Below are 57671 nucleotides of genomic sequence, written 5' to 3'. Positions count from 1 at the left end.
AAGTGGTTTTTCCCACGGAGAACCAAGGTCCCAGTTGGCAAACCAAAGTTCTTCTGTAGTAAGATACCAGGATTTCATATCGAATAATCCATCGTGTGCGATGAATGTTTTGAATCTGTTTTCGTGGATTCCGGCCAGCATAAATACGCTGTAACCTCCGTAGCTTGCTCCTACTGCCGCTACTCTTTCACCATCTACATATGGTAATGTTTTCGCGTAATCTGTTGCTGCCAGATAATCTCTCATCGGCTGTCCGCCCCAGTCTTTAGAAATTTCTTCATTCCATTTTGTTCCCCAGCCCGGCATTCCTCTTCTGTTTGGTGCTACTACGATGTATCCGTTGGCAGCCATGAGTGCGAAGTTCCATCTTGTACTGAAGAATTGCGTCAGTGCAGACTGCGGACCTCCCTGGCAATAAACCAGTGTAGGGTATTTTTTATTCGGATCAAAATTCGGTGGGTAGTGGAACCATACACCCATTTCTTTTCCATCTGTTGTTTTTACCATCTTCAGTTCAGATTTCCCCTGTGCCAGTTTAGCATACGCTTCTTTATTGGCTTCGGTCACCTGTTTCATTTCACCGTTTTTCACGTTCACAGAGAATAATTCCGTGGCATGATTAACGTCTGTTCTTCCTACTAAGAGTGAGGTTTTATTATCAGTAAAGATTTCGTTAACGTCAAAATCACCTTTAGTGATCTGCTGTACTTTTGCGGCTTTAGGATCCAGAGAGAACAACTGTTTTGTTCCTTTGAATGCTGCTGTAAAATAGATTATTTTGGAATCACCGCTCCAGAATACATCTCCGGAAACGCTTTCATCCCAACCCGCAGTAAGATTGCTCCTTTTTCCAGACTTCCAGTCCATGATTTTCACATCATTTTTGTCTGCTTCATATCCGTCTCTCGCCATACTCTGCCAGATCAGAGATTTTCCGTCCGGGCTGAATTTTGGATTTACATCATATCCTTTATTGGATTCTGTAATATTTTTCGTAGTTCCTGAAGCAAGGTCGTAAGCAAAAATGTCTGTATTGGTACTTGTAGAATATTCTTTACCGCTTTTAGGTTTTGTAACGTATAAAAGCTGTGAAGAATCCGGGCTCCAGATAAAATCTTCAGCTCCCCCGAAAGGTCTCTGAGGAGAATCCCATGTTTTCCCTTCTAAAAGATCTTTTGCAGATTCTGCTTTATCTGTGGTATTGACAACAAATACATGGTTGTATTTCCCTTCATTGAAATAATCCCAGTGTCTGTGGTTTAAGTCTGTGTATACCTGAGCTGTCGTTTTAGGGGTGTCGCTGTATTTGTCTTTACCCATCAGCTTTTCTACCAGAACCTGTTTGCTGAATGCAATTTTTTTACCGTCCGGAGAAATCACAATATTATCGACTTCACCAATGGTATAAAATTCCGACCAGGTTTTTCCATTATCTTTTGACAGATAAATCTTGTCTCCTTCCTGTGCATAAATTCCGTTTTTATCCCACTGGATAAGGTTTTTTTTACCGAAATCTATTTTGGAAGACTGGCTATTGAGAACATTGAGAAAGTAGTTTTCATTTTTTGTTTTTTCTGTTTTCAGATCTACCTGTCCTATTTTATAAATCAGGGAAGCCTGATCCGGCGAAACGGCCTGCACTCCTACTTTTTTCAAAGTCCAAAGAATTTCAGGCGTCATGAGTTGTTGTGCATTCATTAAAAGCGGAGCTGCCAGAGCCAGCAGACTGTACTTAAGTTTCATATGTTGGTATTGATTTTTTAACGGATATGTGAAACCGGCATGATTTCACACATTCCTTTTATTTAATTCAAAGAAGGCCAAAGTTAATATTTAAAATAAAAATGAGCGAAAGAATTAACATTTAAGTTTTGATTTATTCTGCATTCACCATAAATATTTTTGAAAATGACACTCATCATTATAAAACATTTTTACCTAACACCTATTTTCAGCTTAGATCTATTCTTTAATATAGCCTAAGCAACAAAAAAGTCTGCCGTAAGAACAGCAGACTTTAGGATATGGATTTATCTCGGATGAATTAATCTCCATCTGAAAACATGGAATTGGCCAGCGAAGTCACAAAGGACAGCAACACACTAAAGATAAGTGCCCACCAGAAGCCGTCTACGACCATACTGTCTATAAAATAATCTGCAATCAGAATGATCAGAGCATTGATCACCAGGGCAAATAATCCCAATGTAATAATCGTTAATGGTAATCCAAAAAGTCCCAGAATAGGTTTTACAAAAATATTTAATACCCCCAGTACGATGGCAAATATAATTGCCGAAGAAAATCCTTCGAAATTTACCCCCGGTAGTACCTTGGTCAAAAGATACGCAACGATGGCTGTAATGAACAGCCTGATAATTAAGTTCATATTATATTTTTTAATGTTTATGGTCTTTATTGAGCAAAACCTGTTCCATTCGCATTGAAAAAACACAGTGAGACTCTTTGTTTACGTAAATATTTTAATTTTGGGTTTCCTTTACTTTATCCTCATCATGGTCACCAGTGAAGTGGCCACATGACTTTCGGATCCGGTATTTTCATCAAGAACATAAATTTCAGTTCTTACGACAATGATCTTTGCTCCGCCTTTGATAACGTAAGACCGCGATATCAGGGCATCTCCCAATGCGGGACGAAGATAATTGACCTTCAGTTCAACGGTGACCACATAACAATCGTCTTTGTAGTGACTTACCGAGGCATATCCTGAGGAAACATCCACCAGGGAAGCGATCATCGCCCCATTGAACATTCCGGCTTTCCGGGTCATCATTTCCATTTTAGGAATTTTAATGGAGACGAAATCGGTGTCTACTTCCAGTAATTCTGCATTGTAGAATTTCAATGTTTCTGAGCGGTCAAAGCTGTCCGTGATGAGTTTCTTTTTTTCTGGAGTCATGAATATCTATTTAATCTGAATGTAAACACAAAGTTCACCAATGTTTTTCAGAAAACCCAGAAAATTGAAAACAAGTTTACTTCTTAATGCTGAAATTCTAAATAGTTCAACAAGCTTTTACCACAAAAGATGCAAAAGCTTTTTAACACTTAAGCTAAATAGATAACGCACAAGAAGTACACTTAAGTTTTCCCAAAAATCTAAGATTTTTATTTATCATGATAAAAAAATCGGTGTCATCTGAGAAATCTTCGGGAGATTAAAAAATATACATTAGGTACAAAAGTTTTTTAAGCACTTAAGTTTTTTTGAAAATCATAATTTTAATGATGATTACTGTTGAATAATGAGTATTCCCCTCATCCGGAGGGATGGTGAAAATTCAAAGAATTTTTGACGGGGCGGTTTATAGAACGGTTACAAAAAGTATTAGCTTTGCTACAAACAGTCATCCGTATGAACACCACAAAGATATTCACCGTTTTAAGCCTCCTGATCTGCTGTCTTTTTCAGGCTCAGACCTTACACTTGTATGGCGGCTCCAATCAGGATCAATATCTGGGATGTTTAAACTGCGATACTTTTGATAAAAATTCAGTTTGGAATACGTATGGGGATTATGGAAATGTTTACAGTTCAAAATCCATCTGGAACAGTTACGGAAACTATGGAAGTTCATACAGTACGTACTCTCCGTGGAACAGTTATGCTTCGTATCCTCCGGCTATTGTTGATCAGGACGGTAATTTTTTTGGTTATCTGACTTTAAACACTTATAAATCTGAAAGATCGGAACTTGAATTGGCTCAGGTCTTATGTAAATATTATGATGATATAAAAAAAGATATCGGAGGGTGGTATGGTAAGTTGTTTAGGTGAGGGAGCTCGGCTTTGTGAGTAGGTGGCTTATGTTGTGAAATATTGGAACCACCCCGTCAAATCTTTGATTTGCCACCCCTCCGGAGGAGGGGAATTCTTTGCCCTTTCATTGTTATTTTTGTTGGGATTTTGATTTTCAGGAATTTTGACAATCTTGTGTTTGAGGCTGAGTGAGATTAAAATTTTTATGGGTATAAATTTTTAATTAGGGCTGATTCCGCTGGTTTTTAGAATTTAAAATTCTCAGGCAAGCTGGACCTGAAAATCTTCTCCAATGGTCAGAACGCCTTCTGTCAAGCTTTCAGAATGGGTGCTGAATCCTTTCAGTTTTGATGTTTTTCCTTTTAAAACGAGATCTAAAAGCTGCTTATCCGAAAGTTTTTTTCCGAAAATATCAAAGGTGATTTTAAAACCACAGTTTTTGAAATCGGAACATCCCACCGCTGCTTTTCCTTTGATCAGATGGTGTTCCTTACATTTTGGACATTGTGTTTCTTCCCAGGATTGAAGTTCTTTTTTGACGGCAGGTTCGCGTTTTTTCTTTTCTTTGACTTCTTCTTTTTCTTCGTATAATGTGATTACTTTTCCTTTTCCATACACTACTTTTTCGGTCAGTTCCGTTACCATCTGAATGAGTTCTTCTTTAAACTGGTTGGCTTCATATTCACCGCTTTCAATTTTACGAAGTTTAGATTCCCATTCTCCGGTTAATTCGGGGCTTTTCAGCAGTTCGTCTTCAATGGTATCGATCAGCTGCATTCCGGTTGGAGTAGCAATGAGGTTTTTTCTTTTCTTTTCTATATATTTTCTTTTGAAAAGGGTTTCAATGATGTTGGCACGGGTAGACGGTCTTCCAATTCCGTTATTTTTCAAAAGTTCACGCAGTTCTTCATCATCCACCTGTTTTCCGGCTGTTTCCATTGCTCTCAGCAACGTTGCTTCGGTGTAGGGTTTCGGTGGTGTGGTTTTTCCCTGATGGATCATCGGATCGTGGGGTCCGGTTTCTCCAACGGTAAATTCCGGAATGGTCTGTTCTTCTTCCTTCTCTTTTTCTTTATCTGCAGATTCTTCTTTGGGCTCTTTGGCATAAACAGCTCTCCATCCCGGTTCCAGAACCTGTCTTCCACTTGTTTTGAAGGGAATCGTTCCTACTTTTCCTTCTACCAAAGTATTTGAAATCTTACATTCGGGATAAAACACTGAAATAAAACGTTTGGCAATAAGGTCATAAATCAACTTCTCTTCTCTGCTAAGATTTTGAGATGGCGGAACTTCAGTTGGGATAATCGCATGGTGATCGGTCACTTTCGTATCATCAAAAACTGCTTTTGACTTGGGAATAGGTGCCTCCAGCAATGGGGAAATCAGATCCTGATAAAAATGCATTTTCCGAAGGATGCCTTCTATTTTCGGATATAGGCTTTCGGATAGATAAGTGGTATCCACACGTGGATAGGTCACGTGCTTTTTTTCGTACAGACTTTGGATATAATTTAACGTGTTTTCTGCGGAGTAGCCATATTTTTTATTGGCTTCTACCTGAAGTCCTGTCAAATCAAAAAGTCTGAGATTTTTCTCTTTTCCTTCTTTAATTTCAAAAGAGACAATTTCAAAAGGATTTAATTTAAGGTATTCAAGTCCTTTTTCAGCACGGTCTAAAGTTTTCAGACGATCAATGGCTGCATTGAAAATAACGTCGCGGTATTTGGTTTTAAGTTCCCAATATTCTTCGGTATTGAAGGCATCAATTTCTTTCTGACGCTGAACCAACATGGCCAACGTAGGCGTCTGCACTCTTCCAATAGAAAGGACGGCTTTGTTTCCGCCAAACTTTTTGGTAAATAATCTTGTAGCATTGATTCCCAACAGCCAGTCGCCAATCGCTCTTGCATTTCCCGCCAGATACAGATTTTTGTAATCTTCCGCAGGTTTTAAATTCGCAAATCCTTCTTTGATCGCTTCTTCGGTAAGGGACGAGATCCATAACCGCTGAACAGGTTTGGTACATTTTGCTTTCTGCAAAACCCAACGCTGAATGAGTTCTCCCTCCTGCCCGGCATCACCACAGTTGATGACCTCATCACATTCTTCCACCAATCTTTCAATTACTTTAAACTGGTTTTCAACACCTTTATTGGGAATTAATTTGATCCCAAAACTGCCTGGAATAATGGGCAATAAAAACAAATTCCAGGATTTGTACTGAGGACCGTAGTCGTGAGGTTCCTTTAAAGTACAAAGATGTCCGAAGGTCCATGTCACGCAGTATCCGTTGCCCTCCATATAGCCCTGTTTAGGCATGGTAGCACCTAATACTTTGGCGATATCTCTGGCAACACTTGGCTTTTCGGCAATACAAAGTTTCATGAATTTCGGAATTATTGAAGGGGGACAAAAGTCGGGATTTTTTTTGGATTTTGCTAATTTAGTTCGGAGTGGATTCTTTTAAATACTATGGTGCTGTGTTCAGATTACATCGTCATGGGAACATCCATTAATAGAATCTCCGTGTTTTCTGCGGTTGCTTTAATATTTAGCTCTGAAATATCCCAAACTCCGAAACCGTCTCTTTCTTCCAATGATTGACCTTCGATCTCTGCTGTTCCTTTTAATAGGAAAACATAGACCCCATTTCCTTTTTTTCTGATCTGATAATTGCTTTCCATCCCTTGATCAAAACGTCCTAAGTGAAACCAGGCATCCTGATGAATCCATACACCGTCATCATCTGCATTGGGAGAGAGAATCTGCTGAAATGTATTGTGGCTTTTTGTTTTGTCTAAAGTAATCTGATCATATCTCGGACTTACATTTCTCTTATTAGGATATACCCAGATCTGAAGGAATTTGACCGGCTGATCGGTGTTCTTGTTAAATTCGCTGTGCATAATGCCCGTTCCAGCACTCATTACCTGGATATCTCCACTTTTGATCACCGTGGTATTCCCCATATTGTCTTTGTGCTCAAGATCTCCTTCCAGTGGAATACTGATGATCTCCATATTGTCATGAGGATGGGTTCCAAAGCCTCTTCCCGCCTCTACTTTGTCATCATTTAAAACCCTGAGCACTCCAAAATGCATTCTTTCAGGATTATGATAATTGGCAAAACTGAAGGTATGGTTACTTACCAACCATCCATGATCTGCTTTTCCTCTGGAATCTGCTTTATGAATGATGGAGTTATCTTTAATTTTTGACTCCGGATTTGGTAAATGATTGTATCCGATAGGCTCCAGAGGCTCAATCTCGTCGATTTCATTTTTCATCGTATTTCCCAGAGAAGCAGAGGCTACAAACATCCCTGTTCCCAATAAACCTTTCTTTAAAAAATCTTTTCTGTCCATATCTTTAGTTATTTTTTTGATTTTGATTATAAAAATTTACAGTGATGTAAAATCCTGTGTATTTAACTGGTTTGTTTTCAGTGAGACTTATACATTGACTGATACTATTTTCAAACATTGACTCAGTTTATGGCTGCAAATCAGGGAAAAGGCTGTAAACTTCGTTCTTTAAAAGTCCGCTTCCGCCACCGTAATGATCGATCACTTTAACCTCTTGATCTAATTCTTCACAAAAGACTTTTATATCTTTTTCAAACTGATCTTCCAACCCTGAACTTAAGAGTACAATATCCACCTGATTGTCTTTAATGTAATCATAGCATACCGATTCATTGCTTTGGATCTGAGCTTTCCAGCCTTCATTGTTTTCGATGATTCTTTTTAAAGTTTCAAGAATTTTCTGATTTTTTCCAATAACTAAAAATTGTAGTGTTTTCATTTTTATCTTGTTTTTAAAAGGGAAGAATGTGAAATTTTTAAATTATAAATGCTTATTTCCTGTAATTTTTAATTCATTTAAATCCAGTTGCGATTCTGCTTTTCGGATCTCATCGTCGCTGAAAAGCTTTTCTCTTTTCAATCTGAACAGTTCTTTTCGTTGTAAAGCAAATATATCCAGCATAACCTGATGGTATTCCTGAAGATCATTCTGCCTGTTGGAGCATGTTTCAAGAGAACTCAAATGACTCTGATGCAGTTGGATGTCATTTTGAAGACTATCCTTTAAATTTTCAACCAAACTATTGCCTGTTAAATTTTTTTCATATTTTTCATTCAATCGGTCAACTGCCAGTTGATCCAGACGTATCTGAATTCCTGCCTGCTGCTCGTGAGAGGGTAAAATAGGATCAATTTCTCCAATTTTGGTTAATTTAATAATCAAAGGAAGCGTCAGTCCCTGGAAAACAAGGGTCACAAAAATGACGACAAACGTAATGAAGATGATTAAATTTCTTAGTGGAAATTCTGCCTGATCGTTCATCATCACCGGAATTGACAGTGCTGTGGCCAGCGAAACTACCCCACGCATTCCTGCCCAACCAATGATCAAGGGATTTTTCCAGCCCGGACTGGGATCCTGACGTACTTTTTTGCTCAGCCATCTCGGAATATGAGCTACGGGATAAATCCATAGGAGACGAACGAGAATGACAATCAAACTGATGATCAATCCATATTTTATGCCTTCCATCAAGGATGTTTCACCTAAACCATTGATGATATCGGGAAGCTCCAATCCGATCAATACAAAGACTAGTGCATTCATCACAAAAATGAGGGTATTCCAGACGCCTGTCATATTGATTCTGGTGGTTCCCGTTTTAAAAATCTCATGCGAACGGAAAGACATAAATAACCCGCCACTTACGACGGCCATCACTCCTGAAAAATGAAAGTGTTCCGCCCCCAGAAATAAAATATAGGGAGTCATGACGGTAAGTGCGGCATCTATCGCCGGAGTTGTGGGTAAAAACCGGTGGATCGCGTAGAAAATATGAGCCCCAACAATTCCTACTACGATTCCCATTCCAGCGACAAGAAAAAACTGCCCTGTTGCTTCCTGCATGGAAAATACACCCGTCATCACTGCTGCCAAAGCAAACCTGAAAACAATCAGCGACGAGGCATCATTGATCAGACTTTCGCCTTCAAGCATCGCAATGGTTCTTTTCGGAACCTTTAATCCTTTTAAAACAGTGGTGGCCGCGACAGCATCCGGTGGTGAAACAATTCCTCCCAGTAAAAATCCTAAAGCCAGCGTAAACCCCGGAATTAAAGACTGAGCAGCAAAAGCAACCACTATAGACGTTAAAAACACCAAACCAAAAGCCATCAGCGAAATCGTTCTTTTCCATTTCCAGAAATCATTCCAGGAAGTGTACCATGCCGCTTCATATAAAAGCGGGGGTAAAAAAATCAGGAAAATAATTTCGGGATCTAATTTTAAAACAGGAACTCCGGGAATAAAGCTGATTCCCAATCCCGCCAATACTAAAAATATCGGATAGGCGATTTTAATGCGCTGTGCCAGCATCACCAGCAGCATGACGACGAGCAAGAGTGCGAGGATTAGAAGGAGATGTTCGTGCATTTTTTGTTTAGAAATTAGAGGTTAGTGACGGTTGGCGTCTGAGATTTTTATTTTTTGGAGAGAGGCTTCTTATCATAGGATTTATTTACTGGCAAACCATGATGGAGTACAAATAAAATCAACCATTTTAAAATTGATTAATTTTCTTTCAGCCAAACATCGTTGTATTCATCGGGATGACGTTTGAACTGTAAGTGAACGTACGGACATAGCGGTACAATTTTAAGATCATTTTCCCTTGCATAGGAAACCAGTCTTTCCAGTAATATTTTTGCAAAACCTTTTCCTTCATGTTCAGGATCAACTTCTGTATGATAAACCGTTAATTTTTTCCCGATTACTGAAATGTCCATTTTCCCAGCTTTATGGTCTTCTGAGAAAAGTTGAATTTCTCCTTTCACATTTCCTAAAACGATTTCTGTTCTTTCCATTTTTTTTTAGCTTTTAATTAATAATTCAAAATTATGATCTTTATTAAAGCTGAGTAATGATGTATGATAACTTCGGTATCAGCACTACGCTTTTATGATAGATTATTTTAATTGGTTGAGGAGTCTTTCGAATAAACTCATCTGCTATAACAATACTATTCAAACTGCAGAATTTACTTTTTTCGATGCATCTTATCGCGAAATCCATACAACTCAACTTATTTCGACCTTGATTAAAAAAAATAATTATCTGATAACCATATAATTAAATGCTTCAAGAATGAAAAATCCCAAAAAGTCTATTATTTTAGTGGACTAATAAAAATATATGTTCTATATTTGCAACCGTATTCAGGAAAAGAAAACAAAATGAAACAAGGATTTAAACATCAATCACTTAAGAAACAAAACATCAAAACTATGATGATGTGCAACTGTATGCCTATGCATCAGAAATCCCGTGGCTGACCTTACTTTTATATCACATATTTCTAAAGGCCTTACCACGTCAGGTTGTGAAAAAACCCCGAATTACCTCTCAGAATGCTGTAAATTGTACTCGTCTGAATAGCCAATAAGCGCTTTTAATGAACCCCATTTTTCATGCTGCTAATTTCTGCCAATAATTTTGCTTGCTCATTATCGCCTTAAAATATGCTAATTTTAACAAAAACAAGACTTTCCTTTTGTAAGGTGACTTCCAGCTCTTTAATTTCGCAATTAACTCCGGAACTCCCAGAATATTCATCGCTCGCTTGATGTTGTAAACCAGCATAATTAAACTGTGTTCACCATTGACCTTATCCAGTCCCGTTAAATTCGTATGATTGTAACCCCACTGACGCTTGATAGTGCCGAAGATATGCTCGTTGATTTCTTGTCGCTTTCGGTACAACTGCCCATTTTCCCGATAACGCTGATTGTTTTCTTCAACAGCCTCGGCAAACTCACTTCTATCGATCTCCCGCCCTCCTGTTCTGCTCGTGCAAAGTGATTTTACGGGACATTCTTTGCAAGCTGAACTGCGGTATTTTTTGAAGAGATAACCACCTCCATCACGCGATTTTTTGTGCCACGAACCCGTGGTTTCTAAAGTCTGACTTTGCGGACATTGGTAAGTGTCTGATTCTTTATCGTAAATAAAATTGGCTACCAAATAGCCTTTCGTAGTCCCATTCTCATTGGTTTGTACCAAGGTCGGATACGCAACAATCGTTCGGATGTTTTCCGCTTTGCATTGTGTGATTTCCCTACCATTATGATATCCTTTGTCGACCAAAGCGGTGAAGGTTTCTATTCCTAAATTTTCTTTCGCTTCTATTGCGATTGCTGCCAAAGCATTTCTGTCATTGCGATTAATGGTGTGGGTGGCCACAACAAGTTTGTGTTTGTCATCTACCGCTGCCTGAATATTGTAACTCACTTCCACCACCTGCCCCTGAACCAAAAGTGCCCTGGAATCTTCATCCGTCATGCTGATTTGAGGCTCACCGCTCACTTTCAGTTTTTCTTCCAGAAGTTCGTACCTGATGCGGTTGGTTTTCAAACGTTCTATTTTCTGCTGAATATTGTTAATTTTTTCGCTGTTTTCTTGTACATCATTTTCGGCCAACTGGTCTAAATATTCTTGTGACTTCTCCTCAATATACGCCAGATGTTTCTCAATTTTCTTTTGATTAAAATTGGCTTTCTTGCTATTGTGAGCCCTACTTTTGGTACCATCAATGGCAATGATTTCTCCGCCAATCAAATCAGCATCTTTTAAAAATGAAACAAATACTTTGAAGAGTTTTTTTAAGCCCGAAGGATTGTCTTTCCGAAAGTCTGAAATGCTGTGATAATTCGGAATCAATCCGTACAAAAGCCACTGCAGTTCCATATTGCGAGTGCACTCTTTTTCCAGTTTCCTCGAGCTGCGAAGGCCATTGAGATAGCCGTACAGATAGATTTTGAGAAATATTTTGGTGCTGTAACTCGGTCGTCCTTCTGTTTTCAAGGTTTGAAGCTCGAAACCCAAAGCTCCCAAATCAATATTCTCTACAAAAGCATCAAGAAAACGAACCGGATTATCATCCGGAATATTCTGTTCTAAACTCGTAAAAACCATCTGATTGCGGGCGACCCCAATAATATGCTGCATCATTAAATATACAAATTCCCAAAATCAATTATTGAATTTATTTCCCTATTTTTGAGTAAATAAACGGAGGTTTTTTCACAGACTGACGTTGTAGGGCCTTTTTATTTTAATACACATCCTATAAAAACATACATCATGAGCAGTTCTAAAAACAGCTGGCTGGTGCCGGTGGCATTTATCAACATTTACGTGATTTGGGGAATTACATTCTTAGCCATTGTAAATCGTCAGCAAAAAGTAGACATTAGATATTAAAAAGTTAAGGAGTGTTTTCATAAAAAGAGTAATTTTAATTATGGCAACACCGAAAAAGAAACCGACCGAGAAATTCGTAAAAGATATTCGGCAGAACACCCGCAGAATATTCACTGCAGAGCAAAAGATTTTAATCGTGATGGAAGGTCTTCGAGCTGAGACTTCCGTAGCCGAACTTTGCAGGAACCATAATATTGCACAGTCGCAGTTTTATGCCTGGAACAAGGAGTTTATGGAAGCAGGAAAGAAGCGTCTCAATGGAGATATTGCTCGCGAGGCTACGAGTGATGAAGTATCAGATCTGAAGAAGGAAAACGCACGTTTGAAAGAGATCGTAGCTGATCTGGTCGTTCGCTATGATATTGTAAAAAAAAGTTTAGACAGGCTGGATTAATCGATAAATACAGGAAATATATGAGATTATCAGCAGCCGAGAAATACGAGATCATTCAAACGGTGACCAGGAGTGAAATCGGTGTGAAGCGAACCTTGGAAAGTTTTGGAATCGCCAGAAGTAGTTTTTACAAATGGTATAAAAGCTACCTCGAATACGGCTATGATGGCTTGGAAACTACGAAAAGAACAAACCATAGACAATGGAACAGCATTCCTGAAAGACAGAAAGATCTGGTGGTAGAGATCGCTTTGGAACACACCGAATTGTCTGCAAGGGAACTGGCCTACAAAATTACCGATGAGCAAGGTGTTTTTATTTCAGAATCCAGTGTTTACCGTATTTTAAAGCAAAGAGACTTAATCCCGGCACCGAATCATTTTCTTCTTTCGGCAGCAAATGAGTTCAAAGACAAAACTGAATTTGTGCATCAAATGTGGCAGACAGATTTTACCTATTTCAAGATCATTGGCTGGGGATGGTACTATCTGAGCACGATTTTGGACGATTATAGCCGCTACATCATTCACTGGGAGCTGTGCGACTCGATGAAGGCCGAAGATGTGAAACGAACGGTGGACACGGCCATTAAAAAAGCGAAATTAAAGACCAAAGCTAAACCGAAACTGCTCTCAGATAACGGTTCCTGCTACGTCTCCAGTGAACTGAAAACCTATCTTAGAGATAATGTAAAGATGAAGCAGGTTCACGGAAAACCAATGCATCCGCAGACCCAAGGTAAGATTGAACGTTATCACAGAACTATGAAAAACGTAGTGAAACTCAATCATTTTTATCACCCCGAGGAACTCATCCAAGCACTGGAGAAGTTTGTAGAAAACTACAATAACAAGCGCTATCACGAGTCGATAAATAACCTCACTCCAGCAGATGTGTACTTCGGAAGATCAGAACAGATTTTGGAAAAAAGAAAGCAAACAAAAGCGGAATCCATCCGAAAAAGAAGACAAATATATAATCAACAAAAATTAGTAAGTTTATAAACCGAAAATCCTCCTTAAGGATTTAAACTAAAATGTCTAAGTTGGTTTGAAGACGTACAATCACAAGGAAATTCGCTCTTTTATCCTGGGAAAGTGTTCCCTGAACCTGACCGATAATGTCATTGATATTCCTTACATTTCCTCTTTGCTCTGTCTTTTTAAGTTTAACGAAAATAGAAGCCGCTGAAGATGACATCGATCCACTGAATAAGTTCAGCCCGTCTACGGAAATCACTTTTTCCACTGCCGGATTTTTCATTAACAGATCTTCTGTATCAGAAACCACTTTGGTGGTTCTGTCTTTGGAAGCTCCAGGTGCAAGATTGGCCGTTACGATGATAAAACTCTGGTCTTCATCAGGAATAAATCCTTTAGGCGTCGTCATAGACATCCAGACAAACAGTCCTCCGAATGCAACAATAATGATCCCTGCCACCCATTTTCTCTTTAATAAGAACAGAATGGCTTTTCCATAACGGAAGGTCAGTTTATTAAAACTTGCATTAAAACCGGCAAAGAAACGGTCTTTGAAGTTCATTTTCTCATGCGTTTCCGGATGATGCTGTTTTAAAAATATAGCACATAAGGCCGGACTCAAAGTCAATGCATTAACAGCTGAAATCACAATAGCAATCGCTAATGTCAAGGCAAACTGCTGATAGAACAACCCCGTAGAACCACTCATAAAGGCTACCGGAACAAATACCGCAGACATGATCAAAGTAATGGAAACAATAGCTCCCGTGATCTCACTCATCGCCGACATGGTCGCAGCCCTTGGATTAAGCTTTTTATGTTCCATCTTAGCATGGACCGCTTCCACGACGACAATGGCATCATCTACCACAATACCAATGGCCAGTACCAGAGCAAATAACGTCAGGATATTAATAGAAAACCCAAATAAATTCATAAAGAAAAATGTTCCCACAATTGACACCGGAACCGCAATAGCCGGGATCAGTGTTGAACGGAAATCCTGCAGGAAGATATATACCACGATGAATACCAGGATAAATGCCTCGATCAAAGTATGAATCACCTGATCGATAGACTGATCCAGTGCTTCTTTTGTCGCATAGGGAATTTCATAGGCCATTCCTTCCGGGAAGGATTTTTCAAGCTCCTTCATTCTTTCCTGAAGGGCAATCTGTACTTCATTGGCATTAGATCCAGCCATCTGGAAAATCGCCATCGTTACCGAAGCTTTTTTGTTAAAATTGGAAGAAACCGTATAACTGTATGCTCCAAATTCAACTTTGGCAACGTCTTTTAATTTCAAAACAGAACCATCGCTCAGGGCTTTGATGGTGATATTTTCATACTGTTCAGGTTCTGTGAATTTTCCTTTATACCGAAGCACGTATTCCATTGCTTCTTTACTTCTCTCCCCGAATCTTCCGGGTGCTGCTTCAAGGTTCTGTGTCTGGATTGCCCTTGAAATATCAGACGGGGTAAGGTTGTATGAGGTCAGTTTATTGGGATCAAGCCAGACTCTCATGGAGTAATCTTTGTTTCCGTACACCATGGCATCTCCTACTCCTTTTACCCTTTTCAGGTCAGGAACGATGTTGATTTTAGCATAGTTTTCAAGGAAAAGATCATCCATTTTACCATCCTTGCTGGTTAATGAAACCATTGCGATCATACTGTTCTGTCTTTTCACCGTTGTAATTCCGGCCTGAATTACTTCTGCCGGAAGCTGGTTCGTTACCTGCGCTACCCTGTTCTGCACGTTAATCGCAGCCTGATCGGGATCTGTACCCAGTTTAAAAATGACCGTGATACTTAAAGTCCCGTCATTACTGGCCGTGGAGGTAATATAGTCCATATTTTCCACGCCGTTGATGGCATTTTCCAAAGGCGGTGCCACGGATCTCGCGATTGTTTCCGCGTTGGCTCCCGGATAGGCAGCAGTGACCATCACCGTAGGCGGAGCGATATCAGGAAATTTGGTGATCGGCAGGCTGACCATACCGACGATACCCAGAATAACAAGCAATACGGAGATCACCGTTGCCAGTACGGGCCTTTTTATAATTGTCTTTAACATGATTTTTTCTTACGATTTTTTGGGTTGAGCATTCTTTTTCTGAGCGACTACCGGCGTTCCCGGCTGCAATCTGTCGAAACCTGTTACAATGTACTCATCACCGGCTTTTAACCCTTTTGATACGATGAAATTATCACCTGCTTTTCCTGTTATTTCAACCGGAAGCATCGCTGCTTTCCCCCCTTTGATCGTGAACACGAAGATCTTATCCTGAATGGTTCTTGTAGAAGCTATCGGAAGAAGAATGACATTGCTGTAAAACTGCTCCATCACAATCTTTCCGGTATTTCCGCTTCTCAAAAGACTATCAGGATTGTTGAATTTTGCTCTTAAAGTAATAGAACCTGTGGTTTTATTAAATTGTCCTTCTACTGCATCTATTTTTCCGGTCTGTGCATATTTTTCCCCTCCTGAAAGCAATAGGGAAACGGCAGGAGTATTTTTGATGATCTCGTTGATATTACTTCCTGGCTGTTGCTTCTGGAAATTATTGAAATCATTTTCACTCATGCTGAAATAAGTATAAACCTCATGAATGTCTGATAAAAGCGTAATCGGTTCCTGATTAGAAGGGGTCATTAAACTTCCAAGACGGTAGTTGAATCTTCCGATAAATCCGCTTACCGGAGCTTTGATTGTAGAAAAATTAAGATTGATCTTCGCTGATTCGATGGTAGACAAGGATTGACTTACGGCACCTCTTGCTGCATTGTAAGCTGCTTCCGCTTCTTTTACCTGAATATCGGAAACCATTTTGTTTCGTAATAATTCCTTCTTTCTGTCAAGGTCAATTTTAGACGTGGAAAGATTCGCCTGTGCTGTGATCAGAGCTGCCTGAGCACTTTTCATCTGCTCACGGAAAATCTGGTCTTCTATTTTGAAAAGCGGCTGCCCTGCTCTTACGTAATCCCCTTCATCTACAAAGATCCTGCTTAAATATCCTGTCACCTGCGGTCTGATCTCTACATTGGAAATTCCCTCTACTGATGCTGCATATTCTCTGGAAACAGAAACGTCTCCCTGCTTCACTTTTTCTATTGGAAGTTCGGGAGCCTGCTGTTGATAAGCCTGGTTTTGATTGCTTTTCCTGCATCCCGCCAAGACCATCAGCGAGAGGAAAAGTATAGTTGATTTTTGAATAAAAAATCTCTGCATAACAATATTCCTTTTAAATTTACTGGACAAAATTCGCCCTAAAAAAATTCAACCGAAATATTCAAAAAACTCCTTGTTTTGTCAGAAAGACTCCTAATTCTTTAAAACATGAGAAATATCATTTAATCCCTTTAATAGAATACATAAATAAGATAATTCTATTTTTTCCATTAAAAATCAGTACTACTTTAGCAAAAAGACATCAATTGCCAATATCAAAAAAAACAAATAAGCAGCTGATTATCAATATAAATCATCTTTTTTATATTCTAACGGAGACTTCCCCACATGTTTTTTAAAGAACTTACTGAAAGATGCCTGATCTGAAAATTTAAGCTGTACCGCTACATTATTGACATTAAGATTGGGATTTCTGAGCAAAAGCCTGGCTTCTACGGCCAATACCTGATGGATAATATCGCGGGGTGATTTAAACATGGTTTTATTGATCACTTTGGTCAGATATTTACGGCTGATGCAAAGTTTGTCTGCATAGAACTGTACATTATGTTCCTCCTTGAAATGTTTCCGTACCAGAGTGAAAAAACTCGTCGTTAGTTCATCTTCACGGTGAGTTACCTGATGTGGTTTTTCAATTTTCTTAAAATAATTGTCGATTTCATAGATCACCAGTGAAAAGTGATGCCAGATCATTTCATTGAAATAATAATCTTCTTTTTCTGCATTGTTGAGAGCCTTCAGCTCATCAAGATGGAAATTCATCCTTCTGTAAAGATCGGGCTCGTTCCTGATAATGTGTGCGGGATCTGATGACAAGCTTTTCAGTACATCATTTGATTTATAATTAAATCCGGCATCAGCAATAAAGTCTAATGAAAAAAAGATGTACTTTGCTTTATAGTCCTCAGAGATACGATCTATCCAAAATATTTCTGAAAAGGGACAGAAAATAATATCCCCTTTCTCAACATCATACCCTTTGTCATCAAGCCTGAAACGAATACTCCCCTCCTGCATCATAAAAATGCAGAAATAATCTGACCGGTAAGGTGTATTGAGTTTTATGACATAATTAGCCTTATCAATTTCCATGACGACAAATTCTTTTATCCTGAGATCAAATTCTACCTCCCGAAGAAGTTCTTCAAAAGTAAACAGGGATACAAATTCTGTGGGGTCTGCAGTGGATTTTTTAGCCATGAAGGATAAATTAGGGTACGAAATTAGGGTATTTGAGTGAGAGAGGCAAAAGAGTTTAGTAGGCAAGCTGGATGATAGTTATTATCATTAAAAGAACAAATTTCAATTGTTATTTTAATTTTTTCAAGACTGTTTTATCAATTTACGGGAATCCGTAAAAATCAGATTTTTAATGTTTTTAATTTTGAATCATTAATAAAAGTCACTGAAAAGACATAAGATTAAAAAAAAAATTAAACGATATAACCTTACTTATGAATACGATGATTCAAGACTCTATTTCCAATACCGATGAAATTCTGGAAAGAATTAAATCGGAACTGCGAAATGCAAAATCAGAAATACTTATTGCAATGGCTTGGTTTACGAATCCTGATTTGTATACCATTATTCGTGATAAACTACATGAAAATGTAAAAGTATCCCTTATCCTTTCGGATCAACCAGACAATGAAAAGCTGGATTTTGATATTCTTGTCAGCCATGGTTTAAACTTTACAAAAATAAAAAATATAGGCTATGGAATGATGAACCTCAAGTTTTGCGTGATTGATCGGTCTATAGCCATTTCAGGTTCATACAACTGGTCCAACAATGCTAAAAACAATCATGAACAGGTATTGGTGACTAATTTTCCAAAAACGGTACACGAACTCATCGGAAGTTTTTCCCGGATTAAAAACAGGATTGAAAAACTGAACAGCGGGCTTAGTATGGAAGACATTGAAAGGGAGGAAAAAGCATTTTCAGAAGCTCCTGTGAATATGATGAAAACTGAAATAAAATCAACACCCCTGAACTTCCAGGAACAGTCATTGAAGGAATTCAAAGACGTTCTGGATAATATTATCGCTACGGAAGTAGGCTCCTTTGATAAAAGTCTCCTGAAGGAAAACGCTTATCAGAGAGCTTTTGAAAATCAGGGTGATCATCAGGTACTTCCTCAGGCAATGGATAGCCTGTATTCGAACTTCATCAATGAAATAGAAGTGATCACTGAAAAGAAAACCAGATTGAAAAACAGAATTGAAGAGCAGCTTAAAGTGAGCATCAGCAATGTAGAAATGAAGACTCAGAATGAAACCGATACCCTGCACTACAATCTCACTTCTGAAACCCAGAATATTGGAGACAACATGCGGGAAACGGAGAAAAACATTGAAGATAAAAAACATAGCATTGAATCCAACATTACCATTAAGATTCCTTTTATTCAGGATAAAATCAATGTTCTGACCCAAAAAATAAATGAATTAAAAGTTGACTTTGTAAAACCTCCTGTGAACTGGCCGCTTACGTTATTATTAAGCTTTATTACGCTGATGCTCGTCTTGTATATTTTTATTTTCTATTCATCAGTCGCTTATATTTTTATCTTTTCAAAAGAGGGCATTATCGCTGAACTCAGAAAAGGTTTTGTCACGGAAATGCCGGAAGTATTTAATGCTCATGCCATAACAAAAATATGGAACAAAGGTGCCGGGGGAATATTGTTTCTTTTTCTTTTTGTGAGTATACCTCTTGCTCTAGGAATGTTGAAATTAATCAAGCCTGAGAATACGGATATTACAGATTCCGACACCGGAGAACAAAAAAGGAAATCAAAAATTTCACTATTTATAGATCAAAACAGAGGTTTATTGCTCATCTTTCTTGTAGACTGTTTTATCGCCTATAAAGTAGCCAAAAACATCAATGATATTGAATATCTTATTAATCAGACAGATCAGAAAGCGACATTCTCAGAAATCGTTTTTTCACAGAACTTTTTATTGGTTTTCACCCTGGGAACATTAAGTGTTTATCTTTTCGGAATAGTGATTGATAAGCTGTATCATTCTTATCATAAAAGAACCAGAACCCATCATCAGGAAAAGACAGAATTCATTGTAGGCAAATTGGAAGAAGAAAAAGAAGAGCATCAAATACAGGTAAATAGTTTAAAGGAGGAAAACAACAAACTGAACAGCGACATTCAGGGTCTGGAAAGAAATAAAGTGACCATGAATAAACAGCTTCAGGATCTTCCCTTATTGACCAATACCAAAATAAACAATCTGAAACAACTCTTGCTTACTTTCAGGGAAAAGGTAGAGAATCTTGCCCAAATTTACAAAAGCCAGGTTGATAATGACAGGCTTCCCATCTCAAAACCCGAGATGGAAAACAGGGTGAATATCTTCATGGAAGGCTGGAGCAAATATCTGTATGAAATCTATTCCGTGAATAAAGCAGAGATCAAAACCACAGAAGCCATCAGAGAATGTGAAAACTGGCTGAATGTCATCGCATTTCACGAAAATTTCGTTTCAGAAATATCCCAAAACTAATCCAAACCATCAGATGAAAACAATGACAAAATCAATATCCGGAATTCTCAAAGTATTGTGTATATTATTCATTACCTCATGTTGCACAAAAGAAACCCCTTCAGAAATTCCAGATGACAACTTACCTAAAATCTATGATTATAATGTTTTAATTGTTCCGGATCTTTCGAACAGAATTAATCCTGAAATACACCCAAAACCACTGAACGACACTTTATTAATCAATACAATTGCTGATCATATAGACAATTTACTGAAAATAAAAAGCAGGCAAATGAACCAGCTGGACATTTATAAATTTGACTTTATCAACAGAGGAATACTCAATCAGCATATTGCGAACACGGAGGATCTGGAAATCAATTTCAGAAAATTCAAAGATCAGGCACAGGAAGCATCCCATTACAAAAGACATGATCTGAAGCCAGACATTGCATCATTTAAAAATAATATTGCGAAGGTCTACGATTATTCACTTGCCCACTCTGCAGGATCGGATGTATGGAATTATTTTAATCAGAATATTAAAAATTCGATGATCAATGAACCTGATAAAAAAGTTGAAATTGCAAAAGATGAATTTGTCATTACAGGTACCAGAAATATTGCCGTTCTATTTACGGACGGCTATATTGAGAGTGCTAACAATAGTTCCGGGCTTAGATTAGATCAGGATCTTATCAAAAAAATCAGGAAAGAATTCGTCAGCAGCGGATCTGTTGATCTTGAAAAATTCATTCTATCAAAACCGGAATACCTCATAAGGAAAACCTCAGACCTCAATCAGCTCAATGTTATTGTATTCGAAATGGTCGATCGTTCACTGGATAAAAACGGAGTCACAACTGTACAACCTACAGATTTTGAGATCATGAAAATCATCTGGAAAAAATGGCTGAAAGATTCCGGTGCCGCACAAGTGGAAATCTATCCGGCATTGACCAATAAAACAGAAGCTTATGAGGCTCTAAAAAAGTTTATGGAAGAAATCAAATAACCATTATATTTCAATAATCAGCTCTTTTTCATAACCATTGTATTTTTCATCAATATAACCATGCGGATTACAGATCACCTCGGTTTTTCCAATAGCATATCTGCATGGGCTGTGAATATGTCCGTGAATCCAGTATAGCGGCTGATGTTCTTGAATGAAATCTTCCATATCGGAAGCATAAGCAGCAGTCAAAGGATCTTCTTTATACTGTTCCGGGACAGACCGTAAACTTGGTGCATGATGGGTAACAACGATATTTTTTAAGCCTGTTGAATTTTCGAGACTTTCTTTTAACCAAAGCCTTGAAAACTGATGAATTTTAAATGTATCAATGGTCCTCATTTTTGAATAGGAAGGATCCCGTCTGATCATTTTATAATCATTCATTTTGGGCTGACAGATCATTCCGTACTGAACAGGATTTCCAAAAACAGAAAAATCCGTCCAGAGCGTGGCTCCGTGAAAGCGAACACCCTCAATATCCGCGGCTTTATCTTCAAGAACAAAGACATTTGAGCCTTCAGCGGCGTGTTTTATTTTGTTTAAGGTTTTAGGATAGGAGCCTTTATAATATTCATGGTTTCCCAGAACATAAATGACAGGTTTGTCCTTTATTTTCGACTTGATCCATTCAACTCCTTTGGTTCCCAAATTAATATCTCCAGCCAATACGACCACATCTGCATGATCAAAAAATAAATCAGTCGATCCGAATTCCTGGTGAAGATCACTGATGATCTGTATTTTCATGCTGCTAAAATAAAAAGAACCGACAAAATAATGCCGGTCCTCTTTCATATAGTTTTGTATATTTTTAATAGAAACTTATCTATCAGTACCTATTTATATGAGTAAATAACTATTATGAGTTTATATGTTCTTTTGCCTTGAAACAAAATGAACCAAAAATTCAAGACTGGAATCTTTCGCCGAAAATTAAAACTTGCTTCTAAAATTCCCAAACTCGTGCAGATTCATTGTTACTCCTACGATTCAATATACTTCCCGCAATCAAACAGCGGAATTTTTTTAATCAGCGGCACATTCATCTTTTTTGCTCTCCTCAAACAGACAGGAATAATAATTTATTTGCGTTAAAATTATGGGGTTATAAATATTTTTATCTATGAAACCGCTATTTCCGCCTGTCTGGTTTTTAAGCTTTTAACAATAAAATACAGCAGCATCGCAAGGGCCAGTAAAGCATATCCAACCAGAATAATCAAACTGAGATCTCCCACTGCATACTGAGAGGGAAAGATCTGGCTCATCAACGTCATAAATGACAATCCTATTCCGGCTCCCAGGAAATAACTGGTGGAACTTAAACTGGAGGCTACTCCGTAATGTGAAGGCTCCACATCCTGAATTCCCAGCACTGAAAGTGCTGTAAAACAAAATGTCATCCCTATTCCTGAAATACAGGCAGCTCCAAGTAATACTACCGCCAATGGATGGCCTGTATACACCGAAATCAGTAAGGATAAAGCACCTGCCAGCATGAAACTCCATCCGAAAACACCCATTTGTGAAGAACTTAATCTTTTAGAAATATGGGGAAGTGCAAATTTTGAAGCCAATGCAGACATGATACTGAAAGGTACAAGCATCAGTCCCGCAGAAGCCGCACTGTGTCCCATATCTTTCTGAAGCATTAATGAAATAAGAAATAAAAATCCTATAAAAAATGCCCCTAAAGTGAAGAACACCATATTAGAAACCAGCAGTGATCTGTGTTTAAGCAATTGTAAATCGATTAAGGGCTGGGATACAGACTTTAATCTGACAAACACAGCGACTAAAAGTAAAACCGCAAGCACAAGAGAACCGACAATCATTAAAGGATTTTCTTTGATATGAACCAGTTCATGGGTTCCGTATGTAAGACTTAAAAGTCCCAAAACAAGCAGCATTCCGGAGATAAGATCCGTTTTCTGACCGCTCTGTCTTTTTTCGTCTGCCGGAAGATATTGGTAAGCAAAAACTAACGTAAGCAACAAAATGGGAACATTGATGAGGAACACCCAATGCCAGCTCAGATAAGTACTGATGATACCACCGACAGACAAACCGCTTCCGGAACCTATCGCTGCAAATGAACTGAAAATTCCAATTGCGTAATTACGTTCCTGCTCTTCTCTGAATGTATTGGTCACAATAGATAAGGCAGAAGGCATAATGAATGCTGCTCCCAATCCCTGAAGAGCACGGAATATGGCTAAAACTTCAAAGCTCTGCGAAAGTCCTGCTCCCAATGAGGTCAGCATAAAAATCAAAGCTCCGATCAGGAAAATTTTCTTACGACCCAGCTGGTCTGAAAGTTTACCCCCGATGATCAGAAATCCCCCGAAAAACAGCACATAAAGCGTTTGCAGCCACTGCACGGTCTCTGCTCCGATGTGGAACTGCTCCTGAATAGAAGGAATCGTTAAATTAATAATGGCAATATCCAAAGCCTCTACAAAAGTTCCTACCGATGCTAATATTAATATTAAATTTTTCCTTGTACTCATAGATTCAAATTTCCTGCAAAATTAAAATTAAAAGAACATATGTAAAAATTATATAGTAAATTTGGAACGAATCAGCTATACAAGCTATTAAAAAAGAACAAATACACTTCAACCCCTCATAACAAGCCTAAAAACAGAACAAATGACTACAGAACATTATACTCCGGATGAGAAAGATCTTTCTATCCTTCGTTTATTACAGAAGGATGCCAAAATGAGTATTCGTGATATTTCGGCAAGGATCAATTTAAGTCCTACTCCCACTCATGAACGAATCAAGCGGATGGAAAAACAGGGAATTATTAAAGAATACACCGCTGTTGTAGACCGAAAAAAGGTGAACAAAGGCATGATGGTGATTTGCATGATTGCCCTGAATGTCCACAATAAAAAAACAGCCGGAAAATTTATTGAAGAGGTGGGAAAACTGAAAGAAGTGGTAGAGTTTTATAACATCAGCGGTGACTTTGATTTTATGCTTAAGATCCTGGCTCCGAATATGGATGATTTCCATGAATTTTTCGTCAATAAACTTTCTGAAATTGAGGGAATCGGACAGACGAAAAGTATTTTTGTGATGAACAGCATTAAGGAGAGTGCCCAGATTTTGTAGGAGTTTGAAGAGGGAAGCGAGAAGATGGGCGCGGGAAGTTACTTTCAGTCTGTAAATGGATTAAATCTGGTCTTTTTAAGATCCTTGTCAAGGTTTTAAACCTTGACAAGGATTTTTACCGAATTCATATTAACTTGATGAAACTTTAAATTCAATGAAAACAGGATTCATTGTTCTTTCTTCTTTAAGTAACTCCCATCCTCCCGCTTCCTTTCTTTTAAGAATCTTTTACTATTTTATTTTCGTCATTCTGTTTAGGATTAAGTAAATTGAAGTCCATTTAAAATTACAGACTATGCCCTGGAATCCTGATGTTTATAATCAATTTAAAAATATCCGTTTTAAGCCCTTTTATGATCTTGCAGAGCTGATCACTGATGAAAGAAATATGAAAGCAGTAGATCTTGGTTGCGGAACAGGCGAACAAACCGCCATTCTTACTGAAAAATTTCAAGATGCTGTTTTTACAGGAATCGATTCTTCTCCGGAAATGCTTGAAAAATCCAGGTCACTTGAAAATGAGCGGCTCCATTTCAAAATGGCAACAACGGAAGCCATGTTGGATGAAGATGAAAACTGGGATCTTATTTTCAGCAATGCAGCACTGCAGTGGTCTGATGATCATCAGCATCTGTTTCCGAAACTTATTTCCAAACTGAATACCGGAGGACAACTGGCGGTACAGATGCCTTATCAGCCGGGCAATACTCTGAATAAAATCCTTTTTGAACTGGCCAATGAGGAACCTTTCCGAAATGACCTTAACGGCTGGAACCTACCTTCTGCGGTGTTGACAATCGATGAGTATGCTCAAATTTTATTTGACAGCGGCCTTGAGGATCTGAATTTATCCCAGAAAGTTTATCCCATCATTGCGGAAGACCACGAAACTTTATTCAATTTTATCTCCGGATCAGCTCTGATTCCTTATCTGGAAAAACTTACTGAAGAACAGCAGAAATCTTTTACAACTGAATTTAAACAACGTATTGCAAAGGATTTTGCTAAGCTTCCTGCTATTTATTCTTTTAAAAGAATTTTACTTTATGGAAGAATAAAATAAGTAAAAGAAGAATTTTGAATTATTAAAGTGGAGAAAATACGGGTATTAAAAAGACTTTCCAAATAATTAGATTTTACAAATAAATAATATAGATATTAATCATAATACAAACTATTCCTTTTATCATTGAATTTAAATCAATATACCTCAATTTAAAATCACTTTATTGTGACAAATAAGTGTTTTCAATGATAATATTTCATACTTTAGTGATAACTAAAAACCATCAAAATTCAAAATTTATGAAAACATCACTATTATCCATGAAAAATGGCCTGACCACCGCTATGGTACTGTTAACTGGAATCGCCAGCGCTCAACAGTGGCAAGTTACAGGAAATGCGGGAATCACTCCCGCTAATTACGCGGGTACTGTAGATCCAAGGCCTTTTTATCTGAGAACCAATGGCGCTTCTTCCAACCCAGGACAAGCTATTCTCAATGAGGCAGGTTCATTTATCGTAGACGCAGTCAACAATTCCAATGTGGCAAAAGTAAAAGGAAGTATCGTTAACGGTATTTCCAATATTCTTGGTGCGCAGGCCAGCAGTTCTCTTGTCAGCGGCTGGGAAAATGATCTGAGCAATGGCGGAGGCGCGAATATTATTGGCGGACAGGCTAATGTAGTTTTGAATAATGCAGGAAAATCTGTGGCATTAGGCTGGAAAAATACCATCCGAAACTCTAATCAGTTTGCCCTAGGGGTAGGAATTGACCTTAAAGATGTGTATTCCGGAGGATTCGGAATTGATCTGGCTGCGACGGGAAACCGTTCTTTTGTAATCGGATCAGGAACAGGAGGAGCAAAACTGACGAATAATATTCCATTATCGATCATGTTTGGTCTGTCTCCTACCTCAACGATGCTGATCAAGGATAAAAGTGTGGGAATCCTTACGCTCTCTCCTACTGCCAATTTCCATACGGTGGGAACGGTACGGTTTGAAAATTTACCTTCAGGAAGCGGAAACGCGCTGGTCGTTGATGCAAGTGGAAATGTCATGGTGTCCACCACCCCACTCAGCAGAACGGCTGCATCTTCAGATGCAACGGTACAGCAACTGGAAGACCGCATTAAAAATCTTGAAAACACAGTAGAGGAACTTAAGCAATTGTTGCTGAACAAAGGAACTTCAACTTCACTTACAAGTTCTTCAGATATCGCTCAGCTTTCTCAAAATGTTCCCAACCCTACCCAAAACGGAACGAGCATCGGTTATTATCTGCCACACAATGCAAAATCAGCTTCGATCGAAGTTTATAACATTTCCGGCCAGCTGGTAAGAACGCTTCCCCTTCGCGATAAAGGCAACGGATCGATCAATGTCTCCAGTTCAGACCTTCCATCCGGTACCTATGTTTATAAAATGACCACAGACGGAAAAGTAACGGGCGCCAAAAAGATGGTGATCCGGGATTAGATTCTTGATATATTATTTTCAAAAGAATGGCTGAAGGATTTCTCTTTCAGCCGTTTTTTTTATCTATTCAGATCCATCAAAATTATAGTAGATCCTTTTTTCTTATATTTTGGTTCTTCTCTTATAATTAAACAAAATATAAATTAAAAAACCAATGAGCCAGGCTCCGAATACAACGCCAATAAAGATCATGCAAATAGACGGATGAAGGTAATTGGGTTGATAAAATAGGCGCTCCAATGTTGTGAATCTTTTGGACAGTGCCTTTCTGTCAAAATAATTTTTGATCCCACCATTCAACAATTCATGATTGTGCTCTTTATAATAGAAAACATTTTTGGCCAGCTCTTCGGGAACGATTTGAGTTTCGATCTTATATTTTTTCAATAAGGTATTCAACTTCTGGAAATTGGAAACCAAGGAATCCTGCTTGTATTTGTAAAGCAATTCGTATCGTTTTACTGCGGCATCAAACTGTTGTTTTTCTTTCGGAATTCCTTTAACAGGCTTATACAAGGTATTATTTTCAATAAATATGCAAATATCTTCATCATATCCGGGATTGACCTCCTGCCCTTTATACATAATCTGGGTACTGTCTTTTATAACATTCTTCTTAATGATTCGCTGCAGGAGTTCTTCTTTACCAAAACCAATACGGGCCAAAACTGAACTCGTAGCAGTAGAAATTTTATCTAAATCAGCAGTCAGCATTTTTAAAGTATCAATGCTGTAATATTTCGATTCTACACTATAATATTGATCAGAAATCAAAGTACTGTCTACGACCTCCATCACCGGATAAGGTTTTGGATAAAGAATATTAACCGGATTGAATAGCTTCTCCGAACTGTAAGAAGTGTCATTGTATAAAAACGGATTTAAAACATTCAACAGGGTTTTATCTTTATTGAATTTTGACTCAGACAGCTCCGATTTTAATTTTGCATTGAGGCCAAAACTATAACTTACAAAAAAAGTAAAACTGAAAAAGGAAATCAGGAGCAATACCCCTCCAATTTTAAGCAAATCAGGACGAGAATAATTTTGTTTCGAATGATTTTTCAGTAAAAATATCAGGAAGAAAAGTAAAAACAATCCACTTATAAAAACGTGAGAAATGGATACATCATCATAAAACTTAAACCTGTAGAATTCAGTATAGATGTTGATATTCCCTATTCCTTCAAACTTAAAATACCCATATACAAAATAGCCCAGATGAATGAACAGGAGTACTCCAAAAGATTTTGCAAAGAATTGCTTTAATTTTTTATCCATATTTTATTTTGAGACGTGATTCTCAAATATAAATAAACCGTTATAATGAACAATATAAATGACAATTATAAATTAAGATAATTTAAAACAGAAAATGACATCACATCATTACCACTCTATTTTTACTGCAACTTCCTTCAAAATAAAACAAAGTTTGCCAGATTTAGGCTCCTTTTCTCACATCAAACTATGCTTCATTTATGGCATAATTATACAAAAGTTCAGCAATATCTTTATCTGTAAAATCCAGATGATCTGACTTTTTGATTTCTTCAAGCACATTGATAAAATAAGGAAAACCAAATAAGCTGTAATATCTTATTCCGTCTTTAACAAACTCAAGGCTGCCTTCTGTGGTTTCAATTTCAAAAAATGCTAAGGTATTGTTTAACTCTAAAGGCTGCTCCATATAGATTTCAACAGCTTCAGACTCTTGATCTAATAACTGATCCTGGCAAAAATCTTTATAAGAACCTCCGCTTCGGAAGTAATTGATTAATTCTGATAAATTCATATTGTTTTGTACGGCCTTGAAAATTGATTCATTTTATTCATCACCTTATGGGTATATGAATACGAAAAGCAGCCGTGATTGCAAATTTACCGAAAATTAGAGATGAAAATAAGCTGGTTAAAAAAAAATACAGCTTCAATGAAGCTTTACTTATATAGTAGAAGAAATGACGTTATCATTTTTAGTTATTAACTTACAAATAGCAGCCGAACAAAAAAAGCAAGTTCATGGAATGGAGTCATTTTTTAATTAATTTTAATTCAATATAATCTGCCGAAAAACCTCCATTGCGGCTACCAGGTAATCATTATACAAATATAACTGATTCCGTGTTTATTCTTTATCCCATCTTTCGGATCAGATCATTTCAGCTGATCGTTTTCATTAAAGTTCAAACAGTTAATTAATCATAAGATTACCATTAATTACAATGCTGGTCATAGTATTTTATTACTTTTGTATTCCCGAATGGGGGATTTTTTACTTTTTTCAAAATAACCAGACAAAAACTATGAACCAGATAACTCCATGCAGCCTGCCTACGATACAAGAAAAAAGACGGAAAGGGGAGATCAGTATGATTTCAAAAATACCTTATCTTTTTCAAACTTTCGCCAATGGATCTTTCGATCCGGATATTGATAAGAAAATATTCTGCTGTCAGAGCTCTGATATCCCATTTTTTTTCACGCAAACCGTAATATCCGGGGGATTTTTACGTTTGACAGTAAACTAAGAATCATTTTACCTAACATTGAAAGTTTGACCCGTCTAATTTCACTGTTCTGCAGGATCAGCTTACCATCAATCCATTAAAATAGACTATTTGACAGATATCTACTCCATTAAAAATGTAAACTCAATGCAAAAATTGTTTTTTAAGACTGCCGTCACGGCCGCTGCCCTCTGTTTCAGCTCCATGGCCCTGGCGCAGCAGAAATACTCCGTAAGCGGTACAGTGAAAGACCATAAGAATGGCGAACTGCTGATCGGGGTTACTGTAAAAGTGAATGAAGATGCTTCGATTTCTGTAGTGGCCAACGAATATGGATTTTACTCGCTTTCCCTTCCTGAAGGAAACTACACCCTGATTGTTTCTTATCCGGGCTACCGTGATTATGAACAGGCTATAAAAGTTGAACAAAACACAAAAGTAGACCTTCCTCTTGACCAGGAAGATCAAAAAATAGGAAAGATTGACGAGGTTGTTATTTCAGGGGTTAAAAAGAATAAAAATCTTACCACCGCTCAGATGGGAACGGAGACTCTGAGCATTAAGAATATCGAAAAACTGCCGGTTTTATTCGGGGAAAAAGATGTTATGAAAACGATACAGCTTTTACCGGGAATAAAAAGCAACGGTGAAGGAAGCAGTGGATTCAGTGTAAGAGGGGCGCTACAGACCAGAACCTGATCTTACTGGACGAAGCACCTGTCTATAATGCTTCGCACTTACTCGGTTTTTTCAGTACGTTCAACAGTGATGCGCTGAAAGATGCAAGCATTATCAAAGGAAACAGCCCTGCGCAGTATGGAGGCCGTCTTTCTTCGGTAATGGATGTTAAAATGAAAGATGGAAACAATAAGGATTATAATGTGAATGGTGGAATTGGCCTGATCAGCAGCAGACTGAGCGTGGAAGGTCCTATCCAGAAGGAAAAATCTTCATTTATCGTTTCCGGGAGAAGAACGTATGCCGATCTTTTCCTTAAGACCTCCGATGATTATAAGGATAGTAAACTGTACTTCTACGATCTGAATTTGAAAGCAAATTACCAGATCAACGACAACAACCGTCTTTATTTATCCGGATATTTTGGAAGGGATGTTTTGGGATTGGGCGATACGTTCTCTACAGACTGGGGAAATACAACCGCTACCCTTCGATGGAACAGCATCATCAACAGTAAATTATTTTCGAATACTTCATTCATCTACAGCAATTACAATTATAAAATCAGTCTTAAAAGCAATGACAATACTTTTGGTTTAGATTCCCAGATTGAGGACTGGAACCTTAAGCAGGATTTTACCTGGTTTGCGGGCAATAAACATTCCGTACGTTTCGGGTTTCAGTCTATTTATCATACGATTACCCCAAGCAGTGCTTCAGGAACAAGTGTGAGCAGTTTTCCAAGAAATCCGAGAAAATCATGGGAAAATGCAGTGTACATTAATGATGATTTCAAAGCTTCTGACAAATTCACGGTGAACTACGGTTTGAGACTTTCTACGTTCAGTGTTTTAGGGGGTGACACGTATAATAGGTATGAAAACGGAGTCGTTACAGACAGTCGATTTCTGGAAAAAGGGAAATTCGGAAAAACGTATGTTAATCTTGAACCGAGAATTACAGCGAACTACCGTATTAATGAGGTCAGCAGTGTGAAAGCAGGATATTCCCGCAATACGCAGAACCTTCATCTTCTGAGCAACAGCAGCAGCGGAAACCCTACAGATCAGTGGATCGGAAGCAGCTACAGTGTAAAACCTGAAATCGCAGACCAGATCAGTGCAGGATACAGCAGAAATTTCAATAACAATAATTATGAACTGAATGCGGAGATCTATTATAAATCTATGCAGAACCAGATCGACTTTAAAAACGGTGCGCAGATCTCATTTGATACGGCAGCTGATGTAGAAAGTGAATTGCTGTTCGGTAAAGGAAGAGCGTATGGTCTGGAACTTATTGCGAAAAAGAAAAGCGGAAGACTAACCGGATGGATTTCTTATACGCTATCTAAAACGGAGCGAAAAATCGATGGAATTAACGATAATGAATGGTATAATGCGAGAATGGACAAAACACATGACCTTTCTATCGTTGCCACTTATGAACTGAATAAAAAATGGTCGTTATCAGGATTATTCCTTTACAGTACAGGTAACGCAGTTACTTTCCCTACCGCAAAATATGAACTGAACGGACAGACTATCTTTCAGTACAGCAGCAGAAATGCGGACCGTATGCCTTCCTATCACAGAATGGACCTGAGCGCGACCTATGAACCGGAATCTACGAAACGCTTCAAAGGATCATGGTCTTTTGGTATTTATAATATCTACGGCCGTGAAAATGCCTACACCATTACCTTTGAAGATAACCCGAATAACCCTGGAACTACCCGCGCTATGCAGACTTCATTATTCCGTTGGGTACCCAATGTCACGTATAATTTCAAATTTTAGATCATGAAGAATATTATTTTTATCATATTAACACTGTTTTTATTCTCTTCCTGTGAAAAGGAGATCGACCTGGATCTGGACGACAAAAGCGGAAACATTGTCATCGAAGGTAATGTAACCAATCAGCCGGGACCTTATTTTGTAAGAATAACCAAATCGGTAGCCTTTACCCAAAATAATCAGTATCCTGCGGTGACCGGCGCTCAGGTTGTTTTAAGTGACAACACGGGGCAGACAGAAACCTTACAGTATGTAGGGGATGGAAAATATAAAACCACCAATTTTACAGGCGTTACCGGACGTACCTATACCCTGAAAATACAGGCTGAAGGAAAACAATATACCGCCCAAAGCTCTATGCCTGAAGTGGTGAATTTTGATGGACTTACACAGGATTCTTTTACTTTCGGAGGAGAGACTACTTATACCCTTCTTCCTGTTTTTACGGATCCGATAGCTTTAGGAAACCGTTATCTTTTCAATTTTACGGTGAATAACATGACTAAAAAAACGTTTGAAGTATTTTCAGATAATGTGAATAACGGATTGGTGAACCAAAGACCACTCCTCCTTCCGAATGAGGACGATGACAAAGATCCGACTGATCATAAGGTGGTGCCTGGAGATACGATCTATGTTGAAATGCAGTCTATTGATCACAACATATTCACCTATTATTCTGCTCTTCTGCAGATTTCAGGGGATGGAGGCCCGGGTGCAGGGGTTACTCCTTCCAATCCTCCGAGCAATATTGATAATGGTGCTTTAGGATATTTCTCAGCCCATACCTCACAGAAAAAAAGTATTGTGATTCAGTAGATCAGGATCGCGATGGTACAGATAAAGGCTATTCCTAGGTTGGGATAGCCTTTTTTTTGTGAATCATCCCGTCAAAAATTCTTTGAATTTTCGCCACCCCTCCACGGGAGGGGAATTTTCAATGTTCGGGGATCAACTGCTCAGGTTAAATTTCCGGACGGATAGAGCAGGATTTGATGTCTGTAAATTTCATATTTTTTCTACTTTACATTGTTCCACCATTGTTTAAATATCTGTGTCGTATTGTCCAACAGTACTTTTTCTCCGATCATTGGTGTGGCCAGCCTGTAGGGTTTGGATTGAGATAAGGATGTTATTTTTATCAGAGGTTCATCCCATGGATGCTGTCCAAGTGTAAATTTGGAATGATGTACCGGAAGCATATTTTTCGCCTTCAGTTCTACAGTGGCCTGTACTACTTCTTCAGGCAGCTCATGAACTGACTGCCAGGCTTTGTTATACTGTCCGCACTCCATAACGGCCCAGTCTATCTGAGGATATTTTTGAGCGATGGATTGAAAGCGACTGTCGTAACCACCATCACCACTATAATAGATATTCATGTACGGTGACTGAATGTAGAATGATAACCATAATGACTGTGCTCCTTTAAAGCCTCTCCCGGAATCATGGTGTGTTGATTCTGTAAAAATGGTGAATCCCGTTTTTACCTCTACCTTTTCGTACCAGTCTTTTTCTATAATCTGTTGAGTACGATAGCCCCAGCGTTCGTAATGGGCTCCTGCTCCCAGGCCACAAACTACATATTTCACTTTACTTTTCAGCGCTTTTACAGTTTCATAATCCAGATGGTCGTAATGGTCATGGGAAAGAAGCATATAGTCTATCTCCGGCATATCATCTGCAGTATAAATATCACTTCCTTTATAGGCTTTAACACTACCAGGCAAGGGTGATGCATTTCCACTGAATACAGGATCTACCAATATTTTCACCCCATCTACCTGAAGGAAGAAAGAAGAATGCCCGAACCAGACGAGTACATTGCTGTCAGCAGGAATTGTTTTTAAATTGGTCTTCACGGAAGGCAAAACATCGACAGGTTCCCGGCGCGGAAATTCTTCAAACAGGGTTTTCCAGCCTTCACTCCACATGCTGTATCCATCGGAAATAATGGGTTTTTCTACCAGATTTCTAAATTTTCCGCCCTTGTAATGAGGTGAATTTTTCACCAGTTCCAGCCTTTTTCCTTCAGGTAATGCCCCAAACTTTTCCTGCCTCATATAGAAATAGGTAATGGCGGTCAACACAACTCCCAGACATAAAATGAAAACCAATGTCCATTTTAGAATTTTCAAAATCCTTTTCATTATTTCATCAGGGTTTTAGGATCTATTACTTCTGATTTTCTTTGATTTTCAAGGTAAAATGACAGGACATTTTTAGCTGTTATTTCCGTTTTGATTATTTTCATCTTTTATATTTAATTAACCTGAATATTATTTTCTACTATAGCAGTTATTATTTCTTCCCTGATTCCGGATTTTCATTCCGAAAATAAATTTAGGTGATAAAAGATATTATTATTTTGTTCAGAAGACCAAATTTATTTTGCTCAAAGGTTCAGCCTTACGAACGTTATCTCACAAAATCATTCCGGATATAAAAGCAAACTCATATTTTTTAAGTGATGAGATGATTAATTTTAAAAAAAATATTCTCAGTGAACATATACGCAGCAATGATGATTGATTTTCTACCATAAAAGTCGTGGGATCCCTTTAATTTGATTAAATTTACGTCTTATCAAAAAACAGTTTATAAACGACGTATGAATAAAAAAAATGCCACGATATACGACATTTCAAAGAAGCTCAATGTAAGTGTAGCTACTGTTTCCCGGGCATTGAATGACAACCCAAGAATAAGCGAAGCCACAAAAGATCTGGTCCGGAAAACGGCCAAGGAAATGAACTATAAGCAAAATAATCTGGCTAAAGCCTTGAAAAGCGGGGAAACAAAAAACGTAGGCATTATCGTTCCCTATATCAATACCAATTTCTTTTCATCGGTGATCCGTGGTATTGAGGAAGAACTGTCACCTCATGGTTATCATGTCATCATTTGCCAGAGTCATGAAGATGTCACTATTGAAAAAAGACAGCTGAGTACATTGCTGAATGCTCAGGTAGACGGGATTTTCATGTCGGTTTCCAAAACGACTGTTGATACAGAACACATTAAAAACATTTTAGAGACAAGCAATACACCGATTATCTTTTTTGACCGTAAAAAGGACATTCCGGGAATCAGTACGGTAACGATCGATGACTACCGTGCCGGGTATATGGCAACAGAGCATCTGATCAAAGAAGGCTATAAAAACATCTGTCATTTTGCGGGTGATCTTAATCTTGAGATCTATCAGAATCGTCTTAACGGATACAAGCAAGCTTTAGTGGATCACAATTTTCAGGTAAAAGAGGAAAACATAACCTTTACAGGCAGTTCCATTGAATCCGGAATTGAAGCGATCAAAAAACTCTGGGATAAAAAATCAGTTCCGGATGCGATCTTTTCTGCGAGTGACTTTGCCGCTCTTGGAGCCTGCCAGGAACTGAAAAAACGCGGGGTAAAAATTCCGCAGGAAGTGGCTGTGATTGGTTTTTCAAATGAGCCTTTCACCCAATTCATGGAACTTCCGATCAGTTCTGTAGATCAGACTCCCGTGATCATGGGAAATATGGCGGGACGGGTTTTTATTGAAAGTGTAAAAGAAAATGGTTCCGGGGTTTCTATTGAGAAAAAAGTGGTGTTAGCACCGCAGCTTTATATCAGGAAATCTTCAAAAAGAAAATAATGGATCCGATTAAAGAAAGTCATTTTATATTTATTGATGATGAAGGAGTAACAAAAATATTTCTACGAGAAAATTTTTTTTAATTTATTTGTCTTTTAATTACAGATTTTTTCAAAGAAGAAATTATTAAAAATGATTTTTACAGGTATTTCATAAACTTGTTGAATGATTTAGAAGATCATTATGGTGTATTTTTTAATAGAGCATCAATTATCAACCCATTGGACATTATGTATAATTCAAAATAAGCATACCATTGAGACTTACACAAAAGACAATGAAGATCGTTTGCAGAAAATCTGGTCGGAATTCATAAAACAAAATAATTTAAAGTCGTTTGTTATAAACCTTTAACTTTTTCATTTTATATTGTTTTTTTTAACCGTCACAAAAGAAAATGCCTCCTACCAACGTAGAAAGCATTTTCAACCCTAATTATTTAATAGAAATTATAAAGATACGCCCCGTCTCCAGGGAATAAAATCATTCTGATTTAAAATGGCCGCTTTTGTTTTTATTTTTCCGCTGGCCACTTCGATAATAAACTCTAACAGTTCTTCCGCTTTTTCATCAATTGTTTTTTCTCCGGTAATAACGTCACCTGTATTGAAATCGATGATATCGGGCATTCTTTCTGCCAGAATGGTATTGGATGATATCTTCACCACCGGAACTACCGGGTTTCCGGTTGGCGTTCCCAAACCTGTCGTGAATAAAACGATGTTGGAACCTGAACCCACCAAAGCTGTTGTACATTCTACGTCATTTCCGGGCGTACACAGGAGATTCAAACCTGGTTCTTTGATGTATTCTGTAAAATCAAGAACGTCATTAATGGGTGACGAACCTCCTTTTTTAGCTGCTCCGGCAGATTTCATCGCATCGGTGATCAGTCCGTCTTTAATATTCCCCGGTGACGGATTCATATCAAAGCCTGAGCCCGCTGCCACCACTGATTTTTCAAAATCTTTCATGAGCTGTAAAAATCTTTCGGCATCAGCTTCATTCACACAACGATTGACCAGTTCCTGCTCTACTCCACATAATTCCGGAAATTCTGAGAGAATGGTTGCTCCTCCGATTCCAGCCATCAAATCTGACAATTGCCCTAGAACCGGATTGGCAGAAATTCCTGAAAAACCGTCTGAACCGCCACACTCCAATCCTAACACCAGTTTTGAAACGGAAGCGGGTTTTCTTTCTATTTCATTAGCCTTTTTAATGGCTTCGTAAGAATCTTTGATAATTCCGTTCAGCATTTCATCTACTGTCCCGGACTTTTGCTGCTCGTAAACGATGATGGGCTTTTTATTGTTTGGACTGATTTTTTCTAACGCATCTGTAAAAATCTGAACCTGCAAATTCTGACAACCCAAGCTCAAAACCGTTGCACCAGCTACATTCGGATTATTAACATATCCTGCCAACAATCTGCCCAATGCTTCTGCATCCTGACGAATTCCGCCACAACCGCCCTGATGGGTAATAAATTTTACATCAATATTTTTAAAAACCCGGGAATTCTGATCTTCTTCAACAACTGTTTCTGTTTCAGAATTATTGATGAGTGATCTTAATAATAGCTGATGTTTTGTTACTTTTTCAAAGAGCAGTTCTTTTTCAAAAACATCTTTTAAAATCTCAACATTTCTGTTTTCACAAAAAACCAAAGGAAAAAAGAGCCAGACATTTTCTGTTCCCACCTGTCCGTCCTCACGGTGATATCCCATGAACGTTTTGTCTTTCCATTGGTCCACATTCGGAGCGGTCCAGGAAGTTGTTTCTGTTTTTCCTTCTACTTTTGCACTTTGGTGCTTAACATTTTCTGTGGTGATCACCTCTCCTTTTTGGATCGGCTGACTTGCTTTTCCAACTAAAACGCCGTACATGATGATGGAATCACCAACAGAAAGGTCTTCAGTCACGAATTTATGTTTTGCCTTCGTGTCTTTTATAATATCATAAGTAAGATCACCTAAAGTAACCGTTTCCCCTTGCATCAGATCTACCAATGCTACTGCTACATTATCTTTGGGATTTACTTTCAGTACTTTCTTTTGCATGATTTCTTAAGAATTGAATTGGATAAAATTTTGATAGGCTGTTTCCATATCATGGTGATCAATTTCCCACAGTGCTTTTGCCACTGCAGATGTCAAACCATCGACCTGAGTAAGGGCGGTGTCCCAGAAAGCAGTTTCGCGTAAAGCCAATGCTGCCACTTGCTCATGATCTTCGTTTTCCCAGATCTCTCTGAATCTGTTGACAACGGATTCTTCATCATTTAAGGGTAACGGTTTTTCACCCAAACTTCCCTTATAGAATCTGATTAAACTTGCCAATGAGAAGGTTAAATTAAGCGGGAGTTTTTGATTAATATCAACATACCCAAGCAAACTTGGAAGAATTCTTACTTTAAATTTAGAAACAAAATATAAAGCAATACTTGCCTGATAATGTTTGATAAAAGGATTTCTGAACCGGTCGAAAACTTCATCTGCAAAATCTTTTAATTCGTTTTCATCTAAACCTAATGTAGGATTGACCTCATTGAAAATCGTATCCCTTAAAAACTGACCGATAAACGGGTCATCAACAGATTCTTTGACGGTTTCTTTTCCTGATAAAATAGCCGGAGCCAGCATCAATGTGTGACCTCCGTTCAGAATTCTCACTTTTCTCAATCGGTAAGGCTGAATGTCATCCACTACTAAAATCTGTTCATTGATCTGATCAAATGGAATTCTTGCTTTTAAATTTCCGGCCTCCTGAATTACCCAAAGCAGGAAAACTTCAGAAACAACCATCATCCGGTCTTCGTAATCCAGTTGGTCTTCGTAGGTTTCTGCATCATCTTTCGGATACCCAGGAACAATTCTGTCTACCAACGTATTGTGAAAGTAATTGTTCTGTTCTATCCATTGTACAAAACCCTCTTCCAGATTCCAAAGCTTTGCATATTTTAAAATGATTTCTTTTAAAGCCAACGCATTATCTTCGATCAGTTCACAAGGAATAATTCTCAAGCCCTTATCTTCTGCTCCCTTGAAATGCTTAAATCTTTCATGGAGTAAAACGGCAACTTTTGCGGGAAAGTTTCTGTGCGGACCAGCACAATTATTTTCTGATTCATCGTAAGCAATCCCGGTTTCTGTTGTATTGGAGAAGATAAATTCCAGTTCCTCTTCTTTTGCCAACGCCAGGAATTCATCATAATGGGTATAAGGATTAACAGATTTCTGAATGGCTGAAATCACCTGTTTGGTATCAATGATTTCTCCTTTCTTAATGCCTCTTGAGAAAAGCGTGTATAAATTATCCTGCTCTTCAAGCTTATGAACCGAACCGCCCTGAGTAGGCTGAACATTGACAATTCCTGCATTAAATCCTGCTTTTTTATTTAATTGATCAATCACATAATCTGTGAATCCTCTCATGAAATTTCCCCCTCCAAACTGTACGATTTTAATGGGAAGTTTTTCCTGAGAACCGTTTTGTTTACGGTTTAATTGATGTTTTATCTGATTTTCCATTCTTCTAATTTGAATATGCTTTTTTATTTTAAACACCAGATTTGCTAAGGTTTTAAATAGTTTTCTGTTCTATTTTACCTTCACAAGGACGTTTGATTTCGTCGAATCTTCGATTTCACTCAGCAATGGGAGTATAGAATCTATTCTTATTTACTGATCACTTTATATTGGGGAACCAATGCTTTCATGACGCTCCATGCAATGAGGTAAGCAACGGCACACACTGAAAAAATGATCATATAGCCTTTATCGATTCCGTCTGAAACTACAGCTCCGGACTTCTCCAGCTGTTCGAAAAAGCCTTCCGGTAAGCGTTCGTTGACGTATTGCGGATATTTTTCCAGTAAAGGAATTCCGTCAACGGTGCTCCATGCTTTATGCGCATGATCGAATAATACTCCTGAAGATTTGTTGATTAAAAACGAGCCGATTCCTCCTGCCATACCGCCGATTCCAGTGATGGTAGCAATGGCTTTTTTAGGAAACATATCGCCTACAGTGGAGAAAATATTGGCCGACCAGGCCTGATGGGCAGCTCCGGCAATTCCGATGATCAGAACCGGAATCCAGTAAGTGATGGAACCTAAAGGCTGTGCCAGCAATGCCAGCAACGGGAAAAAGGCAAAGATCAACATGGCTTTCATTCTTCCGGTATAAGCATTCATTCCTCTTTTTTCAACGAAATATTTTGGAAGCCAGCCGCCGATAATAGACAGTAAAGTGATCATGTAAAGGACAAACAAAGGCAGTGCACTTTGAGTGGAATCCATTTTATAAACGGAACTTAAATAGGCGGGTGTCCAGAACAAAAAGAACCACCAGATTCCGTCTGTCATGAATTTGCCGAAAGCGAAAGCCCAGGTTTGTCTGTAGCTAAAGCATTCTCTGAAAGAAAATTTCTTTTCGGGAACACTTGCATCTGTATTGGGCAGATCATCCTGATCTTGCTGAATATACGTTAATTCATGCTCATTGACCTTATGATGTACGTGTGGTTTTTTGTAATAAAATACCCAAAGTCCCATCCATACAAACCCTAAGGCTCCGATGATGATAAATGCCCATTCCCAGCCCATTGATCTGGCAATAAAAGGAATGGTAATCGGTGCTGCCAAAGCGCCTACAGTAGCTCCGGCATTGAAAATACTCGTTGCTAAGGCTCTGTCTTTTTTAGGAAAATATTCGGCAGTTGTTTTGATGGCTGCAGGAAAGTTTCCAGCTTCACCCACGGCCAGTACGAAACGGGCAAAGATAAACAGGGTTACACTTGTGCTGATAATGGCGCCTACATGATCTACTCTTCCGATGATTTCTTTAGACTCTGCAAAACCTACCATCCAGTTTCCGGTTAAAACGCCAGAGGTGGCAATTCCGCATAAGGCGTGTAATACGGCCCCAACCGACCAGATAGCAATAGCCCAAAGGAAACCTTTTTTGGTGTCCATCCAATCGACAAATTTCCCTGCGAAAAGCATACTTACCGCATAGAATATAGAAAATAATGCGGTGATATTTCCGTAATCATTATTGTTCCAGTGGAATTCCGGCGCAATGAAATCTTTCCATGTCAGGGACAAAACCTGTCGATCCATATAATTGATCGTCGTTGCAATGAACAGCAGAAAGCATATCGTCCATCTGAATGTACTCGGTTTCGGGGATATTTCTTTTTTCATATCAATCTTTAATAGTATTGATTTTTATTGATTCTTGAAACAAATGAGAGCAAAAACGCTCCTTTCCATGCTGTTTTCAGCAAGGACTTATTAATTGTGAAAATCGTTTTTATTTAAAACTAAACCATTTCTGAAACGTTAAGTTGTTAAGAATAGTCGGGTTACCTTTGCTTTAGAAATCCAATTGATTTTCTTGATACCTCTTGACTCATTCAAAGATCTTAGTGGTTTAATACGTTTTATTTTAAACTGATAATCTTAATTCTTTAATAATTTGAATTGAATTAGCTACAGTCTCTGTAATTTTTTCGTAATCATATTCCCCGTTTTCATTTTTCACAAACAACTGCGACCCCAATCCTACACAGTAGGCTCCTGCCGAAATCCATTGGGAGAGATTTTCTTTTGTTGGCAATACTCCACCTGTAGGCATGATATTGGACCAGGGCATCGGACCTTTTACAGCTTTGATGAATTCCGGTCCGCCAACCTGAGAAGCGGGGAAAATCTTCACAACTTCAGCACCCAACTCTTCTGCGTAAGAAATTTCAGAAACCGAACCGCAACCAGGCATCCATGAGATTTTTCTTCTGTTGCAAACTTTCGCCACTTCAGGATTTAATACCGGAGCAACGATGAAATTGGTTCCATTCTGAATATATAAAGAAGCTGTTCCTGCATCCACTACAGAACCTACTCCCAGGATCATTTCAGGAAGTTCTTGTGCTGAATATTTCACCAGCTCTGCAAAAACTTCGTGCGCAAAATCGCCTCTGTTCGTAAATTCAAAAACACGGGCACCGCCGTCATAGCAAGCCTTTAAAATATTCTTGCCAATCTCTGCATCAGCGTGGTAAAATACAGGAACAATCCCTGTTTCTTTTACTTTTAATGCCACTTCTATTCGGGTAAATCTTGCCATAATTATCTTTTTATTCTTCCTCCTGAACTTCCGTTCATCACTTCCAAAATGTCTTCTGCACTGCAGTAGTTGATGTCTCCGGGAATTGTATGCTTGATCGCGCAGGCTGCGTTGGCGAATTTCAGTGCTTTTTCGTCATCGAAATTCATTAAACCATAAATCAAACCTGCGGCAAAAGCATCACCGGTACCAATTCTGTCGATCACGGGATTTACTTCCAGAAGCTCAGTCTCAAAATACTGGTCCTGAACCAAAGCTCTTCCTTGTGTTTGCTGAGAACTTGCATTGATCCCGATTCTGATTTTATCGAACACCTTATGGATGGAAGGTATTTGATGTTTTAATTCCTGACAGGCTTCAATGAAACCTTGTTGATCTGATGAAAACTGAGTTCCTAAAATTTCGTTGATCTCATTCACCCCGCCAATAAACAGCGTTGAGTAGGAAACCAGCTCTTTTAAAATGTCACTTCCATTTTTTCCGTATTTCCACAGATTGGAACGGTATGAGGGATCTGTCGTGATATGAATTCCCATTTCCTGAGCTGTTTTCAAGCCTTCTTTCAACCTCTCGTATGCTGCTTCGGAAATTCCTGGGCTTATACCTGTCCAGTGAAAATATTTACAGCCGTCGAGCGCTTTTTTCCAGTCTATCTGGTCCGATTGAATGTTGGCAAAAGAGCCGTTTAATCTGTTGTAAGCGATTCTGCTTGCCCGGACTGATGAACCTGCTTCAAGGAAATATAAACCTAAAGGATGTTCGTTTTTGGTGATGAAACGGGTATCGATTCCAAAACTTTTAATGAAAGAAACAGCCGATTCACCTACGAAGTCATCGGAAACACTGCTAATATGTCTTACGTTACAGCCCATGGTAGCTAATGAAGAAGCAACATTAAGTTCCGTTCCGCCGAAGAAGAATTCCATTTCGTGGCTTTGTTTCATGACTCTGTTTCCCGGAGGTGAAAGCCTCATGATGACTTCACCGAATGTGACTATTGTATTGCCCATCCTGTTTATTTAAAAATCAAAATAATGTTTAGCATTGTGATAGCAGATATCAGAGATTGTTTTTCCAATCAGGTCGATATCGTCAGGTAATTCACCGTTTTTCATTTCTTCTCCAAACAGGTTACACAGTACTCTTCTGAAATACTCATGTCTCGGGTACGAAAGGAAACTTCTTGAATCCGTCAGCATTCCTACAAAACAACTGATCAGTCCCATATTGGAAAGGGCGTTCATTTGTTTGATCATTCCGTCTTTCTGATCCAGGAACCACCATCCGGACCCGAACTGTACTTTTCCTTTGATGCTGCCGTCGTTGAAATTCCCGATCATGGTCGCAAAAATCTCGTTATCGGCAGGATTTAAGTTATATAAAATGGTCTTTGTTAATTGGTTTTTTCCGTCTAATGTATTTAACAATCTGGACAGGGTTTCAGCCTGAACGAAGTCACCAATGGAATCCCAACCTGTATCCGGACCGAGGATCCGGTGCATTCTTTCATTATTATTTCTCAGTGCTCCCAGGTGGAATTGCTGAACCCAGCCGAATTTGTGATAGGTTTCGCCTAAGAATAATAAAATGGCAGTTTTGAACTGATTAACCTGCTTTTCAGCAATCACTTTTCCTGATAATTTATCATTGAAAACGGTGTTTACTTCAGCATCAGTTGCTTCTTCGAAAGAAATATTATTCAGTCCGTGGTCGCAAAGCCTGCATCCGTTTTCGTGGAAATATTCAATTCTTTTAAGCAACGCATCACATAAAGTCTGATAAGAATTAATCTCAATACCAGCGGACTCGCCTAATTTTGAAATATAATCTGCAAAATTGTGATTTTCAATCAAAATTGCCTTATCCGGACGGAAAGCTGTGCTTACTTTGATACTGAAGTCGCTTTTCGCCAAATCCCGATGATAATTCAACAGATCGGTAGGATCTTCCGTGGTACAGAGAGATTCTACGTTCATCATTTTTAATAATCCTCTTGTTGATTTTTCAGGCGTCTGAAGCTGAGCGGTGATGTTCTCGTAAATTTCCGATGCATTGTCTGCATTCAGCAATTCATCAATTCCGAAATATCTTTTTAATTCTAAATGCGTCCAGTGATACAATGGGTTTCTCAAGGTATACGGGACTGTTTTCGCCCAGGCTTCAAATTTTTCTTTATCTGAAGAATCTCCGGTAATGAATTTTTCGCTGACACCCAGGGTACGCATCGCTCTCCATTTGTAATGGTCGCCTGCAATCCATACTTTTGAGATATTTTCAAAAACCGTGTCTTCTGCAATATCTTTAGGAATCAAATGATTATGATAATCAATGATCGGTTGTTTTTCTGCGAATCTGAAGTACAGTTCTTCAGCTTGTTTATTGTGTAGTAAAAAGTTATCTGTAATAAAAGGTTTCATTCTAGTCTAATTCTGTTGTTACTCATGAGCAGGTTTCCCGATGGTGGCCAAAATTCCTCCATCTACGTAAATAATCTGTCCGTTGATGAATCTGCTTGCGTCAGAGGCTAAGAAAATAGCCGTTCCTGCAAGATCTTCGGGATTGCCCCATCTTCCTTCCGGAGTTCTGCTGATGATAAAATCATTGAAAGGATGTCCATCCACTCTGATAGGTTCTGTCTGAGAAGTCGCAAAATATCCGGGACCGATACCGTTCACCTGAATATTGTGTTTTGCCCATTCCGTCGCCAGATTTTTGGTGAGCATTTTAAGTCCGCCTTTTGCAGAAGCGTATGCTACTACATTATCACGGCCCAGCTCACTCATCATCGAGCAGATGTTGATGATCTTTCCGGATTTTCTTTTGATCATGTGTTTGCCGATTAACTTCGACATGATAAAAGGTCCTGTAAGATCTACATCGATTACTTTTCTAAAGTCTTCCACTTCCATCTCAATTGCCGGAACACGTTTGATGATTCCTGCGTTATTGACAAGGATGTCTATTTTTCCGTGGGTAGCCTCCATGAGAGCTACTTTCTGAGCGGCTTCCAGTTCGTCTGTAACGTCAAAAAGATAACCTGTTGCTTTGTATCCCTTTTCGTGATAATACGCTAAGGCATCCTCTAATTTTGATGGTGTTGTACTCGTAATAGCCAGTTCAGCACCTGCCGCAGCAAGACCTTCAGCCATTGCCATTCCCAATCCGTGAGTACCGCCCGTAACGACCGCTACTTTACCGGATAAATCAAATAAATTCATTAGAAAAATTACTTTAGTTCGTTAGTTTTGATCCCGTCCATATCACCGTAGTCCATATTTTCTCCGGCCATACCCCAGATAAAAGTATAGTTGGAAGTTCCCACTCCTGAATGAATAGACCATTCCGGAGACAACACCGCTTCATGATTTTTCATAAAAACATGACGTGTTTCATGAGGCTGCCCCATCAGGTGGTTTATCGTCTGCCCTTCTTCAAGATCAAAATAGAAATAGGCTTCCATTCTTCTGGCATGAACATGCGCAGGCATGGTATTCCAGACACTTCCGGGTTGAAGTTCTGTCATTCCCATTTGAAGCTGACAGGTTTCAAGAACACTGTTAACAATCAGTTTATTGATGGTACGTTTGTTAGCATATTTTTCTTCACCCAGCTCTACAATTTCAGCTTCATTCTTCGTGATCTTTTTTGTTGGATAGGTATGGTGTGCGGGAGCTGAATTGATGTAAAAGTAAGGCTGTTCAGCCCCTTCTTTTTCAAAAACCACTTCTTTTGTTCCTTTTCCAATGTACAGGGCTTCTTTATTTCCGAGCTCATATACTTCGCCATCCACTGTTACTTTTCCTGAACCTCCCACGTTGATGATTCCCAGCTCTCTCCTGTCAAGAAAATGTCCTGCTTTCAGATCGTCTGTGGGTTCCAGTTTCAAGGCTGTTGATACGGGCATTACCCCTCCTACAATAAGCCTGTCATACATAGAATAGACCAGTTTTATTTTATCTTCATTAAATAAATCATCGATTAGAAACTCCCTCCTGAGGTCTTCTGTTGAATATTTTTTCACATCTTCAGGATGGTGGGCGTAACGAAATTCTGATTGTGTCATACTACTTGATTTTTATCCTTTTCACTTTGCGGTTTTATCAAACCTGTTAAACATTGCGTAATCGATTGCATAAATTACACTAAAATTGAGCAGAAATACTTGTGGGATAAATATATAATTATTCTTTAATTAGTTCACAAAAAATTAATTTTAATTTATAAATTATTGATTTACAATTAAATAAAATGATATCATAAAAGAAAAACAGAGAATTTTTGAAGAAAATATGAGATTTATATTAACCAAAATTAATGCTCAACATAAGGTCAAATATAAAATCATGCCAAATAAAACAGTACAATTCAAAATACTAAATCAGTATAAATAATGAAAAATTCATCTATATACTCTATATAATAAGACTAAACGTTATCAACTATAAAATACAGTCTCCAATTTCAGCTGTAAAAGATGACAAAAATCAGGAAATGAGTGAAAATTTTCTTCTTAAGGACGAATTTTGGAGATTTTTGGGGCATCAATCAGGCTAAATTTTAAGCAGTTTTTAAGTTTTAAAATGTTAAACAGTAAAAAAAATATAAAAAATCAAAAGAATTAACAGAAGACATGCAACATCACCAAAATACTGATAAACAATAGTTTATACAAGTATAACTAACCCATATTTTATCAAAATGAATGAATTAAACAGTCAAATTAATGAAAAAATAATATTTTTTTCTTTGCATATTGGAAAATAATATTAGTTTAGGAGCCAGAATAAAAGAATATGAAAATTTACGCAATCGATTGCGCAATACAGGCGTAAAATTTTTTAACAAGATCTACCACTAGAATAAGCAGAATACTTCATAATCCAAAAACAAAAAACGATTGAAAAAAAACTTTCAACCAGGAATTAAAACTATAAGGATACAAAATGGATAAAAAAGTACAATCAATAAAGTGGTTATATTTAACTGTCTTTCTACTTCCTGTCCTTGCCATGGCTCAAGAAAAAGATAAGGAAACCAAACTGGACGATGTGGTTTTGGTAGGATATACAAAAGTTTCTAAGAAAGACGTTACAAACGCTGTTTCTTCAGTGAAAGGCGAAGCTCTTAAAGATATGCCTTCCACGAATGCGGCAGAAGCAATTCAGGGAAGACTTGCAGGAGTACAGGTATCACTCAGTGAGGGATCTCCGGAGCTGATGTGGATATTGTAGTCCGTGGAGGAAACTCCATTACGCAAAGCAACGCACCGCTCTATATCGTAGACGGTATTCAGATGGACAATGCGCTGAGTATTTTATCTCCAAAGGAAATAGAATCAATAGAAGTCCTGAAAGACGCCTCATCCACCTCGATTTTCGGTTCCAGAGGAGCGAACGGAGTGGTATTGATTACAACAAAAGGAGGTCGTAAAAAAGCAAAGACTACCATCAATTATAACGGATTTGTAGGGGTAAGAAAAATTCAGAATAAAATTGATGTTCTCGATCCTTATCAGTACGTCCTTTACCAGTACGAGCAATATTATAAAAATGGCTTAGAAGCTGATATTACTACATTTAATACACGCTATGGAACCTTCGATCAGCTGGGTAAATATAAGTCCATGAAAAAGACGGACTGGCAGGATAAGGTCTTTGGGAGAGAAGCATTCAACTTTACCCATAACGTTTCTATATCAGGGGGATCTGAAAACTCTGCCTTCGCATTGACATTGAATAATGTTCAGGAAGACGGGGTGATGATTGGTTCTGCCTTTAAGCGTAGTATGGCGAACTTCAAATATGATTATGATGTTTCGAAGAAGTTAAGCATTGGTCTTAATGCACGATACAGCAGACAGATGATTTATGGAGCAGGAACTTCTGCTTCCGGTTCACAGAGTACGAACAGATTAAGAAACGCCATACGATATCAGCCTTTTGAAGGCGGGTCATCTGTAGATGTGGATGAGTTTGACCCTTTATTTGCTGATCAGACCAATCTTGTAAATCCTGTTCTACTAGCCAATGATGAAGTTAAAGAAAGCGGGAGAAATGATTTATTGCTTAACGCAACTATTGATTATAAACTAAGCAAAGACTTTACTTTCCGTAGTGTGATCGGATATGTACAGAGAGATCAGCTCGTTAATCAGTTTTCTGGTCCTGTGACTACGCTGGCAAGACAAAATAATGACCAGCCTGTTGTATTTTTAAGTAATACGCAATCCAGAAGAGTCACCAATACCAATACCCTGAACTACAGAAAAACCTTTGGAAATCATAAACTTGATTTGTTAGCGGGTCAGGAAACGGTAAGAACGGATGGTGAATCGATGTCTATCAATATCAAATGGTTCCCAAAATCTTCTTCAGCCCAGGAAGCATTTGCCAATGTACAACTGGCTTCCCCTCCATCAGGAATGGTTCAGGATGCGCCTAAAACAATGGGAGATATAGACCGCCTTGCTTCATTTTTTGGAAGAGCAAACTACATCTACAAAAACAAATATATTGCAACGGTATCCATGAGAGCGGACGGCTCAAGTGTTTTCAAACCAGGCTCGAATCAATGGGGATATTTTCCGGCAGCTTCATTGGCATGGAAAATTAAAGAAGAAAATTTCTTAAAAGAAAACAATTCAATTAACGAATTAAAACTCCGTTTAGGATTCGGAAAATCCGGAAACAACAGAATCGGAGCCTTCTTATATGATACATTCTTTACCTCTTCATCAGATTACGGGTATGCTTTCGGAACCAGCGTTACTCCAGGGGCTACCACCGGGAATATCATGGCCAACCCGAATGTAAAATGGGAAACCGCCAGTTCTTATAATGCAGGTTTAGACTTCGGTTTATTTAAAGGCAGACTATACGGTACGCTTGATGTGTATAAAACCGATACAAAAGATCTTTTGTTATTGGCTAAAATTCCTCAAACTTCCGGCTATGAATATCAATATCAAAACTCCGGAAGCAGTGAAAATAAAGGGATCGAATTATCCATGGGTGGTGCGATTATCAACAAAGAAAATTTTTCATGGAAGATCGATGCCAATATTTCTTCTAACAGAAATACAATTAAAAGCTTAGGAAATAATGCATCCGCAAGTGCCAATTATTACTACTACCCTTCCGGATGGCAAAACAACCTGTTTGATTTCTTAGTACAGGTAGGCAAGCCGGTAGGTACTTACTGGGGATATGTGACTGCCGGAAGATATGAAGTGAGTGAGTTCAATTACGATGCAGCAACTCAGGCGTATTCTCTAAAGGCAGGTGTAGCCAGTTCAGCAGCCGTAGCCAATGGAGCAAAACCAATCCAGCCGGGAGATCTTAAGCTGAAAGACATTAACGGTGACGGGGTGATTGACAGTAAAGATATGACTGACTTAGGAAGTGCACAACCCAAATTCTATGGGGGGTTCACTCAGACTTTCAGATATAAAAACTGGGATATGAGTTTGCTTTTCAACTTCTCAATCGGAAATAAGGTCTACAATGCCAATAAGATAGAATACAGTACACAATATCTTTACAAAGACAATAATATGCTGGCAGAAGTTGCCGACCGATGGAGATGGTTTGATGATGCGGGAATAAAGGTGACAGACCCTACTGCTCTTGCAGCTCTTAATGCCAATACAACAATGTGGACTCCGCCTGCAGGAGCCTATTTCCTGCATTCCTACGCCATTGAAGACGGATCTTTTTTGAGACTGAACAACGTTACCGTTGGATTCAGTTTGCCAAAAGGTTCTCTGGAAGCTATTGGTGTTAAAAACCTGAGACTGTATGCTACGGTAAACAATTTATTTACCATTACAGGATATTCAGGATTTGATCCTGAGGCTAATACCAGAAGAAACCCTCTTACGCCTGGAGTAGATTATTCTGCTTATCCGCGAAGCAGATTTATTTTATCAGGAATTGATATCACTTTCTAAAACCAACCCTATGAACAAAAATAAATTCTTAGCCATTTTCTTTTCTATTGTCGGTATGGCTTCTGTTTATTCATGCAGCGACTATTTAGAAGTAGAAAACTTATCCAATACAGCAGAAAAACAACAATTCGACTCTGCCTCAGATACTTTTGCAGCGTTGGTTGGAGTTTATAACAGCGCCATGGGCGACAATACCTATGGGCAGAGAATGAACCTTATTCTTAGCCAGTCCGGTGACGATTTCAGGACATCGGGAGATTACAATGCCAATGACCGAAGAGGAATCAGCTGTTTTGGAGCAGTTCCTACCAACACTGAACTGTTAAGACCTTTCTTAGATACGTATGCAGGAATCGAAAGAGCGAATCTTGTTATTAAAAATATCCCCATCTCACCTGTGTATCAGACGGGATCCGCAGCAGACAAAAAGCTGATGGACAGATACCTGGGCGAAGCACTTACTTTAAGGGCTCTGTTTTATTATGATCTGATCAAAAACTGGGGTGATATTCCCTTTCAGGAGGTTCCTTCAGCAGACCTTGCCACAGTATATTTACCTAAAACAGACCGTGATGTTATTTATGATAAAATCTTAGATGACCTTGCTAAAGCCGCAACATTGGTTCCATGGAAATCTGAAGCGGGAACCACTGCCCAAAGAATCTCTAAGGCCGCAGTTAAAGGTTTGAGAGCAAGAATTGCACTGGCAAGAGCCGGATATTCTCTACGCAGAAGCCCGCAAGCGATGGTACAGGGTTCCAATCCTCAAAAGTATTATCAGATCGCCTACGACGAATGCAAAGATATTATCAATTCCGGAGAACATAAACTTAATCCTAGTTATGAAGGTCTTTTCAGATCATTACACACCAATTCTCAGGATGCAACGAATGAAGTGATCTTTGCAGTAGGCGCTTTCGGAGGAAACTCAAGAACAGATTCCAAGATCGGATACTACAACGGATTAAGACATGATGATACAGACTGGAAATCAGCAGGAGGGATCAGTGCTATTCCAACGTATTTCTATGAATTCAGCAAATTTGACCTGAGAAGGGATGTGAACATTGCCATCTTCAGAGTAAGCACAACCAAGCAGGAAGATCTTCAGACTTCTATCAACTGGAATGATGCTAAATTCAGAAAATCATGGACCAACATTACCGGAACATCACAAAATTTAGGGATTGACTGGCCACTGTTAAGGTATGCTGATGTTTTACTGATGTTTGCCGAAGCTGACAACGAATTACACAATGGGGCTTCACCAGAAGCGGTGAGTGCCGTACTTTCTGTAAAGCAGAGAGCATTTGCCGGAAATTCAGGACAGGTTGGAACGATACCAACGGGTAAGAATGACTTCTTTAACTTCATTGTGAAAGAAAGATTATTGGAATTCGGAGGAGAAGGATTAAGAAAATATGATCTGATCCGCTGGAACCTATTGGAAACAAAAATCAATGAAACCAGGCAGAAACTTGTTGCTTTCATGAACGGAACGGGAGCCTATGCCAATGTTCCTGAATACATTTTCTATAAAAAGCCCGCCTCTACCGTGGTGAATTATGTTCCAACGAAGACGGCTCAGCAAAATGTACTGGACATGGATCTTTATGTGAACGGAATCGCGAAAGCAGATGTGTTCTACAGTCCGAATCAAAGTGTTGCAACTCCTACAGGATACACCAAAGTGAACTGGAGACTGGCTATGACACAACCTTACATCAGTGGAGATCCTATAAAAAGTTATGCGCACTATTTCGAGCCTAACAAAAAAGAACTTCTCCCGATCGCCCTGGATGTCATCAATTCAAATTACAATCTTACCCAGGATTACGGTTATTAGACAAATAGTTTCACATTCATATTAAGTAGATACAGACTTTCTCTTCACAGAGAAGTCTGTATTTTAAACAAAACCATTCAATGAGAATTTCCGCTCTTCTTAAAGATTTTAAAGTGTTGACCGTTTTTTCGATCGTGCTGATCGGTCTTCTTTCTTTCAAAACCGGCGATAAAACCATCGTGGTTTCGAAAGACGGAAAAGGCAATTTTACAACAGTACAACAGGCTATCGATGCTGTCGAAAATGGTTCTGCTTCAGAAACAAAAATCATTATTAAAGCCGGAGTTTACAAAGAAAAAATCACCATTCCTGAAACCAGGGGAGCCATTTTTATGGAAGGAGAAAATCCTGAAAATACGGTCATCACGTACGATGATTTTGCTTCCAAAAAGAATCAGGAAGGAAAAGAGATCGGAACCACAGGTTCTTCCACTATTTTTATCTATTCAAACGATTTTACTGCAAAAAATATCACATTTGAAAACAGTTCAGGAAAGATAGGACAAGCTGTTGCTGTTCTGACCACCGGTGACAGAATCGTTTTTGACAATTGCAGGTTTCTGGGAAATCAGGACACTTTATATCTGAAAGGAGCACAGGATCTTGCAGACAAAAGCAAACCTTCAAGAAATTATTTTAAAGACTGCTATATCGAAGGAACTACAGACTATATTTTCGGAGCGGGAACAGCTGTTTTTGAAAACTGCACTGTTTATTCCAAAGAAGGTGCATCTTATGTGACCGCCGCTTCTACTCCACAGGGCCAGGCTTTCGGATTTGTTTTTATTCATTCTAAAATTATTGGAAATGCTACCCAAAACTCAGTGTATCTGGGAAGACCCTGGAGACCTTTCGCCAAAACAGTCTACATCAACTGCGAAATGAATGCTACTATCAGACCTGAAGGATGGCACAACTGGAGCAAACCGGATGCTGAAAAAACAACGTTCTATGGAGAATTCAATTCAAAAGGAACCGGAGCTAATGCATCAAAAAGAGTTTCATGGTCGCATCAGTTAACACGGGAAGAACAAAAAAAATATACCGCAGACTCTATTCTCAAAGGAAGCGACCATTGGAATATTAGAAAAACGCTGCAATAAACCTCAATATCAACGGTTTTCATCATGAAAAAACAATGGACCAAGCTATTCACGATAGGCGTTTTATGCGGTACAGGTGTGTCCGCTGAAGCTCAGAGCGTATTGAGTTTCCCCGGTGCAGAAGGTTTCGGGAGGTATACATCCGGTGGACGCGGCGGAAAGATTTATTTGGTAACAAAAACTTCGGATGACGGTTCAGAAGGAACCCTCAGATATGCCCTCAACCAGAAAGGTCCAAGATATATTATCTTTAAAACAGGAGGGACCATCTATCTTCAATCCCCGTTAAAAATACATGAAGGCAACGTAACGATTGCCGGGCAGACTGCCCCGGGAGACGGAATTACGATTGCCAATTATGAAACTTTTGTAGCCGCAGACAATGTGATCATCCGGTATATGAGATTCAGAATGGGAGATCAGAAAAAATTTGAAGGCGACGCCCTTGGCGCAAGATTCATTAAAAACCTGATCGTGGATCATTGTTCGATGAGCTGGTCTACCGATGAGACCGTTTCTATTTATAACAATGAAAATACGACGCTTCAATGGTGTATCATTGCAGAAAGTTTAAGAAATTCTGTTCATCAGAAAGGACCGCACGGATACGGAGGAATTGCCGGAGGAAAACAGGCTTCATTTCATCATAATCTGTACGCGCATCATGACAGCAGAAATCCAAGATTGGGAGAATACGCAGGAAGTAAGTTTGCTTTAACCGATCTTACAGATTTCAGAAATAATGTGATTTATAATTGGGGCCACAACAATATCTATGGAGGAGAAGCAATGAACGTGAATATCATTAATAATTATTACAAACCAGGCCCTGCAACGATGACGAAAAAAAGAATTGTTGCGATTGATAAAAATGAAAAACCGGAAACTGAAGTCTACAATATCTGGGGGAAATATTACATCAACGGAAATGTGGCAGAAGGAAGTTCTGAAGTTACCAAAGACAACTGGACGGAAGGCGTCTTCAGCCAGATGAAATCTTCTTACCATCTGACAGATCAGGACAAAAACGCTATTAAAATGAGTAAGCCACATGATATTCATAATAATACAAAAACACATTCCGCACAGGAGGCTTATGAGAAAATTATACAGTTGGCAGGGGCCAGTCTGGTGAGGGATGCTGTGGATCTGCATGTCTTAAAAGATGTCAAAAACCGAAGTTTCACCTACCAGGGTTCAAAAGGAAGCACCAACGGAATCATCGACTCTCAAAAGGATGTTGGCGGATATCCCAATCTGAAAGAAGGAAAACCACTCCCCGACTCTGATAACGACGGGATGCCCGATGACTGGGAAATCAAACACAGTTTGAACCCAAAACTCTCCAACGCCAACGGAAGAGATTTAGAGAAGGACTACGACAATATAGAAGTGTACATCAATGATATTGTCCATAAAATAACCGGGGGACAAAAAAACTAATAACCATGAAAACTTTTTGTTAAACCCGGTTATATAATAAAAACGATTATGTCAAAATTGAAATTCAGTATATTCAAAATAGCAGCAGCAGGAGTATTCATGGGTTCTGTAGTATCACATGCTCAAACTTCTGTGATTGAAAAAATCCGTAAAAATCCCAAAGCTCCTTTTTCCTATGCAGAGCTTTCTGTAAAAGAAGGCGGAAAATGGGAAGGAGATCAATACACCGGCGGTACATTCAAAAATATTCAGGAACTCACAATTCCCGCGGAACATACGGATCATTCGACTTACATCCGGTATGAAGGCATCGGACTGGAAAACAACCAGATTGGCTACAGGCTCTATCTGGACTGGAGAAATGCCACTGATATTTTCGGTAAAAAAGTAAACACCCTGGTTTTACCGGAGGTTGGCCAGGACGGTTTTGAGTCTTATCATCACGATGCCCCGTGGGGACAGGATGTTTTAAAATCCGGCCGCACCATTGGCGTCGGTTCTTATGGAAGATATGACGAGCAGAATGACTATGTGGAAACTTTCAAAATAGTAAAAAATACAACGGCCAAAGTCAGTAATGAAAAAGACAGATCCTTCGCTACCATCGATTATAAAGGATGGAAAACCTGGGGCAGCGCGGTAGACCTTCAGTCAAAACTGACCATTTTTCCCAAAGACCGTTTTGTAAAAGTAGATTTATCTTTGAGCAATACGCTGTCCGGGTTGTGTACAGGAATTGTGTCTATTAAAAACATTCCCGTAAAACAGGGAATCAGTCAAAATAAAAAATGGGCCTACATCGCCACCTACGGAAACCAGACTGAAACCAAAAAAGATGACAATCTGGGAATGGCTGTCTTCTACCCTGTCGAAAGTTTTGATAAATATGTGAAAACAAAATCCACTCACACGGTGGTTTTCAAAAAAACAAAAAACGTTTCCTATTACTTTCTGGGAGCGTGGTCCCTGGAACCCAACGGTTTGACCACAGAAGAATCATTTTACCAGGATCTGGATAAAAAACTGGATCTGCTAGATAAAAATAATCAACTTTAAAGTTTGAAATAAAATGAATTTGATTAATCATCAACTTAAAATATACGCACTGGCGGTCATGGGTTCAGGAATCTTCATGGCCTGTGCTCAAACCCGAAAGGTCACCCATTCAAAAACGAATGCTGCACAGTCAAAATCAGGAAAAATAATTCCATCCCAGTTAAAATGGTAAGAAAGAATGCTCCTTTCCGAGATCAGCAGATTCCCGGAAGCATGGATGCTTGATTATAATAAAAATCCTAAATGGAGCTATCCTACAGCCATTGTACTGGAAGGTGCGGAAAGGCTATACCAAAAGACAGGTAATAAAGAATATTACAACTACATCACCCAATTTGGTGATACGATGGTAAAAGAAGACGGAACCATTGTTTCATACGACCTTACCAAATATAATATCGATATGCTGAACTGCGGAAATGTTTTGATTTACCTTTATCAGCAGGAGAAAAGAGAAAAATATTTAAAAGCACTACAAACCCTTCGTTCACAGATCGACGGACAGCCGAGAACCTCAGAAGGAGGCTTCTGGCACAAGAAAATCTATCCGAACCAAATGTGGCTCGATGGATTGTACATGGGCGAACCCTTTTATGCCAACTACACCCATGAGTTTTCCAAAGGAGCCGATGCTGAAAAAGCCTACGATGATATCATCAATCAATTTGCCTTAATTCAAAAACATCTTTTGGATAAAAAAACAGGTCTGCTGTATCACGCCTGGGACGAAAGCAGAGAACAGGCCTGGGCCGATAAAGAAACCGGACTTTCACCCAATTTCTGGTCCAGAGCCATGGGTTGGTACGGAATGGCCATGGTCGATGTGCTGGATTACTTACCCCAAAATCATCCGGGAAGAGCCCAATTGATTTCTTATTTAAAATCCTACACCGATGCGGTTATCAAAGTTCAGGATAAAGAAACGGGACTTTGGTATCAGGTTTTAGATAAAGGGGGAGAAAAAGGGAATTATCTGGAAGCAACAGGTTCATCTATGTTTGTCTATACCATCATCAAGTCAGTCAACAAAGGGTATCTCCCGAAATCCTATAAAGCATATGCTAAAAAAGGCTACGACGGAATCATTAATAATCTGATCTCCGTTGACGAAAACGGACTGGTGAGCCTAAATAAATGCTGCGCAGTCGCAGGTTTGGGTGGAACGCCTTACAGAAGCGGTTCTTATGAATACTATATCAATGAGGAAATCCGTTCCAATGATCCAAAAGGAACAGGCCCCTTTATTCTGGCAAGTTTAGAATTTGAAAAATAACGGAAGGAAAAACATTCACATTTTGCTGAGTAGAATACGCTATTGAGTCCAAATATCATATTGATTATAAAAAATTATTTGACTTGATGTTAAAATTAAAACAGATAAAAAATCTGATTTTACGATGATAAAGAACATTTTAAACAGAACAGCAATTACCGTATTTTCAATTGCTTCAACATATCTTACCGCACAGGAAAAAAATTCCATCTCTGAGGTATGGACAGCCGATCAGGGAAAAAACTTCAGAAACCCGATTCTTTACGCAGATTATTCTGATCCCGATGTCATTCGTGTCGGTGACGATTATTATATGACCGCTTCCAGTTTCAATGAAGCTCCCGGGCTGCCGATCCTTCATTCTAAAGATATGGTGAACTGGAAATTGGTGAATTATGCACTTCCCGATGTTCTTCCACACGAACATTTCTCGACCCCAAAAAGAGGCGACGGTGTTTGGGCACCCAGCATCAGATTTCATCAAGGTGAATTTTACATTTACTGGGGCGATCCCGATTTCGGAATCTATAGGGTGAAAACCAAAGATCCTCTTGGGGCCTGGGAAAAACCGGTTTTGGTAATGGAAGGAAAAGGTCTGATTGACTCATGCCCGTTTTGGGATGAGGATGGAAGTGCCTACTTGGTTCATGGCTGGGCGGGAAGCCGTGCAGGGGTTAAAAGTTTGCTGTCAATCAATAAAATGAATTCCGAAGGAACAAAGGTACTGGACAAAGGTGTTCATGTTTTTGATGGCCACGACGCTCATCCCACCGTTGAAGGTCCAAAACTGTATAAAAGAAACGGCTATTACTATATTTTTGCTCCGGCAGGTGGTGTGGCCACAGGATGGCAATTGGTCCTGAGATCCAAAAACATTTATGGTCCCTATGAAGAAAAAATAGTATTGGAACAGGGCTCAACAAAGATTAATGGACCGCATCAGGGAGCCTGGGTAGATACGCCTTCCGGTGAAGATTGGTTTTATCATTTTCAGGATGTGGATACGTACGGAAGAATCGTCCATTTGCAGCCGATGAAATGGGAAAAAGACTGGCCCGTCATGGGAATTGATACAGATAAAAACGGCATTGGAGAACCCGTTTCAAGCTATAAAAAGCCCAACGTTGGTAAGTCCTACCCTATCGTTACTCCTCCTGAAACCGATGAATTTGACGGTGAAAAATTAAACCTTCAATGGCAATGGAGTGCCAATGAAAATATCGTTTGGTCATCTCAACTTCCTGGACAAAAATTTTTAAGACTATTCTCCATGAAAGTTCCTGAAGGTGAAAAAAACCTTTGGAACGTCCCCAATTTATTAACCCAAAAATTCCCGGCTCCGAATTTTACAGCATCAACGAAAGTTAAATTAACACCGGAAGATGCCAAAGAAGGGAAAACGGCAGGATTACTGATCATGGGATTAGATCATGAATCCCTGGTGATTACCAATAAACCTGACGGATATTATGT

At 38.8% G+C, this 57671-nt stretch carries 45 protein-coding genes (2 of these 45 running past the window's edge); 20 read left to right on the top strand and 25 right to left on the bottom strand.

Annotated features, from left to right (window positions below; genetic code table 11):
- The 3 genes from EG346_RS14335 to EG346_RS14325 all read right to left on the bottom strand — a co-directional run.
- Positions 1–1743, bottom strand: the 5' portion of a protein-coding gene (locus EG346_RS14335) for a S9 family peptidase (protein ID WP_123879444.1). It extends 252 nt beyond the left edge of the window; 1743 of the gene's 1995 nt are visible here — the first part of the coding sequence; the start codon lies at positions 1741–1743; the stop codon falls past the left edge of the window.
- Between the two features lie 301 nt (positions 1744–2044).
- Positions 2045–2389: a phage holin family protein gene (locus tag EG346_RS14330; protein WP_073334736.1), complete on the bottom strand. Its 345-nt coding sequence runs from the start codon at positions 2387–2389 to the stop codon at positions 2045–2047.
- Between the two features lie 111 nt (positions 2390–2500).
- Positions 2501–2923 (bottom strand): PaaI family thioesterase, encoded by a 423-nt coding sequence (locus EG346_RS14325; protein WP_073334735.1) that lies wholly within the window; start codon positions 2921–2923, stop codon positions 2501–2503.
- Positions 2924–3379: 456 nt separating this feature from the next.
- Here EG346_RS14325 and EG346_RS14320 point away from each other — a divergent pair, with 456 nt between their 5' ends.
- A complete protein-coding gene (locus tag EG346_RS14320) occupies positions 3380–3802 on the top strand; it encodes a hypothetical protein (RefSeq protein ID WP_073334734.1) in 423 nt (140 codons plus the stop codon).
- A 243-nt stretch (positions 3803–4045) separates the two neighbouring features.
- Here EG346_RS14320 and EG346_RS14315 read toward each other — a convergent pair whose 3' ends face one another.
- The 6 genes from EG346_RS14315 to EG346_RS14290 all read right to left on the bottom strand — a co-directional run bounded on the left by EG346_RS14315 (position 4046) and on the right by EG346_RS14290 (position 11815).
- The gene (locus EG346_RS14315) at positions 4046–6169 is read right to left on the bottom strand and encodes a type IA DNA topoisomerase (protein WP_123879442.1); all 2124 of its coding nucleotides are present in this window, start codon (positions 6167–6169) and stop codon (positions 4046–4048) included.
- 104 nt (positions 6170–6273) lie between these two features.
- Positions 6274–7149: a pirin family protein gene (locus EG346_RS14310; protein ID WP_073334732.1), complete on the bottom strand. Its 876-nt coding sequence runs from the start codon at positions 7147–7149 to the stop codon at positions 6274–6276.
- Positions 7150–7276: 127 nt separating this feature from the next.
- Positions 7277–7588: a hypothetical protein gene (locus EG346_RS14305; protein ID WP_123879440.1), complete on the bottom strand. Its 312-nt coding sequence runs from the start codon at positions 7586–7588 to the stop codon at positions 7277–7279.
- A 42-nt stretch (positions 7589–7630) separates the two neighbouring features.
- Entirely contained in the window at positions 7631–9241 is a 1611-nt protein-coding gene (locus EG346_RS14300) for a Na+/H+ antiporter (protein WP_123879438.1), read from the bottom strand.
- 137 nt (positions 9242–9378) lie between these two features.
- Positions 9379–9672 carry a GNAT family N-acetyltransferase gene (locus EG346_RS14295; protein ID WP_073334729.1) on the bottom strand — a complete coding sequence of 98 codons (294 nt, stop codon included), beginning with the start codon at positions 9670–9672 and terminating at the stop codon, positions 9379–9381.
- A 601-nt stretch (positions 9673–10273) separates the two neighbouring features.
- Positions 10274–11815, bottom strand: coding sequence for an IS1182 family transposase (locus EG346_RS14290; RefSeq protein ID WP_228425941.1), 1542 nt, complete (start codon positions 11813–11815; stop codon positions 10274–10276).
- 292 nt (positions 11816–12107) lie between these two features.
- Between EG346_RS14290 and EG346_RS14285 the strand changes: the two genes are divergently transcribed.
- Positions 12108–13465, top strand: a protein-coding gene (locus EG346_RS14285; protein ID WP_394343264.1) for an IS3 family transposase whose coding sequence is annotated in 2 segments (ribosomal slippage) — positions 12108–12443 and positions 12446–13465 — 1356 coding nt in all. Because the reading frame shifts where the segments join, the coding sequence is not laid out codon by codon here.
- A 22-nt stretch (positions 13466–13487) separates the two neighbouring features.
- Here the strand turns inward: EG346_RS14285 and EG346_RS14280 are convergent.
- The 3 genes from EG346_RS14280 to EG346_RS14270 all read right to left on the bottom strand — a co-directional run bounded on the left by EG346_RS14280 (position 13488) and on the right by EG346_RS14270 (position 17834).
- Positions 13488–15518 (bottom strand): efflux RND transporter permease subunit, encoded by a 2031-nt coding sequence (locus EG346_RS14280; RefSeq protein ID WP_123879436.1) that lies wholly within the window; start codon positions 15516–15518, stop codon positions 13488–13490.
- Between the two features lie 9 nt (positions 15519–15527).
- The gene (locus EG346_RS14275) at positions 15528–16673 is read right to left on the bottom strand and encodes an efflux RND transporter periplasmic adaptor subunit (RefSeq protein WP_123879434.1); all 1146 of its coding nucleotides are present in this window, start codon (positions 16671–16673) and stop codon (positions 15528–15530) included.
- Positions 16674–16916: 243 nt separating this feature from the next.
- Positions 16917–17834: a helix-turn-helix domain-containing protein gene (locus tag EG346_RS14270; RefSeq protein ID WP_073334718.1), complete on the bottom strand. Its 918-nt coding sequence runs from the start codon at positions 17832–17834 to the stop codon at positions 16917–16919.
- Between the two features lie 254 nt (positions 17835–18088).
- Here EG346_RS14270 and EG346_RS14265 point away from each other — a divergent pair, with 254 nt between their 5' ends.
- Together EG346_RS14265 and EG346_RS14260 are read left to right on the top strand one after the other, a co-directional pair.
- Positions 18089–20164: a phospholipase D-like domain-containing protein gene (locus EG346_RS14265; protein WP_123879433.1), complete on the top strand. Its 2076-nt coding sequence runs from the start codon at positions 18089–18091 to the stop codon at positions 20162–20164.
- 22 nt (positions 20165–20186) lie between these two features.
- Positions 20187–21161, top strand: a complete 975-nt coding sequence (locus EG346_RS14260) for a hypothetical protein (RefSeq protein WP_123879430.1) — start codon at positions 20187–20189, stop codon at positions 21159–21161.
- 3 nt (positions 21162–21164) lie between these two features.
- Here the strand turns inward: EG346_RS14260 and EG346_RS14255 are convergent, their stop codons facing one another.
- Positions 21165–21911, bottom strand: a complete 747-nt coding sequence (locus tag EG346_RS14255) for a metallophosphoesterase (protein ID WP_123879428.1) — start codon at positions 21909–21911, stop codon at positions 21165–21167.
- Positions 21912–22285: 374 nt separating this feature from the next.
- The gene (locus EG346_RS14250; RefSeq protein ID WP_073334714.1) at positions 22286–23674 is read right to left on the bottom strand and encodes an MFS transporter; all 1389 of its coding nucleotides are present in this window, start codon (positions 23672–23674) and stop codon (positions 22286–22288) included.
- Between the two features lie 142 nt (positions 23675–23816).
- Here EG346_RS14250 and EG346_RS14245 point away from each other — a divergent pair, with 142 nt between their 5' ends.
- The 3 genes from EG346_RS14245 to EG346_RS14235 all read left to right on the top strand — a co-directional run bounded on the left by EG346_RS14245 (position 23817) and on the right by EG346_RS14235 (position 26771).
- A complete protein-coding gene (locus EG346_RS14245; RefSeq protein WP_073334713.1) occupies positions 23817–24287 on the top strand; it encodes an Lrp/AsnC family transcriptional regulator in 471 nt (156 codons plus the stop codon).
- A gap of 295 nt (positions 24288–24582) precedes the next feature.
- Positions 24583–25350: a methyltransferase domain-containing protein gene (locus tag EG346_RS14240; protein ID WP_073334712.1), complete on the top strand. Its 768-nt coding sequence runs from the start codon at positions 24583–24585 to the stop codon at positions 25348–25350.
- 242 nt (positions 25351–25592) lie between these two features.
- Positions 25593–26771, top strand: coding sequence for a T9SS type A sorting domain-containing protein (locus EG346_RS14235; protein ID WP_164466143.1), 1179 nt, complete (start codon positions 25593–25595; stop codon positions 26769–26771).
- A 102-nt stretch (positions 26772–26873) separates the two neighbouring features.
- Here the strand turns inward: EG346_RS14235 and EG346_RS14230 are convergent, their stop codons facing one another.
- Together EG346_RS14230 and EG346_RS14225 are read right to left on the bottom strand one after the other, a co-directional pair.
- Complete coding sequence (locus EG346_RS14230) at positions 26874–28052, bottom strand: hypothetical protein (RefSeq protein ID WP_164466141.1); 1179 nt, start codon at positions 28050–28052, stop codon at positions 26874–26876.
- 187 nt (positions 28053–28239) lie between these two features.
- Positions 28240–28566 (bottom strand): hypothetical protein, encoded by a 327-nt coding sequence (locus EG346_RS14225; RefSeq protein ID WP_073334709.1) that lies wholly within the window; start codon positions 28564–28566, stop codon positions 28240–28242.
- Positions 28567–29428: 862 nt separating this feature from the next.
- Between EG346_RS14225 and EG346_RS25125 the strand changes: the two genes are divergently transcribed.
- The 3 genes from EG346_RS25125 (at position 29429) to EG346_RS14215 (ending at position 32577) form a co-directional block, all read left to right on the top strand.
- The gene (locus EG346_RS25125) at positions 29429–29980 is read left to right on the top strand and encodes a carboxypeptidase-like regulatory domain-containing protein (protein WP_228425935.1); all 552 of its coding nucleotides are present in this window, start codon (positions 29429–29431) and stop codon (positions 29978–29980) included.
- A gap of 152 nt (positions 29981–30132) precedes the next feature.
- A complete protein-coding gene (locus EG346_RS14220; protein WP_228425933.1) occupies positions 30133–31758 on the top strand; it encodes a TonB-dependent receptor plug domain-containing protein in 1626 nt (541 codons plus the stop codon).
- A 3-nt stretch (positions 31759–31761) separates the two neighbouring features.
- Positions 31762–32577: a DUF4249 domain-containing protein gene (locus EG346_RS14215; protein ID WP_123879424.1), complete on the top strand. Its 816-nt coding sequence runs from the start codon at positions 31762–31764 to the stop codon at positions 32575–32577.
- Between the two features lie 200 nt (positions 32578–32777).
- On the opposite strand, the gene EG346_RS14210 is transcribed toward EG346_RS14215, so the two are convergent.
- Complete coding sequence (locus EG346_RS14210; RefSeq protein ID WP_123879422.1) at positions 32778–33908, bottom strand: MBL fold metallo-hydrolase; 1131 nt, start codon at positions 33906–33908, stop codon at positions 32778–32780.
- 461 nt (positions 33909–34369) lie between these two features.
- Between EG346_RS14210 and EG346_RS14205 the strand changes: the two genes are divergently transcribed.
- A complete protein-coding gene (locus EG346_RS14205) occupies positions 34370–35398 on the top strand; it encodes a LacI family DNA-binding transcriptional regulator (protein ID WP_123879420.1) in 1029 nt (342 codons plus the stop codon).
- Between the two features lie 449 nt (positions 35399–35847).
- Here EG346_RS14205 and EG346_RS14200 read toward each other — a convergent pair whose 3' ends face one another.
- The 8 genes from EG346_RS14200 to kduI form a co-directional block, all read right to left on the bottom strand.
- Positions 35848–37461: a UxaA family hydrolase gene (locus EG346_RS14200; RefSeq protein WP_123879418.1), complete on the bottom strand. Its 1614-nt coding sequence runs from the start codon at positions 37459–37461 to the stop codon at positions 35848–35850.
- A gap of 6 nt (positions 37462–37467) precedes the next feature.
- Positions 37468–38931 carry a tagaturonate reductase gene (locus EG346_RS14195; protein WP_123879416.1) on the bottom strand — a complete coding sequence of 488 codons (1464 nt, stop codon included), beginning with the start codon at positions 38929–38931 and terminating at the stop codon, positions 37468–37470.
- 146 nt (positions 38932–39077) lie between these two features.
- A complete protein-coding gene (locus EG346_RS14190; RefSeq protein ID WP_123879414.1) occupies positions 39078–40607 on the bottom strand; it encodes an MFS transporter in 1530 nt (509 codons plus the stop codon).
- Between the two features lie 244 nt (positions 40608–40851).
- Complete coding sequence (locus EG346_RS14185; protein ID WP_123879412.1) at positions 40852–41529, bottom strand: bifunctional 4-hydroxy-2-oxoglutarate aldolase/2-dehydro-3-deoxy-phosphogluconate aldolase; 678 nt, start codon at positions 41527–41529, stop codon at positions 40852–40854.
- A 2-nt stretch (positions 41530–41531) separates the two neighbouring features.
- Positions 41532–42539, bottom strand: coding sequence for a sugar kinase (locus EG346_RS14180; protein ID WP_123879410.1), 1008 nt, complete (start codon positions 42537–42539; stop codon positions 41532–41534).
- Between the two features lie 9 nt (positions 42540–42548).
- Complete coding sequence (gene uxaC / locus EG346_RS14175) at positions 42549–43946, bottom strand: glucuronate isomerase (protein ID WP_123879408.1); 1398 nt, start codon at positions 43944–43946, stop codon at positions 42549–42551.
- 18 nt (positions 43947–43964) lie between these two features.
- Positions 43965–44747 (bottom strand): gluconate 5-dehydrogenase, encoded by a 783-nt coding sequence (locus EG346_RS14170; RefSeq protein ID WP_123879406.1) that lies wholly within the window; start codon positions 44745–44747, stop codon positions 43965–43967.
- Between the two features lie 8 nt (positions 44748–44755).
- A complete protein-coding gene (gene kduI / locus EG346_RS14165) occupies positions 44756–45592 on the bottom strand; it encodes a 5-dehydro-4-deoxy-D-glucuronate isomerase (protein ID WP_123879404.1) in 837 nt (278 codons plus the stop codon).
- 880 nt (positions 45593–46472) lie between these two features.
- Between kduI and EG346_RS25365 the strand changes: the two genes are divergently transcribed.
- From EG346_RS25365 to EG346_RS14125, 9 genes are all read left to right on the top strand, one after another.
- Entirely contained in the window at positions 46473–46760 is a 288-nt protein-coding gene (locus EG346_RS25365; RefSeq protein ID WP_123879402.1) for a TonB-dependent receptor plug domain-containing protein, read from the top strand.
- Positions 46748–49477, top strand: coding sequence for a SusC/RagA family TonB-linked outer membrane protein (locus tag EG346_RS14155; RefSeq protein ID WP_164466139.1), 2730 nt, complete (start codon positions 46748–46750; stop codon positions 49475–49477). Before EG346_RS25365 ends, EG346_RS14155 begins: the two co-directional genes overlap by 13 nt.
- A 10-nt stretch (positions 49478–49487) precedes the next feature.
- Positions 49488–51323, top strand: coding sequence for a RagB/SusD family nutrient uptake outer membrane protein (locus EG346_RS14150; protein ID WP_123879398.1), 1836 nt, complete (start codon positions 49488–49490; stop codon positions 51321–51323).
- 80 nt (positions 51324–51403) lie between these two features.
- On the top strand, positions 51404–52426 hold the full coding sequence (locus EG346_RS14145) for a pectinesterase family protein (RefSeq protein WP_123879396.1): 1023 nt from the start codon (positions 51404–51406) through the stop codon (positions 52424–52426).
- 24 nt (positions 52427–52450) lie between these two features.
- Complete coding sequence (locus EG346_RS14140) at positions 52451–53869, top strand: pectate lyase family protein (RefSeq protein WP_123879394.1); 1419 nt, start codon at positions 52451–52453, stop codon at positions 53867–53869.
- Positions 53870–53917: 48 nt separating this feature from the next.
- Positions 53918–54925, top strand: a complete 1008-nt coding sequence (locus EG346_RS14135) for a DUF4861 family protein (protein WP_228425925.1) — start codon at positions 53918–53920, stop codon at positions 54923–54925.
- Positions 54926–54938: 13 nt separating this feature from the next.
- Positions 54939–55097 (top strand): hypothetical protein, encoded by a 159-nt coding sequence (locus tag EG346_RS25120; protein ID WP_228425923.1) that lies wholly within the window; start codon positions 54939–54941, stop codon positions 55095–55097.
- Between the two features lie 6 nt (positions 55098–55103).
- The gene (locus EG346_RS14130) at positions 55104–56198 is read left to right on the top strand and encodes a glycoside hydrolase family 88/105 protein (RefSeq protein WP_228425921.1); all 1095 of its coding nucleotides are present in this window, start codon (positions 55104–55106) and stop codon (positions 56196–56198) included.
- Positions 56199–56322: 124 nt separating this feature from the next.
- On the top strand, positions 56323–57671 hold the 5' portion of the coding sequence (locus EG346_RS14125; protein WP_123879392.1) for a glycoside hydrolase family 43 protein. It continues 292 nt past the right edge of the window; 1349 of the gene's 1641 nt are visible here — the first part of the coding sequence; it begins with the start codon at positions 56323–56325; its stop codon lies beyond the right edge, outside the window.

Origin of the sequence: Chryseobacterium carnipullorum, from assembly GCF_003815695.1 — a bacterium.
Taxonomy (GTDB): Bacteria; Bacteroidota; Bacteroidia; order Flavobacteriales; family Weeksellaceae; genus Chryseobacterium; species Chryseobacterium carnipullorum.
The sequence above is the reverse complement of the archived record's forward strand: the minus strand, read 5'-3'. Positions and strand labels throughout refer to the sequence as shown.

Coding starts and splice junctions, on each gene's coding strand:
- EG346_RS14330 (WP_073334736.1), bottom strand. CDS start 2,389: ATGAACTTAATTATCAGGCTGTTCATTACAGCCATCGTTGCGTATCTT.
- EG346_RS14325 (WP_073334735.1), bottom strand. CDS start 2,923: ATGACTCCAGAAAAAAAGAAACTCATCACGGACAGCTTTGACCGCTCA.
- EG346_RS14320 (WP_073334734.1), top strand. CDS start 3,380: ATGAACACCACAAAGATATTCACCGTTTTAAGCCTCCTGATCTGCTGT.
- EG346_RS14315 (WP_123879442.1), bottom strand. CDS start 6,169: ATGAAACTTTGTATTGCCGAAAAGCCAAGTGTTGCCAGAGATATCGCC.
- EG346_RS14310 (WP_073334732.1), bottom strand. CDS start 7,149: ATGGACAGAAAAGATTTTTTAAAGAAAGGTTTATTGGGAACAGGGATG.
- EG346_RS14305 (WP_123879440.1), bottom strand. CDS start 7,588: ATGAAAACACTACAATTTTTAGTTATTGGAAAAAATCAGAAAATTCTT.
- EG346_RS14300 (WP_123879438.1), bottom strand. CDS start 9,241: ATGCACGAACATCTCCTTCTAATCCTCGCACTCTTGCTCGTCGTCATG.
- EG346_RS14295 (WP_073334729.1), bottom strand. CDS start 9,672: ATGGAAAGAACAGAAATCGTTTTAGGAAATGTGAAAGGAGAAATTCAA.
- EG346_RS14290 (WP_228425941.1), bottom strand. CDS start 11,815: ATGATGCAGCATATTATTGGGGTCGCCCGCAATCAGATGGTTTTTACG.
- EG346_RS14280 (WP_123879436.1), bottom strand. CDS start 15,518: ATGTTAAAGACAATTATAAAAAGGCCCGTACTGGCAACGGTGATCTCC.
- EG346_RS14275 (WP_123879434.1), bottom strand. CDS start 16,673: ATGCAGAGATTTTTTATTCAAAAATCAACTATACTTTTCCTCTCGCTG.
- EG346_RS14270 (WP_073334718.1), bottom strand. CDS start 17,834: ATGGCTAAAAAATCCACTGCAGACCCCACAGAATTTGTATCCCTGTTT.
- EG346_RS14265 (WP_123879433.1), top strand. CDS start 18,089: ATGAATACGATGATTCAAGACTCTATTTCCAATACCGATGAAATTCTG.
- EG346_RS14260 (WP_123879430.1), top strand. CDS start 20,187: ATGACAAAATCAATATCCGGAATTCTCAAAGTATTGTGTATATTATTC.
- EG346_RS14255 (WP_123879428.1), bottom strand. CDS start 21,911: ATGAAAATACAGATCATCAGTGATCTTCACCAGGAATTCGGATCGACT.
- EG346_RS14250 (WP_073334714.1), bottom strand. CDS start 23,674: ATGAGTACAAGGAAAAATTTAATATTAATATTAGCATCGGTAGGAACT.
- EG346_RS14245 (WP_073334713.1), top strand. CDS start 23,817: ATGACTACAGAACATTATACTCCGGATGAGAAAGATCTTTCTATCCTT.
- EG346_RS14240 (WP_073334712.1), top strand. CDS start 24,583: ATGCCCTGGAATCCTGATGTTTATAATCAATTTAAAAATATCCGTTTT.
- EG346_RS14235 (WP_164466143.1), top strand. CDS start 25,593: ATGAAAACATCACTATTATCCATGAAAAATGGCCTGACCACCGCTATG.
- EG346_RS14230 (WP_164466141.1), bottom strand. CDS start 28,052: ATGGATAAAAAATTAAAGCAATTCTTTGCAAAATCTTTTGGAGTACTC.
- EG346_RS14225 (WP_073334709.1), bottom strand. CDS start 28,566: ATGAATTTATCAGAATTAATCAATTACTTCCGAAGCGGAGGTTCTTAT.
- EG346_RS25125 (WP_228425935.1), top strand. CDS start 29,429: ATGCAAAAATTGTTTTTTAAGACTGCCGTCACGGCCGCTGCCCTCTGT.
- EG346_RS14220 (WP_228425933.1), top strand. CDS start 30,133: ATGAAAGATGGAAACAATAAGGATTATAATGTGAATGGTGGAATTGGC.
- EG346_RS14215 (WP_123879424.1), top strand. CDS start 31,762: ATGAAGAATATTATTTTTATCATATTAACACTGTTTTTATTCTCTTCC.
- EG346_RS14210 (WP_123879422.1), bottom strand. CDS start 33,908: ATGAAAAGGATTTTGAAAATTCTAAAATGGACATTGGTTTTCATTTTA.
- EG346_RS14205 (WP_123879420.1), top strand. CDS start 34,370: ATGAATAAAAAAAATGCCACGATATACGACATTTCAAAGAAGCTCAAT.
- EG346_RS14200 (WP_123879418.1), bottom strand. CDS start 37,461: ATGCAAAAGAAAGTACTGAAAGTAAATCCCAAAGATAATGTAGCAGTA.
- EG346_RS14195 (WP_123879416.1), bottom strand. CDS start 38,931: ATGGAAAATCAGATAAAACATCAATTAAACCGTAAACAAAACGGTTCT.
- EG346_RS14190 (WP_123879414.1), bottom strand. CDS start 40,607: ATGAAAAAAGAAATATCCCCGAAACCGAGTACATTCAGATGGACGATA.
- EG346_RS14185 (WP_123879412.1), bottom strand. CDS start 41,529: ATGGCAAGATTTACCCGAATAGAAGTGGCATTAAAAGTAAAAGAAACA.
- EG346_RS14180 (WP_123879410.1), bottom strand. CDS start 42,539: ATGGGCAATACAATAGTCACATTCGGTGAAGTCATCATGAGGCTTTCA.
- uxaC (WP_123879408.1), bottom strand. CDS start 43,946: ATGAAACCTTTTATTACAGATAACTTTTTACTACACAATAAACAAGCT.
- EG346_RS14170 (WP_123879406.1), bottom strand. CDS start 44,747: ATGAATTTATTTGATTTATCCGGTAAAGTAGCGGTCGTTACGGGCGGT.
- kduI (WP_123879404.1), bottom strand. CDS start 45,592: ATGACACAATCAGAATTTCGTTACGCCCACCATCCTGAAGATGTGAAA.
- EG346_RS25365 (WP_123879402.1), top strand. CDS start 46,473: ATGGATAAAAAAGTACAATCAATAAAGTGGTTATATTTAACTGTCTTT.
- EG346_RS14150 (WP_123879398.1), top strand. CDS start 49,488: ATGAACAAAAATAAATTCTTAGCCATTTTCTTTTCTATTGTCGGTATG.
- EG346_RS14145 (WP_123879396.1), top strand. CDS start 51,404: ATGAGAATTTCCGCTCTTCTTAAAGATTTTAAAGTGTTGACCGTTTTT.
- EG346_RS14140 (WP_123879394.1), top strand. CDS start 52,451: ATGAAAAAACAATGGACCAAGCTATTCACGATAGGCGTTTTATGCGGT.
- EG346_RS14135 (WP_228425925.1), top strand. CDS start 53,918: ATGTCAAAATTGAAATTCAGTATATTCAAAATAGCAGCAGCAGGAGTA.
- EG346_RS25120 (WP_228425923.1), top strand. CDS start 54,939: ATGAATTTGATTAATCATCAACTTAAAATATACGCACTGGCGGTCATG.
- EG346_RS14130 (WP_228425921.1), top strand. CDS start 55,104: ATGCTCCTTTCCGAGATCAGCAGATTCCCGGAAGCATGGATGCTTGAT.